Origin of the sequence: Streptomyces cavernae, from assembly GCF_004023625.1 — a bacterium.
Taxonomy (GTDB): domain Bacteria; phylum Actinomycetota; class Actinomycetes; order Streptomycetales; family Streptomycetaceae; genus Streptomyces; species Streptomyces cavernae.
Window position 1 is genome coordinate 43518 of sequence record NZ_ML137716.1, and the last position, 57356, is coordinate 100873.

Here is a 57356-nt window from a genome sequence, read left to right on the forward strand (position 1 = left end):
CTACAGCCGGCGTTCAGGTCTGCTCCTACAGCCGGCGTTCAGGTCTGCTCCTACAGCCGGCGTTCAGGTCTGCTCCTACAGCCGGCGTTCAGGTCTGCTCCTACAGCCGGCGTTCAGGTCTGCTCCTACAGCCGGCGTTCAGGTCTGCTCCTGCAGCCGGCGTCCGCGGGTGCGGGCGTTCGCGGCTGGGCGCCCACGTGGCGGAGCCACCCCGATGTCAGGCCCCGCGCCCCTCACGGGGCGCTGCCCCACCGGCGGCGAGCGTCACGCCTCGCCCGACTCCACCCGCTTCTTCAGCCCTGCCAGCGCCCGGTCGATGATGACCTTCTCGGCCTTGCGCTTGATCATGCCGAGCATCGGGATCTTGACGTCCACCGTGAGCTGGTAGGTGACCTCGGTGCCGCCCGACGTCGAGGGCTTGAGGGCGTAGGTGCCGTCCAGGGAGCGCAGCATCTGGGACTTGACCAGGGTCCATGAGACCTCGTGGTCGCCGGTCCAGGTGTACGCCAGGGTCTGGTCGTCCTTGATCGCGCCCGCGTCCATGACCAGGCGGACCTGCTCCGCGCGGCCCTGCGCGTCGGTGGCGATGACCTCCGCCTCCTTCACCTCACCCGTCCAGTCGGGGTAGCGGGCGAAGTCGGCGATGACCTTCATGACGTCGGCCGGCGCCGCCTCGATCGTGATGCTCGAGCTGGTGTGTTCCGCCATCGCCGTGGCTCCTCCAGATGCGGTCCGGCCAGGAAGAAAGTACTGCCGGTACGTGCGGATATAGACGCAGCGTGCAGGCTACCGCGCTGGGGACCCCTCACGTCGCCCGCCCCGGGTCGAACCGTCACCACTCGAGCACCCAGGGCCTCCCTGTTCCCGCGAAGTGGCCCACGTTGACGCATTCGGTGCGCCCGATCCGCATCCTGCGGGCCAGTGGCTGGTGCACATGGCCGAAGAGGGAGTAGCGGGGGCGGGTCTTGCGGATGGCGTCCAGCAGGGCGCGGCTGCCCCGTTCGAAGCGCCGCGGCACCGTGTCGTAGACCAACTCCGGTACGTCCGGCGGGATATGGGTGCACAGCACGTCCACCTCGCCGACGGCCTCGATCTTGGCCGCGTACTCCTCGTCGTCGATCTCGTAGGGCGTTCGCATAGGGCTGCGCAGACCGCCGCCGACGAAGCCGAAGGCCCAGCCGCCGATCTCCACGCGTCCGCCGTCCACGACGGTGGTGCCCGGGCCGGCGTACTCCGGCCACAGGGCCGGGATGTCGACGTTGCCGTAGGTGGCGTACGTAGGTGTGGGGAGCACCGCGAACATCTCGGCGTACTGCTTGCGTACCGCTTTCTCGATGGCCCGCTCACGGTCCATCCCCGCCCACAGCCGTGCGCCGAACTCCCGCGCCTCCTCGAACCGGCGCGCGGTCCGAAGCTCCACAATCCGGTCCGCGTTCTCCACACCGAAGAGGTCCGGGAAAATACCTCGTGAATGATCGGCGTAGTCGAGGAAGAGGACGAGGTCGCCCAGGCAGATCAGCGCGTCGGCGCCCTCCCCGGCCCGGGCCAGGTCACGGGCGTTGCCGTGCACGTCGCTCACCACATGGACACGATTGCTGCGGGTCGCTCCCATGTCGATCAACCCTAAGGGCGGCGCCACACATGTGAACAGGGGCGCCCGGACGGCGGTAACTCACCGTCGCGAACGGCGTGGAACACTGGATTGATGAGCACCACCCGGGCGTGTGACGCAGCGAACATCTCGCCAGGACCCCCTATCGGAGAACCCGTACCGGTGGGTAACGTCCGGCCAGTCCAGTTGTGCTCTGGATTTCAACCAAACTGAGTCCCGAGCACCCGCCCCAGCCTTGGACCGCACCGGAGCAGCACACCCCGTCGTGGCGCCGGCGCCTTGTGAGGAGCAGCAGTTTTGCGCGAGTTCAGCCTTCCGGCTTTGTACGAGGTCCCTGCGGACGGCAATCTGACCGACATCGTCCGCAGAAACGCCGCGCAGCATCCCGACGTCGCCGTCATCGCCCGCAAGGTGGGCGGGACTTGGCAGGACGTCACCGCCACGGACTTCCTCGCCGAGGTCAGGTCCGCGGCCAAGGGCCTGATCGCCTCGGGCGTCCTGCCGGGTGACCGGGTCGGCCTCATGTCGCGCACCCGCTACGAGTGGACGCTGCTGGACTTCGCGATCTGGTCGGCCGGAGCGATCACGGTCCCGGTGTACGAGACCAGTTCGCCCGAGCAGGTGCAGTGGATCCTCGGCGACTCGGGCGCGACGGCCTGCGTCGTCGAACTGGACTCGCACGCGGCCGCCGTCGAGTCCGTGCGGGACCGGCTGCCCGCCCTCAAGCACGTCTGGCAGATCGAGGCCGGCGGGGTGGAGGAGCTGAGCCGCGCGGGCCGGGACGTCACCGACGAGATGGTGGACGAGCGCAGTTCGTCGGCCAAGGCGGACGACCCGGCGACCATCGTCTACACCTCGGGCACCACCGGCCGCCCCAAGGGCTGTGTGCTGACCCACCGCAGCTTCTTCGCCGAGTGCGGCAACATCGTGGAGCGGCTGCGCCCGCTGTTCCGCACCGGAGAGTGCTCGGTGCTGCTCTTCCTGCCGCTCGCGCACGTCTTCGGCCGGCTCGTGCAGGTGGCCCCGATGATGGCGCCGATCAAGCTCGGCACCGTACCGGACATCAAGAACCTCACGGAGGAACTGGCTGCGTTCCGGCCGACGCTGATCCTCGGTGTGCCGCGGGTCTTCGAGAAGGTCTACAACTCCGCGCGGGCCAAGGCCCAGGCGGACGGCAAGGGCAAGATCTTCGACAGGGCGGCGGACACGGCGATCGCCTACAGCCGCGCCCTGGACACCCCTTCGGGCCCGTCGCTCGGGCTGAAGATCAAGCACATGGCGTTCGACAGACTCGTCTACGGCAAGCTGCGCGCGGTTCTCGGCGGCAAGGGCGAGTACGCGATCTCCGGCGGTGCCCCGCTCGGCGAGCGGCTCGGCCACTTCTTCCGCGGCATCGGCTTCACGGTCCTGGAGGGCTACGGCCTGACCGAGTCGTGCGCGGCGACCGCCTTCAACCCCTGGGACCGGCAGAAGATCGGCACGGTCGGGCAGCCGCTGCCGGGGTCGGTGGTGCGGATCGCGGACGACGGCGAGGTGCTGCTGCACGGCGAGCACCTGTTCAAGGAGTACTGGAACAACCCGGGTGCGACGGAGGAGGCGCTGGCCGACGGCTGGTTCCACACCGGTGACATCGGCACCCTCGACGAGGACGGCTACCTCAGGATCACCGGCCGCAAGAAGGAGATCATCGTCACGGCGGGCGGCAAGAACGTCGCCCCGGCGGTGATCGAGGACCGCATCCGCGCCCACGCGCTGGTCGCGGAGTGCATGGTCGTCGGTGACGGGCGGCCGTTCGTGGGCGCGCTGGTCACCATCGACGAGGAGTTCCTGGGCCGCTGGGCCGCCGAGCACGGCAAGCCGGCGGGCTCCACCGCGGCGTCGCTGCGCGAGGACCCGGATCTGATGGCCGCGATCCAGAGCGCGGTCGACGACGGCAACGCCGCGGTGTCCAAGGCGGAATCGGTACGAAAGTTCCGTGTACTGCCGGCCCAGTTCACCGAGGACTCGGGCCATCTGACGCCCTCGCTGAAGCTGAAGCGGAACGTTGTGGCGAAGGACTTCGCCGACGAGATCGAGGCGATCTACCGGGGCTGAGCAGCCGTGTGCCGGCCGGACCGGGTACTGGGGGCTGCGCCCCCAGGTCCCCGTCGGCCCGGACGGCCTCGTCCTCGGTCGCTGTTCACTCCGCCGTGTCCTCCGCGATGACCCGCGCCATCGTCCGTTCCGCCAGTGCCGTGATCGTGAGGAACGGGTTGACCCCGATGGAGCCGGGCACCAGTGAGCCGTCCGTGACATACAGCTTCGAATACCCCTTCACCCGGCCGTAGTCGTCGGTGGCCCTGCCCAGGACGCAGCCGCCCAGCGGGTGGTAGGTGAAGTCGTCGGCGAAGACCTTGCTGGACGAGCCGAAGAGGTCGTAGCGGTAGATCGTCGAGTTGGCGGAGTTGATCCGGTCGAAGAGTTTCTTGGCCATGCTCACCGACACCGCGCTCTGGGCGGCGGTCCAGCCGAGCTTCACGGAGTCGTTCGCCGCGTCGTAGGTGAAGGAGGCCCGCTGGGGGTTCTTGGTGATCGCCAGGTACAGGCTCACCCAGTGCTCCAGGCCCGTGGGCAGCGGGGCGATCTCGGCGAAGACGGGGTTGGCGGTGTTGGCCCAGTCGTCGATGCCCATGACGGGCATGGTCGACTGGTTGGCGCCGACGGTGTCCCAGAGGTGGTTGGCGCGGCCGAGCATCACATTGCCGTTGGTGCCGAAGCCGGCGCCGACACTGGCGTCCAGGGCTGGCAGCGTGCCGAGGGCCCGGGCCCTGACCAGCAGTTCGCTGGTGCCGACGACACCCGCGCCGAGGAAGAGGTAGGTGCAGCCGTATTCCTTGGTCTCGACAACGTTGCCGGTAACGTCGATGCGGTCGACGGTCAGGACGTAGGTCCCGTCGCTCGCCCTGCGGATGCCCCTGACCTTCTCCAGGGTGTGGATGGTGACGTTCCCGGTGCCGAGGGCGGCGGCGAGGTAGGTCTTGTCGAGGGTGCGTTTGCCGTGGTTGTTGCCGTAGATGACCTCCTGGCCGAGCGCGGACTTGGTGGCGGTGCCGGCGGCCTCGCGCTCCATGTAGGAGAAGTCGTAGACGTTGGGCACGAACGTCGTCTTCAGGCCGGCCTTCTGGGCGTGCTTCCGGGAGACCCGGCTGAACTGGTACCACTCGGTGGACTCGAACCAGGCCGGGTCGATGTCGTTGACGCCGAGCATGGCGCGGGCGCGCGGGAAGTACGTGTTGTACATCTCGGTGGCGTTCACCGTCGGGAACTGCTCGGTGAAGTACGACCGGAGCGGTGTGACGGCCATACCGCCGTTGACCAGGGAGCCGCCGCCGACGCCGCGGCCGGCGTAGACGGACATGTTGCCGAAGTGCACCCTGTCCAGGACGCCCGGGTAGGGGGTGATGTTCCTGTTGACCACGTCCAGCCAGAGGAAGGTGGCCAGCGGGGCCTCGGTGCGGGTCTTGAACCACATCGACCGCTCGTCGGGCGCGGCGGTGGAGCAGAAGATCTTGCCGTCGGCTCCGGCGGTGTTCCAGAGCCTGCCCATCTCCAGGACGATCGTGCGGATCCCGGCCTGGCCGAGTCTGAGGGCGGCGACGGCGGCGCCGTAGCCGGAACCCACCACGATGGCGGGCGCGTTGTCGGCCGCGGCGGGCTCGGCGGCCCGGGCGGCCTGGAGGCCGACCCGGGTGAGGCCGAGCACGGCGGCGGACTGGAGCGCGGCGACGCCCAGGAGGCGGCGTCTCGACAGCCCACTGTTCTGACGGTTCGTCAATTCTTCTGTCATGTACGCAGGATGTGCGGACTCGCACGTTCCTACTAGGGGTACTCGATGCCCGCTTTTGTCACTTCAGCAACAGCTTGAGCCTCTCGCCCAGCAGGTCCCACCGCCACCGCTCCTCGACCCATTCCCGGCCGCGCTCCCCCATGCGGCGGCGCAGTTCGGCGTCGCCGAGGAGGGCCAGGATCCGGTCGGCCGCCTTCTCCGCCGAACCCCCGCGCACCACCCAGCCGGTCTCGCCGTCGAGCACCGCGTCGGGCGCCCCGCCCGAGTCGCCCGCGACGACCGGCAGACCGGTCGCGGAGGCCTCCAGATAGACGATGCCGAGACCCTCGACGTCCAGACCGCCCCGACGGGTCCGGCACGGCATGGCGAACACGTCCCCGGCGCCGTAGTGCGCGGGCAGGTCGGACCAGGGCACCGCCCCGGTGAAGAGGACCGCGTCGGCGACCCCTGTCTCGTGCGCCAGCGTGCGCAGGTCCTTCTCGTACGGCCCGCCGCCGACGATCAGCAGGACCGTCTCCGGCTCCCGGGCGAGGATCCGGGGCATCGCGCGGATCAGGGTGTCCTGGCCCTTGCGCCGGACCAGCCGCGATACGCAGACGACCACCGGCCGGTCGGTGAGCCCGAGCCGCTCACGCACCTGAGCGCCGCCCGAGCCGGGGTGGAAGGTCTTCTCGTCGACCCCGGGCGGGAGCTGGACCATCCGCGCGGCCGCCTCGGGGGTGAGCGCGGTGGCGATCCGGGAGCGGGTGTACTCGCCGAGGTAGGTGATGGTGTCCGTGGACTCGCCGATCCGGCGCAACAGCTGCCGCGCTGCGGGCAGTTGCGCCCAGCCCGCCTCGTGGCCGTGCGTGGTGGCCACCAGCTTCCTCGCCCCCGCCCGCCGGAGCGCGGGCGCCATCAGGCCGAGCGGCGCGGCCGCCCCGAACCACACCGCCGTGCAGCCGTGCTCGCGCAGCAGCCCGACGGCCGTGCGGGTCGCGGCGGGTGTGGGCAGCAGCATCGTCGTGCGGTCGCGGACGACGATGAAGGGCTGCTCGGCGTCGAAGGCCGCGGTCGCCTCCACACCTTCCCGGGAGCGCTTCCAGGTGGAGGCGTAGACGACGATCCGGTCCGGGTCCAGACGCAGCGCCATGTTGTGCAGGAAGGCCTGGATCCCGCCGGGTCTGGGCGGGAAGTCGTTGGTCACGATCAGGGTCTTGTGCATCGCGGTCGACAGTACCGAACCCGGACAAGGCCGAACCTCGATGGCCAGTCCACAGCGGGCTGCGTCATCATGACTGGACACAGGATCGACCGAGATCACCGCTAGTGAGGCCCAGTGGACAGCAGCGAACCGGACAGCGGCGAACCGGACAGCAGCAAACCGCGTTATCCGGTCGGGCTCCTGGTCGTCTGGGGTGTCACCAGGGCGCTGCTGCTCCTGTTCGTCTTCAAGGTGATCGTCTTCCCCGGCCCGGACGTCACCACCGATGTCTCGGTGATCTACCAGGGCTGGTACGAGGTGCTGCGCACCGGAACGTTCCCGCTGGACGACGTCACCTGGCAGTACCCGCCCGCCGCCGCGCCGGCGATCCTCTCCCCCGGACTGCTGCCGTTCCTGCCGTACGCCAACGCCTTCTACGTGCTGGTCTTCCTCGCCGACTCGGTGGTCTTCCTGCTGCTGCTGTCGGCGGGGCTCAAGCGGGGCCGGACCCGGCGCGGCACCTGGATGTGGGTGCTCGGCGTCCCGCTGCTCGGGCCCACCGTGTACGCGCGCTACGACGTGATGGTGACGGCCGTCGCGGTGGCTGCGCTGCTCGCGGCGACGCGGAGCGAGCGGGCGATGGGGGCGCTCACGGGGTTCGGCGCGCTGGTGAAGGTGTGGCCGGTGCTCCTGCTCGTCGGCTCCCGCAGCCGCCGCGCCTGGGCCTGGGCCGGGGTGACGGCCGCGGCGACGTCCCTTCTCTTCGCGCTGACCATGCCCGGCGCCTTCGCGTTCCTGACCTTCCAGCGGGAGAGGGGCACCGAGGTCGAGTCGCTGGGCTCGCTGGTCTTCCACGTCGCCCGCCACTTCGGCTGGGAGGGGGAGGTCCAGTTCAACTACGGGTCGGTGGAGTTCGTCGGACCGTACGTGCCCGCCGTCAGCCAGGCGGCGCTGGTCCTGACCCTGCTGGCGTTCGGCTGGCTGCTGTTCTGGCGGTTGCGCGCCGGCCACTTCCCGCCGCACACGCTCGCCGACGCCGCGTTGGTCGCGGTGCTGATGTTCACCGTCACGAGCCGGGTGATCAGCCCCCAGTACCTGGTCTGGCTGGTGGGTGTCGCGGCGGTGTGCCTGGTCTCCCGGGACAGCGTGATGACCCCGCCGGCCGTCCTGGTGCTGGTGGCCTGCCCGGTGACGGTCCTGGAGTTCCCGGTCTACTTCGGGAACGTGGTGAGCAGTGACGGCCTGGGGATCACTCTGCTGTTCCTGCGCAACGGGCTGCTGGTGGCGGCGGCGGTGACGGGTGCCGTACGCCTGTGGCGCGGCACGGTCGCCAGGGACGAGCCGGCCTCCCCGCCCCCGCGGACGGTCGCGGACCCGCTGGCCTCCTCCTGACCCGGCGAGCGCCGGATCAGCGGAGCCGGGCGCCCACGTACTCCCGCCACTCCGCCGTGAAACGCTCCTCGGTCGTGCCGAGCACCTCACGCAGCGCGGCCGCCACCGCGCCCTCGCGCCGGCCGTGCGTGCCCACCGCCCGGTAGAACTCGGCGAGGCGGTCCGGACCCCAGCGGCCGGCGATCATGGTGCAGGCCAGCCAACCGCCCTCGTAGGCGCGGGCCAGTCGCGCGGCGTCGCCGGCGAAGGCGAAGTCCCCGTCGGCCGGCAGCCGCTCGGGCGCCCGGCCCTCCCGTACCGCCGTCCGCAGCTCCGGCGCGGCCTGCGCCGCCGTACGTCCGCTGCCGAGGTAGCCGACCCAGTCCGCGTAGCCCTCGGAGAGCCACAGCGGTGTCGCCGCCGACGTCTGTGCGCGCGTGGCCACGTGGGTGGTCTCGTGGGTGAGCACGACCCGTCTGCCGAGATCGCCGAGCAGCCCGTACGCCTCGGGGTTGACGATGATCCGGTCCGCGGGCGACCGCGCGGAGGCACCGGCCTCCCCGGTGGTGACGGCTGCTATGCCCCGGTACCCGGACGCGGGCGCCCCCAGCAGCGCGGCCATCCCGGCGAGTGTCTTCGGTACGAGGACCACGACCCGCTGCGACCATTCGCCGCGCCAGGCGCGCGAGACGGCGGGCACGGCACGGTCGGCGAGGTCCGCGTAGTCGCGCAGTCCGGCGCGGGGCTGGCCGACGCCGAGGACGAGGCTGCGTTCGCCGTGGACGGCGCGTACGGGGCCCTGCTCCCACAGTTGCTGCCCGCTGCCCCGGGCGGGCCGGTCGGAGGCGACGTACCAGCGGCCGTCGGTCCGCGTCAGCCTGAGCGTGCGGGCGGCCCGGACGGGGGCCCTGTCGTAGCCGTCGACGCGGTAGCCCAGTTCGGCGTCGGCGGTTGCCCCGGTGCCGCTTCGGCGGAGTTGGGTGAGCCGGTACGACCAGGCTGCGAGGGGCATGTGGCGAAGGTTGGCGAACACGGCGCGCGCGGCGGCCGGTTCGCCCGCCGCGGAGGCGTCGGAGGTCGCCGCGAAGGCCGCCGCGTCACCGTCCAGCACCGCAGCGGCCCGCCGGTCGAGCAGCCGCTGCACATCCGCCGTCGTGGTGTCCGGGGCGGTGGAACCGCAGCCCACAAGGCCCGTGAGCAGCAGCGCGCAGACGCCCATCGACAGCGCCCGGGGGGACCGCCTGCGCGGCCTCGGGGACGGTCTCATGGGCGGCCTCCGGGACGCACGGCTTGGACCAGCCACGCTCCGATCGTACGGGGCGTCCGGTGAGGTCAGACCCGGGTGACCGAGGAGACGGGCATCATGCCGACCGGGTCGTGCCGGACGGGGGCGCCCGGGTAGGGCGCGTGGATCACCTGGCCGTCGCCGACGTACATCCCGACGTGGCTCGCATCGGAGCGGTAGATGACGAGGTCGCCGGGCTGCGCCTGCGACAGCGGCACCTGGCGGCCGGCGTGCTGCTGGGCCTGCGAGGTGCGCGGCAGACCGACCCCGGCCTGCGCGTAGGACCACTGCATCAGGCCCGAACAGTCGAAGCCCGACGGGCCGTTGGCGCCCCAGACGTACGGCTTGCCGAGCGCCGAGCGCACGGCGGCCACGGCGGCGGCCGCCCGGCCCGACGCGGGCTCGGCGCCCTGGGGAGCGGGTGTGCCGGCGCGCCCGGACCGGGAGGCCCGCTCGTAGGCGGCGCGTTCGGCGTCCGGCAGGGTGTTGAGCAGCCGGCGTGCCCGGGCGAGCTTCCGCTCCACGGTGCGCTTGTGGCGGGCCACGGCCTCGCGGCTCTTCTCCAGTTCACCGAGTGCGCGGATGGTCTCGGCGCGCTCCTGGGCGAGTTCGCGCAGCGCGTCCTCGAGGTCCCTGAGCTTTCCGGCCTGGCGCACACCGATGCGGTTCAGGGCGGTGGCCTTGTCGAGGTAGTCGTCCGGGTCGTCGGCGAACATCAGCGCGACGGACGGATGGATGCCACCGGAGCGGTACTGGGCTCCCGCGAGCGAACCGAGCGCGCCCCGCATGGTGTTGACGCGCTCCTGCTGCCGGGCGATCCGGTCCCGGGACTTCGCCACCTGGGAACGGAGCGCGTCGGCGTGCTCGTCGGCCTTGTTGTACGCCTCGGTCGCCTTCTCGGCCTCCCGGTACAGGCGGTCGACCTCCGCCCGGGCGTCGGCCGGCCTGTCCTGTGGTTCGGCGTCCGCCGGTGTGACGCCGAGGGCCGCCGCGGCGGCGGTGGCCGCGGACAGTACGGTGACCGTGAGCCCGTGGCCCCGGTTCGGGCCGGACGGTGCAAGGCGACGATGGGAGCCCACGACCGGTCGCTCTCCTCTTCCGCTGACTGAGCTGACGGCCCCCTGCGCGGGGGAAACGCGCCAGACACTAGCCGCGCCAGGATGCGACGGCGAAAAGGCCCGGACGGGTACACAACGGGACACCCCGCCTCAGACGCAGGTCACCGGCGGGGTGTGGAGTCAGTGGGCGTTGCCGGAATTCGCTCGATCGGGCGGACGTGCGTGGGCAAGTCTGACGCCGATTGATTGTCCGTGGAGGCCGCGCGGTCGGGACGCCGGCGGAACGGCGATCAGACGCGCGGGATCAGGCGCGTGGGGCCGAACGCCCGGGATCAACGCGTCGGATCGAACGCGCGGGATCAGCCGTGTGGATCAGATGCGGACGCCGAACATGAACGGGCCGCCGATGGTGTTCATCGACTCGTAGCGCACGACGGTGCCGGTGCGCGGCGCGTGGATGATCTGGCCGTTGCCCGCGTAAAGACCCACGTGGTGCAGGTCGTTGAAGAAGAAGACCAGGTCACCGATCTGCAGGTCGCTCGCCGAGTAGATCCGGGTGCCGTCGTTGGCCTGGGCCTGGGAGGTGCGGGAGATGCCGACGCCCGCCTGGGCGTAGGCCCAGGAGGTGAGGCCGGAGCAGTCGAAGGAGCTCGGGCCGCTGGCGCCGTAGACGTACGGGGAGCCGAGCCTGCTCTGCGCGGCGGCGTACGCGGCGGCCGCGCGGCCGGAGGCGGCCTTGCCGGAGCCGCCCTCGAGGGCGGTGCGCTCGCTGGTGCGGGTGGCGCGGTCCTGGTCCGCCTGGAGCGCGGCCTTCTCCTGTGCCGTCAGCGAGTTGAGCAGCTTCTGCGCCTGGGCCAGCCGGGACTGGACTTCCTTCTTCTTGCTGCTGAGTTCGGCCCGGGTGGCGGAGAGGTCCTCGAGCTTGTCGGTGGCCTCGGCGCGCTGCTGGGCGAGCGAGCGCTGCTTTTCCTGGATCTTCTTCAGCGTCTCGACCTGCTGACTGCTCAGCTGGTCCATCGTGGACGCCTTGTCGAGGTAGTCGTCCGGGTCCGAGGAGAGGAAGAGCTGCAGGGAGGGGTCGATGCTGCCGGTGCGGTACTGGGCGCTGGCCATCGTGCCGATGCCCTCGCGCAGTTCGTTGAGCTCCTCCTGGCCGCGGGCGACGTTGTCCTGGAGGGTCGCGATCTGCTTCTCGAGCTTCTGCTGCTTCTCCTTGGCCCCGTTGAGCTTCTCGGTGGCCTTCTCCGCCTCTTCGTAGAGCTTGTCGACCTTGGACTTGACCTCGTCCTTGCTCGGCTTCGTGACTGGGGCGGCGTTGGCGGACTGGGCGGTGAGGGCCACGGCAGCGGCCGCCGTCGCGGTGAGCACAGTCACACGCGCTCGGCTCGGCTGCTTCGGTCGACGGTGGGACGCCACGGAGGCGAACTCCTTCTCTCCCTCAGCCGCCTACCGACGGGCCGGCGGGCGGTGCCCCTCCGCCGTCACTCCCGATGAGTGATCGCCCGAGCGGGGGTTCGCGCCAGACCCTAGTGATGTTCCTGTGATCAGTTCAAATCCTCGTCGGAAAAATCTCGGAGAACAAGCGCATTCTTTACACACAGCACACAAGACGTAATGCGCCTCTGACGCTACGTCGCACCGAAAGCTCGCTAATTCGGGCATTTCGGACGGAGGTTGCGGTCGATGCCTCCAAGCGTTTTTTCAACCCCCGACGCCCGGCCGGCAGGGCAGCACTCAGCCGCGCGACAACCGCTTCAGCAGCACCAGTGAGGCGACAGGCCGCGCCCCCGCCTTGGCGACCCCGTCGGCCACCTCACGGTCGGTGGAGGCGACGATCACCGGCCGCCCCGGCGGCTCCGCGCGAACGAGCTGGCGGATCAACTCGTCCGCGGTGACACCGGGTTTGGAGAACAACACCCGTACCCCGCGCGGCGGCGCGAGCAGTACGGGAGCGGCCAGTTCGGCGCCGTCGAAGACGCACGTCACCTCCGCCCCGGTCTGCGCGGCGAGCTGGGAGAGCTGGCCGAGCAGTCGCAGCCGCTGCTTCTCCAGCGGCATCTGCGGATAGCCGGTCTTGGTGACGTTGTAGCCGTCCACGACCAGATGCGCCTGCGGCAGCGCCAGCAACTGGTCAAGGATCGCGGGGTCGTTCTCGGACAGCGCACGGGCGGCGATGTCCTTGGGGGTCATCCGGCCCGGTTCGACCGCGTCCACCGTCTCGGCGGGACGCACCGAGACGGGCGGCAACGCCAGCTCCCGCCTGAGTCCCTGCGCCGCGTCGAGCACGGTGTCCAACAGCAGCCGCACGCGCATGTCCTCGACGCTGCGCCCCTCACGCGCCGCCTTCCGGGTCGCCTCCAGCGCCGCCTCGGCCTCGCCGAGCCGCGCCTTGAGCCGCCGGTTCTCGCTTTCGGCGGCGGACAGCTGGGCCTGGCCGTCCGCGCGCACGGCGTCCATCTCGCCCTGCAGTTTGCGCAGTGCCGCCTCGCCGCGCTTGACGTCGCTGAGCGCTCCGCGCAGCTTCCGGTGCAGCGCTTCGGCTTCCTTGCGGGTGGAATCCAGCTCCACGCGCAGCCGCTCGGTCTCGGCCCGGGTCTGGCCGCGGGCCTGCGCCAGTTCCTCACGCAGCCGCTCCAGCTCGGCGCGGTTCTCCTCGTCGGCGCGCTCTGCGTCCGCCCGCTGGGCCTCCTCGCCGGCCGCGGTGACCAGCTTCACCCAGCCCGTGGGGCGCAGCACATAGGCCGCGGCCGCCACGTCCAGCGGGTCCGCGGCCGGGGGCGGCGAGCCTGAGTCCAGGGCGCCGGCGAGCTCCGGCTGGGCCTCTCTGAGTCTCTCGCCGATCCGCTGCCGGAACAGGGTGTCGGTCTCCAGCGCCGCGGCCATCGCGTTGCCCGCGAACTTGGCCCGGCGGGTCGGGGTGAACCGGGCGTACTGCCTCAGCTGTGCGGGCAGCTCGGCGACGGTCAGGCCGCCGAAGCCGTCCGAGACGATCTGGACGACGCGGCGGCGCACGCCGTCGGGCAGCGGCCGGTCGAGCACCTCAGCGGCGCCGTCGGCCGGCTCCCCGCCTGTGGTCTCCACCATCCGTCACCCCACATGTCCACGGGGCCCGCTCCCGCTCAGGAGCCGGCGCCCGGCCTGTCCACGAGTTCCACCTGGTCCACAGCGTTGCACCAGCGGCAGCGCACCTGCTCGATGGTCTCACTGACCACCTCGCGCTCCTCGACGGTCGGCGCGCCGGCGAGATCGAGATGCACATACTCGACGACCTTCGACGAACGGGTCACGTCGAAACGCGTGAGGTTGCCGCAGAGCGTGCAGCGCCAGCGGGTCGTGTCGGTCGGCAGGGGAACCGTCGTCATCGTGGCTGCTCTTCCTTCCAGTCTCCGTGATGCGCCAGTTTCCCTGGTGCGTGTGGCTCGTAACCCTACGGCCTGGAACGCACCTCATGCGCTGGGGCGGCGAGCGGCGAGGCGGTCTGTGCCGGTGGGTCCGATTACGTCATGCTCTGTCCATGATCAATACGTGGATGGGGCGGCGGGCCGCTCTCCGGCCGGTGCGGGCTCCGGTGACGTACGGGATCATCGCGCTGTGCTGCCTGTTCTTCGTCGTGGGCCCGGCCTCGGGACTCAGTCCGGCGTACGGGACCGGGGAGCGGCTGCTGACGGCCCAGGGCGACTACTTCCGGCGCTGGGGCGTGGTGCCGGCCGAGCTCTTCTCCGGGCCGCCACGGGACCTGTTCACCCCGCTCACGGCCCTGTTCGTGCACGGCAGCTGGTTGCATCTGCTGGGCAACATGCTGTTCCTCCAGGTGTTCGGGGTGATGGCCGAGGAACGCATGGGCCGGCTGCGGTTCACCCTGTTCTACGTCGGCTGCGGCACGCTGGCGCTGCTCGGGTACGCGGTCGCCAACGCCGGCTCGGAGCGGGCACTGGTCGGTGCGTCCGGGGCGATCTCCGCGGTCCTCGGCGCTTTTCTGTACCTGTTCCCCTCAGCGCGGGTGACCAGCCTGCTGCCGTTCCTGTTCTTCCTGCCGCTGCGGTTTCCGGCCTGGGTGGTGCTGCCGTTGTGGGCGGCGTTGCAGTGGCTGGCCGCGGGCCGCGACACCAGTGGCCCCGGAGTGGCGTACCTGGCCCATCTCGTGGGCTTCTCCCTGGGCTTTCTCCACGCCTGGGGGTGGCAGCGGCCGGGGACTAGAGTGAGGGCCACAGCGCCGGCCCCCGAGGGAGAAGAACCGCAGTGATCACCGCGATCGTGCTCATCAAGACCAGCGTGGACCGGATCCCCGAGATCGCCGAGTCGATCGCCGCGCTGGACAGTGTCAGCGAGGTCTTCTCGGTGACCGGCACCTACGACCTCATCGCCATGGTGCGCGTACGGGCCCACGACGAGCTGGCGGAGGTCATCCCGGGCCGGATCAGCAAGATCCCGGGCGTGGAGGCCACGGACACCCACGTGGCGTTCCGCACCTACTCCCAGCACGACCTGGAGGCGGCCTTCGCGATCGGGCTGGACGGCTAGGTCCTGTCGTCAAATTCCCGTCGTCCGCCCGGAGGGCGGGCCGCGCGGCGTCATGGGGCCCCCTGCTCATGGGGGTCCCCCCGCTCGAGCGCAGCCGAGAGTGGGGGAGAAGCCGAGAGCTTGGGGGAGCGTGCTCCGGGGGTCCCCCCGGCCGGAGGCTGGGGGAGTGCCGTGCGGAAGCCCTCGTACTGGACGCGCTTGGGCTTTCGCCCGGTGCGGCGAGTGGGGGTCCCCCTGCTCGGAGAGCTTGGGGGAGCGTGCATGGCGTCGCGCGGCAGACGGGAATTTGACGACAGGGCCCAGGGCCTGGTCCAGGACCTGCCCTAGGACTTCAGCGCGAGGGCCGTGACTCCGTCGGCGGTGGCGACGTAGATCCGGTTCCTGTGGACCACGGGGCTCTGGGTGCCGAGGGACGCTCCGCCCTCGGCCCGCTTCTGCCAGATCCGGCGGCCCCGGCGGTTCAGGCCGTAGAGCATCGAGCCGTGGCTCATGTAGACGGTGTCGCCCGAGACGGTGGGATCGCTGTACTGGTTTCCCTCGTCGTCGGGCCGGAAGGTCCACGCCGTCGATCCGTCGGCGGGGTCCAGGGCCACGAGCTGGTAACTGCTCGCGGTGACGGCGAGGCCGCCGAAGGCAGCCCAGGTGAGGTAGCGGTCACCGCCCAGCTCTTCGTCGCCCCTGTTCCACAGCGGCGAGCCGTTCAGGCTGATCCCGTGCAGCGGCTGCTCGCCGCTCGATCCGACCACGAGCGTGTCCCCGACCACCGTGGGCCGCCCGGCGTCGGTGCCCACCCGCGCCGACCAGAGCCGCTTGCCGGTCGCCGCGTCCAGGGCCTGTACCTCGTCCCCGAAGGTGCCGACGTACACCACGCCGTCCGCCACCACGGGCTCGCTGGTCGGCGCGGGACCGGTGGGGGTGCTCCACCGCACGCTGCCGTCCGGGGCGAATGCCCGCACACCGCCCGCGTCCGACGTGCTGCTGTACGAGACCAGGACCAGCCGGCCCGAGGCCACCGGGATCTGGCTGTTGTCCGCGGCGAGCGGCTTCGTCCAGCGCACCTTCCCGGCGTGGCTGAGCGCGCAGAGTTTGGAGGCGCCCTCCTGCCCGTCGAACAGCAGGCAGTACACACCGTCGGCGGTGGCGAGCGGCGACATGACGTCCCCGCCGAGAGCGGTGTTCCAGACGTTCACCCCGTTCAGGTCCACGGCGTGCAGCGAGCCGTCCGCACCGCCCACGTACAACCGCTTCCCGTCGGGCGACAGCCCGGCACAGGGCCCACGCCGCCCGGCCAGCCCCTGGACCTTGTACTGCCAGCCCACCCGGGGCGTTCCCGGCGTTTTCGACGGTGAGGAGCGGGCCGTGGCCCCGGGCCCGCCCGCGGCCCGGCCCCCGCCGTCCGACGAGTCCCGCAGCAGCAGCCACCCGCCGAGACCCCCGGCCGCCACCACCCCCGCACCCCCGGTCAGGGCCCTCAGCAGACGTCGCCGCGAGGGCGGCTGCGGTGAGGGCTCCACGACCGCCGGTACGTCCGTGACCGTCATGGGCGCCACGTACTCGACCCGGCTCTGCCGCTCCCCCGAGTCATGTGCCGGGATCCAGCGTTCACCGCCGTCGGCGGCCTCGGGCCCGTCCGGAGCACCGGCGGCGTACCACCCGGCCCGCAGATGTTCACGCAGGGAGCCCGTGGTGTGCCCGGTGGCAGCGATCACGTCCGCGGGCGTCGGCCGCGCGCCGGGGTCGTCCCGCAGACACGACTCCACCAGTGGCAGATGCTCCTTCGGGACTGCGGGCAGATCGACGTCTCCGGTCAGAATCCGCAGCAGTACGACCGAATCCTGCCCCTCGCCGAACGGTTCCCGTCCTCCGGCCGCGTACGCGAGGACCGCGCCCAGCGAGAAGACATCGCTGGCCGGCCCCACCTGGGCACCGTTGCGGATCTGCTCCGGCGAGACATAGCCGACCGAGCCGACGACGGTTCCGGTCCGGGTCAGCGCGGTCGCCTCCAGGGCTCTTACGATCCCGAAGTCGATGACCCGCGGGCCGTCGGGCGCCAGCAGGATGTTGGACGGTTTCAGGTCGCGGTGGACCATGCCCTTGGCGTGGATCGCGGTGAGTGCCTCGGCCAGCGCGGCGGCGAGGACGCGCACCGCGTCCGCGGGCAGGGCTCCGCCGTCCAGTACGGCGTCCCGGAGGTTCGGGCCGTCCACGAACTCCGTGGCCATCCAGGGCCGTTCCGCCTCGGTGTCCGCGTCGACGACCCGCGCGGTGTAGGTCCCGGCCCCGCCGATGGTCTGCGCGGCCCGCACCTCCTGGCGGAACCGGGCCCGGAAGGTACGGTCCTCCGCGTGCTCGGACCTGACCACCTTGACGGCCAGTCGAAGCCCGGTGCGCGACTGGGCGAGATAGACCTCGCCCATGCCTCCCGCACCGAGCCTGCCGAGGACCTCGTAGGGTCCGATCCGTCGAGGATCCGCATCGCGGAGCGCCTCCACCCCGTGCACCCCCTGTCTCCGCGCCGCCGTGTGGCCGCCGAGGGGAGCGTATACGCATGGGACGCGTCAGGGGATCAGACGGCGGGTACGCAACGCCCGTCCTCCGTGCGGTAGTTCCACTTCGCGCCGTCGCGCACGAGTTCCCTCACCGCGCCGACGAACCGCTCGACGTGCTCGTCGGGCGTGCCCGCGCCGAAGCTGACCCGGATCGCGTTGAGGGACTTCTCGCCGGGGGCCGCCTCGGGGGCACCGCACTCGCCCTCGGTCTGCGGGGCGCTGCCGAGGAGGGTGCGCACCAGCGGGTGGGCGCAGAAGAGGCCGTCGCGGACGCCGATGCCGTACTCGGCGGACAGTGCGGCGGCGAAGTGCGAGCTGTTCCAGCCCTCGACGACGAAGGAGAGGACGCCGACGCGCGGGGCGTCGTCACCGAAGAGGGAGAGGACGCGCACCTCGGGCACCTCGGCGAGGCCCTCGCGGACCTTCCGGACGAGGTGCTGCTCACGGGCCACGAGGGTGTCGAACCCGGCCTCGGTGAGCGCCTTGCAGGCGGAGGCGATGGCGTAGGCGCCGATGACGTTGGGCGAGCCGGCCTCGTGGCGGGCGGCAGTGACGTGCCAGTCGACGTCCACCCCGCCGTCCTCGCGCCGGGTGACCCTGCGGCTGGCACCGCCGCCCGCGAGGTACGGCTCGGCCGCGCACAGCCAGTCGGCGCGGCCCGCGAGGACTCCGGAGCCGAAGGGCGCGTACAGCTTGTGGCCGGAGAAGGCGACCCAGTCGACGTCCAGGTCGCGCACCGACACCGGGTGGTGCGGGGCGAGCTGGGCGGCGTCCAGGACGATCCGCGCACCGTTGGCGTGTGCCGCGGCGGCGAGTTCCCGTACGGGCCACAGCTCGCCGGTGACGTTGGAGGCCCCGGTGACACAGACCAGGGCCGGTGAGCGGGGGTCTCGGTCGGCGAGGGCGCGCTCCAGGGTGGTGACGGCCTCGTCCGGGGTACGCGGGGCGTCGAGGTAGGTCACCCGGCCCTCCCGCCAGGGCAGCAGGGAGGCGTGGTGCTCGGTCTCGAAGACGAAGACCCGGCAGTCGGCGGGGAGCGCGGTGGCGAGGAGATTGAGGGAGTCGGTGGTGGAGCGGGTGAAGACGAGCTGGTCGTCCGCTCGGCAGTCCAGGAAGTCAGCGACCGTCCTCCGGGCGTTCTCGAACAGATCGGTGGACAGCTGGGACAGGTAGCCGGCGCCCCGGTGGACGCTGCCGTAGTAGGGGGCGTACGCGGCCACGTCGTCCCAGACGCGCTGCAGGGCGGGGGCGCTGGCGGCGTAGTCGAGGGCGGCGTAGGTGACTTCGCCACCGGTCACGAGCGGAACAGTGACATCACTGCCCAGAACGGGCAGCGGGGAACAAAGCGACTGGTCGGCGGCAGCAATGGAGAGGGACATGGCGAACTCCCGGGCGAGGCAGGCGAGAACGCGCGCCGGACGGCCACCCGCGCAGGGGCGTCGACGGCACACGAGCAGTGGAAAGGGGTGTGCGGAGGCGGGGCTCGACGCCCTATCGCATTCGCTTGCTCACGGAAGGCTCCCTCGAACGACCAGGACCCCTGGTGTATCCACTCGAAAGAGTGCGAGGGGTCCGCGCTTGCCACAGACCTCGCTGCCTGCGGCCTGGTCTTCACCCGGGGCACCCCGCCACGGACGGAGGGTTGCCGGACAGTCGGCCGGGGCCTCATGACTGTCACTCATGACCTGGTTCCGAACCTACGCGAGCTGATCACCGGCTCGCAACTCATGTCCGGATACCGGGATGCGCGAACGGCGGTGCCGCGCCCGGGTGTCGCCCGGGTCCGGCACCGCCGTCCGCGGTGTCAGCGGTTGGTGGCCGACACCCAGCGCTCCAGCACCTGGCGTGCGGCGCCCGAGTCGATGGACTCCGCCGCCCTCGCCATGCCCGTTCGCAGCTGCTCGGCGAGCGTTCCGGAGCCCGGGTCCAGGGCCACCAGCGCCGCCGCCGAGTTGAGCAGCACCGCGTCCCGCACCGGGCCGGTCTCGCCGTTCAGCAGGCGCCGCGCCACGTCCGCGTTGTAGGACGCGTCCGCGCCGCGCAGCGCCTCCAGCGGGACCGGCTCGATGCCGACGTCACGCGGGTCGAAGGACTCCTCCGTCACCTTGCCGTCGCGCACGATCCACACCCGGGACGTCGAGGTGGTGGTCAGCTCGTCGAGTCCGTCGTCGCCCCGGAACACCAGCGAGGAGTTGCCGCGCTCGGCGAAGACGCCCGCGACGATCGGCGCCATTCGGGCGTCCGCGACACCGATCGCCTGTGCCTTCACCCGAGCCGGGTTGGTGAGCGGACCGAGGATGTTGAAGGTGGTGCGGATCCCCAACTGACCGCGTGCCGCCGCGACATGGCGCAGCGCGGGATGGAACTTCACCGCGAAGCAGAAGGTGATCCCGGCCTCCTCCGCGACCTCGGCGACCCGCTGCGGGGTCAGTTCCAGATTGACGCCGAGCTTGCCCAGGACGTCCGAGGCACCGGACGCCGAGGACGCGGCCCGGCTGCCGTGTTTGACGACCTTGGCGCCCGTACCGGCGATGACGAGCGCCGACATCGTGGAGATGTTCACCGTCTTCGCGCCGTCGCCGCCGGTGCCGACGATGTCGACCGTGCGTCCCGGCACCTCGATCAGGTTGGCGTGCTCGTACATGGTCCGCACGAGTCCGGCGATCTCGTCCACCGTCTCGCCCTTGGCCCGCAGCGCCACCGCGAAGCCGGCGATCTGCGCGTCGGTCGCCTCGCCGCGCATGATCAGGTCCATCGCCCAGGCGGTGTCGTCGGCGGTGAGGTCTCGTCCGTCGAGCAGTCCGTTCAGCAGCGCGGGCCACGAGCGGCCCGCCGCGGTGTCGCCTCCAGCGGGGGTCACAGCGCTCATCAACCGCTCCTGAGTCCGTCCCGTAAGGGACCCGATCCGTTTGCGTCACACCCTATCCAGGCCCGGGGACGGCGAAGGGCCCCGTCCATGCACTGGACGGGGCCCTCGACCGGCCGGCCCGCGGTGTGGCGACCGCGGCGATCAGCGATCAGGCGCGGCGGCGATCAGTGGTGGCCGTGCCCGCTCGTGATCTCCTTGTACTCCTCGACGGTCGGCTTGGCGATCTGGCCGTCCTCGCCGAAGTAGCCCTTGCTGAGCTTCGCGCGCAGCTTGTCCTTGCGCTTTATCTTGCGCTCGACGCCGTTCTCGTCGACCGTCGGGCCGAGCTCGGCCGGCGCGTGCTGCTCGTGCGCGGTGAGCGAGTACAGCTGCTCCTGGCTGAGCGGCTCGTGGACCTCGATGAACTCACCGTGCGGCAGGCGCTTGATGATGCCGGTCTCGCGACCGTGCAGCACCTTGTCCTTGTCCCGGCGCTGCAGGCCGAGGCAGATCCGCTTGGTGACGATGAACGCGATGACCGGTGCGACGAAGAACGCGATGCGGACGAACCAGGTCACCGCGTTGATCGACAGGTGGAAGTGCGTGGCGAACAAGTCGTTGCCACCACCGATCAGCATGACCACGTACCAGGTGATCCAGGCGACACCCACGGCCGTACGGGTCGGGGCGTTGCGCGGACGGTCCGCGATGTGGTGCTCGCGCTTGTCGCCGGTGACCCAGGCCTCGATGAACGGGTAGGCCGCGATCGCCACCAGCACCAGCGGGAAGATGACCAGCGGGATGAACACACCCAGGACGAGCGTGTGACCCGCGAAGTTGATCTCCCAGCCGGGCATGGCACGGATGAGGCCCTCGGAGAAGCCCATGTACCAGTCGGGCTGCGCACCGGTGGACACCTGGTCCGGGCGGTACGGGCCCATCGCCCAGATCGGGTTGATCTGCACGAGCGCCGCGATGGCGGAGATGACACCGAAGACCAGGAAGAAGAAGCCTCCGGCCTTGGCCATGTAGACCGGCATCAGCGGCATGCCGACGACGTTCTTGTTGGTCCGGCCGGGACCCGCGAACTGCGTGTGCTTGTGGTAGAAGACCAGGATCAGGTGCGCCACCACGAGGCCGAGCATGATGCCCGGCAGCAGCAGGATGTGGACCGAGTAGAAGCGGGCCACGAAGTCGCCGCCCGGGAACTCCCCGCCGAAGAGGAAGAACGACAGGTACGTGCCGACGATCGGCACGGACAGGATCGCGCCCTCCATGAAGCGGACACCGGTGCCGGAGAGCAGGTCGTCCGGGAGCGAGTAGCCGGTGAAACCGGTGAACATGCCCAGGACGAACAGCAGGAAGCCGAACAGCCAGTTGACCTCGCGCGGCTTGCGGAACGCGCCGGTGAAGAAGACGCGCATCATGTGCACGAACATCGCCGCGAGGAAGACCAGCGCCGCCCAGTGGTGGATCTGCCGGATCAGCAGACCGCCGCGGACGTCGAAGCTGATGTCGAGCGTGGACGCGAACGCCTCACTCATCAGCTGTCCCTGCAGCGGGACGTAGCTGCCGTGGTACTCCACCTCGTTCATCGACGGGTGGAAGAACAGCGTCAGGTACACACCCGTGAGGATGATGATGATGAAGCTGTAGAGCGCGACCTCACCCAGCATGAAGGACCAGTGGTCCGGGAAGATCTTGCGCAGGTTGGCCTTGGCCAGGGAGTAGATCCCGAGGCGGCCGTCGGCCCAGTCGGCGAGCCGCTCACCGGCCGGCGCCTTGCCGCGCGAACGGCTCTCTCCGTGCGAGCTTGCTGACGTAGTGCTCATCCGCGCTCCCAGAATGCAGGGCCGACGGGCTCCGCGAAGTCGCCGAGCGCCTCGAGGTAACCCTCGTCGTTCACAGTGATGCGCAGTTGCGGCAACGCGTGGCCGGCGGGACCGAAGATCACCCGGCCACCGTCGGACAGGTCGAAGGTGGACTGGTGGCAGGGGCAGAGGACGTGGTGCGTCTGCTGCTCGTAGAGGGAGATCGGGCAACCCACGTGGGTGCAGATCTTGGAGTAGGCCACAATGCCCTCGTGGGACCACTCCAGTTCCTGCTTGTCCTTGATGTTGTCCGGCTGGATCCGGACGATCATCAGGGCGGCCTTGGCGATCTCCTTCTGGAAGTCCTCGTCGTGCTCCTCCAGGCCCTCGGGCATGGCGAAGGTGAGGGAGCCGACCGCCACGTCCGAGGCCTTCAGCGGCTCGTTCGTGTTCATGTTGACGAGCAGCTTGCCCTTGGACCACAGCGTGTGCCGCAGCTTCTCCTCGGGCAGCGGACCGAGGTCGCGCAGCAGGACGATGCCGGACAGCGGCACCATCGCCAGCGCGCCGAGCATCGTGTTGCGGATCAGCTTGCGACGGCCGATCTGCGATTCTCCGGCACCCTGCTTGAAGTCGGCCATGACCTTGGCCTTGACCTCGGGGGCCGCCTCGATGGCGTGCCGTTCGTCGGCGATCTCCACATCGGACATCAGGGTGCGCGCCCAGTGGACGGCGCCCGCGCCGATGCAGAACAGCGCCAGACCCAGGGTCAGTCCGAGCGCCATGTTCAGGGCGTTGGTGTGGCCGAAGGGCCACACGTAGACGTTCTCGTCCACCCCGATGGCCACGAAGGAGGCGATGAAGCCGATCGTGGCCAGCATGGACACCGTGAACAGCAGGGCTACCGTGCGCTCGGAGCGCCTGGCGGCCCGCTCGTCGATGTCCTGGATGCGGTGCTCGTGGGGCGGCAGCCCCGGGTCGGCGAACGGGTGCTTCTCGTCCGCCACCGCCACCGAGCGGTGCTCGTGGTCGTCGGCGGCCTGCGCTGCGGGCAGGTTCTCTTCTGGAATCTCGTGGCTACTCATGACTTCTTGGCCTTTGCGGTCCGAGCGGCGACCCAGACGGCGACAGCGATCATGGCGCCGAGACCGAAGATCCAGCCGAAGAGGCCCTCACTCACCGGGCCGAGGCCGCCGAGGTCGAGGCCTCCGGGGTTCACGGTGTCGTCGCTGTTGACCGCGTTCAGGTACGCGATGATGTCCTTCTTGTTCTCCTCCGACATCACGGTGTCGGGGAAGGACGGCATGTTCTGCGGGCCCGTCTGCATGGCCTCGTAGATGTGCTTCGGGTCGACGTCCTCCAGGCCCGGGGCGTACTTGCCCTTGGACAGTGCACCGCCCTTGCCGGTGAAATTGTGGCACTGCGCGCAGTTGGTCCGGAAGAGCTCACCGCCCTCGGCGATGTCCGCGCCCGCGGGGTCGTACTGGCTCTTCGTCGGCACCTCGGGACCGGCGCCCAGCGAGGCGATGTACGCCGCGAGCTGGTCGATCTCGGCCTGCGAGTAGATGTTCTTCTTCTTCGGCACCTGAGCGCCGGGCTGCTGGGCCGGCATACGGCCGGTGGCGACCTGGAAGTCGACCGCGGCCGCACCCACACCGACCAGGCTGGGCCCGTCGGTGGTGCCCTGTCCGCCCGTCCCGTGGCAGCTGGCGCAGCCCACCGAGTAGAGCTTCTTGCCCTCTTCGATGGTCAGGGACTGGGCGGTTTCGTCGGCCTGCGCCTTGTCCGCGGGCGCGAACGCGGCGTACAGCCCCCCGGTGGCCGCCAGCGCGAGGAGTAGGACGACGACAGCCGCCAGCGGATGGCGTCGTCGTGCGGAGAGCTTTTTCACGGATTACCCCGGTGTCAGGATCTTCTGCGTCGATGCTTCTGGAATGGATCGGTTCGCCCCGAGAGCGCCGGCCCGACTACTTGATCATGTAGATCGTGGCAAACAGGCCGATCCAGACGACGTCGACGAAGTGCCAGTAGTAGGACACGACGATGGCGGCGGTCGCCTGCTCGTGGGTGAACCTCCGGGCCGCGTAGGTGCGGCCGAGGACCAGCAGGAAGGCGATCAGACCGCCCGTCACGTGCAGTCCGTGGAAACCGGTGGTCAGGTAGAAGACCGAGCCGTACGGGTCGGAGGAGAGCGAGAGCCCGTCCTTCTTGACCAGCTCGGTGTACTCGTACACCTGGCCGCCGATGAAGATCGCACCCATGATGAACGTGACGATGAACCAGCCCCGGAGCTTCTTCACGTCACCGCGCTCGGCGGCGAACACGCCGAGCTGGCAGGTGAGCGAGGAGAGCACCAGGATCGTGGTGTTCGTCGCCGAGAACGGGAAGTTCAGCGCGGAGGCCTTCTCCGACCAGAACTCGGGCCCGGTCACCGATCGCAGGGTGAAGTACATCGCGAAAAGGGCCGCGAAGAACATCAGCTCGGAACTCAACCAGATGATGGTTCCGACGCTGGTGAGGTTCGGCCGGTTGACCGACGGGTGCGCGTGCCCGGTATCTACTGTCGTTGCTGTCGCCACGCCCGACATTATGTCGGTCGCTTATCCCGCCCTCACCCCCGGGGGTGCTGTTCGGAGTGTCCAGCGGGTTTCCCGGGCGTATGCCCTGGCCGAAGGGGGCTTCGAAGGTGGGTGCGGACCGCTGTTGACCATGGCTCGGTAGGAGTAGCATCCGCGCTACGGCTCTCCGATCAAAGACGACGGGGACCCCAACGGACACGGAGGAACAATGCAGCGGACCGCCACGGTGCTGGTCTACAGCGACGACTCCAACACCCGCGAACAGGTCCGCCTCGCGACCGGCCGCAGGCCCGCCCCGGACGTGCCCCAGGTCGAGTTCCTGGAGTGCGCGACCCCGGCCGCCGTGCTGAAGGAGCTGGACCGCGGCGGCATCGACGTCTGCGTCCTCGACGGTGAGGCGGTGCCCGCCGGCGGTATGGGTATCTGCCGGCAGATCAAGGACGAGATCTTCAACTGTCCGCCGGTGCTGGTTCTCATGGGGCGGCCTCAGGATGCCTGGCTTGCCACCTGGAGTCGCGCTGACGCGGCGGTGACGCTTCCTGTGGAGCCTGTTGAGTTCGCCGAGGCGTTGGCCTCTCTGCTCCGTAAAAGAGTCGGCGTAGTCAGCGCCTGAGAGCTCGGGGGCTGCACCTGCTGGGGCGGCCGCGGGCCTGGCGTGGTTGCTCGCGCCCACGCGGCGCAGCGGCATGTCGGGCGCAGCCCCCCGCCCCTTACGGGGCACCGCTCTCATACGCCCTGCGGGCGCAGGCGTGCCCGGTCCTCCGGGCGGACGGTGTCCGGGGTGCCGTTCAGGAGGGCGCTGCCGGCTCGCCAGTTCTTCCAGTCGAGGTTCCAGTCGCCGAAGCCGTTCCCGAACGGGGCCATCGTCTCGCCGTTCGAGTTGACGACCTGGACCAGGTCGCCGACGCGGATGGTGTCGTAGAACCACTGGGCATTGCTCATGCTCATGCCGGTGCAGCCGTGGCTGACGTTGGCGTTCCCCTGGGAGCCGACCGACCAGGGCGCCGCGTGAACGTACTCGCCGCTGTTGGTGACCCTGACCGCGTAGTGGACCATCAGGTCGTAGAAGTCCGCGGCGCCGATGCTGGCGCTCGTCATGCGAACGGTACCTTCCCTGGCGAGTACGACCTTGACTCCGTTGCGGGTCTCATAGCCGGGCATGCCCGTGGTGACCGGTATCTCCTTGATCACCTCACCGTTGCGGTACACCGTCATGTGGTGGGCGGCCGCGTCGGTGACGGCGATCACCCGGTCGCCCGTGGTGATCGTGAGGCTCTTGGCCTTGCCGCCCCACAGCCGTTCGGCGACCTTCACGCCCTCCAACTCGCTGCGGGCGGTGACGGTGGCGTGCGCGGGCCAGTAGTCCTTGGGGCGGTAGTGCAGGGTCTTGTCGTCCACCCAGTGCCAGGAGCCGGCCACCGAGGGCACCGACTCGACGCGCAGGGAGCGCTCGACGGCCGCGCGGGCCTTCGGGTCCTGGACGGGGACGCTGAGGGTGGCCGTGACGGGCTGGCCGACCCCGTAGGTGCCGGCCTCCGGCCCGAAGGTGACGTCGAGGCGCTTCTTCGTCGTCGGGGTGCTGGTGTCGAAGCCGAGCACCTTGCGACCGGGGGCGCCTTCGTCGTTCTGGGTGCTGACCCGCACCGTGTAGTGGGTTCCCGCGGCCAGGGGTGAGGTGCTGTGCCAGCGGGTGCCGTCGGCGGAGAGTTTGCCCGCCACCTGCCGGCCCGCCGCGTCGGTGGCCGTCACATCGGTGAGGCTGCCGTCCGAGCCCTTGACGGTGATCTCCAGGGGTTTGTCGGGGTCGGCCTCGCCACTGCCCTTGGGTCCGTTGAAGGAGATCTGGTCCGTGGCGTCGAACGGCTTCGCGGAGAGCGAGTGGCCATCGGACGTGCACGCCGCGGCGGCGGCGCCCAGGGCGCCGGCCAGCAGACCGCAGCCGATGACCTTGCGTATGCGCGGTATGTGGCTCATGGCTTCACGCTAGGAACGCTCCCCCGCGGCGGCGCGGTGGGTGGGCCGGGCGGGGGAAGCGGGCGTGGCAAACGGGGGAGCCCGGACCTCCTGGTGGAGTGTCCGGGCTCCCGGGCGCGTGCGGCGTGTTACCGGACGCGCGGTGCGTCACCGGGTGGTGCCGCGGGGTGTCACTGGGTGCGGTTCTCTCCGTGGTAGTACTCGAAGACCCAGCCCCACAGACCGACCAGGATGATCGGCAGCGAGAAGTACAGCAGCCACCAGCCGAAGATGACGCCCATGAAGGCGAACGCGCCGCCGATACCGAGGGCGAGCGGCTGCCAGCTGTGCGGGCTGAAGAACCCGAGCTCACCGGCGTCGTCCGCGACGTCGGCCTCCTTGTTGTCCTGGGCGCCCACGTCGACCCGCCTGGCCGTGAAGGCCAGGTAGTAGCCGATCATGATGCACAGGCCGAAGGCCAGGAACAGCGCGGTGGTACCGGCCGGCTCCTTCGACCACACGCCGTAGACGATCGCCATGACGAGGACGAAGACGCTCAGCCAGATGAACATCCTGCCTTGGATCTTCACTTGCCGGCCTCCTTGCTGCCCGCGAGGGCACTGGCACCGTGATCGCCGTGACCGAGCTGGTCGAGCGCGGCGATCTCCGGGTGGTGCAGGTCGAACGCCGGCGATTCACTGCGGATGCGCGGCAGGGTGAGGAAGTTGTGCCGCGGCGGCGGGCAGGAGGTCGCCCACTCCAGCGAACGGCCGTAGCCCCACGGGTCGTCGACCTCGACCTTCTTGCCGTACTTGGCGGTCTTCCAGACGTTGTAGAGGAACGGCAGGATCGACAGGCCGAGCAGGAACGAGGAGATCGTCGAGATGGTGTTGAGCGCGGTGAAGCCGTCGGCCGCGAGGTAGTCCGCGTACCGGCGCGGCATGCCCTCGGCGCCCAGCCAGTGCTGGACGAGGAAGGTGCCGTGGAAGCCGATGAACAGCGTCCAGAAGGTGATCTTGCCGAGCCGCTCGTCGAGCATCTTGCCCGTCATCTTCGGCCACCAGAAGTGGAAGCCGGAGAACATCGCGAACACCACGGTGCCGAAGACGACGTAGTGGAAGTGCGCCACCACGAAGTACGAGTCCGAGATGTGGAAGTCCATCGGGGGCGAGGCCAGGATGACACCGGTCAGACCACCGAAGGTGAAGGTGATCAGGAAGCCGGTGGCCCAGAGCATCGGTGTCTCGAAGGACAGCGAGCCCTTCCACATCGTTCCGATCCAGTTGAAGAACTTCACGCCGGTCGGTACGGCGATGAGGAACGTCATGAAGGAGAAGAACGGCAGCAGCACACCGCCGGTGACGTACATGTGGTGCGCCCACACGGTCACGGACAGACCGGCGATCGCGATGGTGGCGGCGATCAGGCCCATGTAACCGAACATCGGCTTGCGGCTGAAGACCGGGATGACCTCGGAGATGATCCCGAAGAACGGCAGCGCGATGATGTACACCTCTGGGTGGCCGAAGAACCAGAAGAGGTGTTGCCACAGCAGCGCGCCACCGTTGGTGGCGTCGAAGATGTGGGCACCGAACTTACGGTCGGCCTCCAGCGCGAACAGCGCGGCCGCGAGGACCGGGAACGCGAGCAGGACCAGCACACCGGTCAGCAGCACGTTCCACACGAAGATCGGCATGCGGAACATGGTCATGCCCGGAGCGCGCATGCAGATGATCGTGGTGATGAAGTTGACCGAGCCGAGGATCGTGCCGAAGCCGGAGAAGGCCAGACCCATGATCCACATGTCGGCGCCGATGCCCGGCGAGCGGACCGCGTCCGACAGCGGGCTGTAGGCGAACCAGCCGAAGTCGGCCGCGCCCTGCGGGGTGAGGAAGCCGGCCACCGCGATGAGCGAGCCGAACAGGTAGAGCCAGTAGGCGAACATGTTCAGCCGCGGGAACGCCACGTCGGGCGCGCCGATCTGCAGCGGCATGATCCAGTTGGCGAAGCCGGCGAACAGCGGCGTCGCGAACATCAGCAGCATGATCGTGCCGTGCATCGTGAACGCCTGGTTGAACTGCTCGTTCGACATGATCTGCAGACCGGGCCGGGCGAGCTCGGCACGCATGAACAGCGCCATGACGCCGCCGATCACGAAGAACGCGAACGACGTGACCAGATAGAGCGTGCCGATCGTCTTGTGGTCGGTGGTGGTGAGCCACTTGACCACGACGTTGCCGGGCTGCTTGCGCCGGACGGGGATCTCGTTCTCGTACGAGTCCTCGGCGGCACCCTGAGGTTCGTTGAGGATGCTCACAGGATGTTCGTCTCCCGGTTCTTCTCGTGCTCCGTCTGCTCAATGCCGGCCGGGATGTAACCGGTCTGCCCCTTCTCCGCGAGCTCCTGGAGGTGCTGCCGGTAGCGCTCGGGAGAGACGACCTTGACGTTGAAGAGCATGCGGGAGTGGTCGACGCCGCAGAGTTCGGCGCACTTGCCGAGGAAGGTGCCCTCCTTGCTGGGGGTCACCTCGAAGGCGTTGGTGTGGCCCGGGATGACGTCCATCTTCATCAGGAACGGCACCACCCAGAAGGAGTGGATGACGTCACGCGAGGTGAGGACGAAGCGGACCTTCTCGCCCTTGGGGAGCCAGAGGGTCGGACCCGGGTTGTTCGTCTGGGGGTTCCGCGTGCCGGGCGTGCCGACGTCGTAGACACCGCCGGCGTTCGCCGGGAAGTCTTCCTTGAACTTGTTCGGAATGGCGTCCAAGTTCTCGTCGGTCTTGGCGTCACCGGTGGAACCGTCGACGTTCTCGACGTAGTTGAAGCCCCAACTCCACTGGAAGCCGACCACGTTGACGGTGTGGGCCGGCTTGTCGGACAGGTTCAGGAGCTTCGACTCGTCGCGGGCGGTGAAGTAGAAGAGCACCGAGACGATGATCAGCGGGACCACGGTGTACAGCGCCTCGATGGGCATGTTGTACCGGGTCTGTGGGGGGACTTCGACCTTGGTGCGGCTGCGCCGGTGGAACATTGCGCTCCACAGGATCAAGCCCCACACCAGCACGCCGACGGCGAGCGCGGCCGCCCACGACCCCTGCCACAGGGAGAGGATCCGAGGAGCCTCCTCCGTGGTCGGGGTGGGCATACCAAGGCGGGGGAAGTCCTTGTATGTGCAACCGGTGGCGGTCGCCAGGACCAGGCCCGCGGTCAGTGCCTGCAGCAGCTTCCGCCGCATCGGGCGCCGCGGCGAGCGGTCGGAGCCGTTGGGACTCACGTAGCGCCTTCCCGAGAGTCTCGCCCGCGCTGCTGGCTGCGGCCTTCTCGCTGGTCGGTCGCCGCCCTGCGACGGGCAGGGGTTTGGATGTTTATGCGGACCAAACCCTACTGGACGCCATTCGGGGCCACGCGGGGAGGGTGCCCAACGCGCCGCCCCCGCTCCGAAGGATGCCCGAAGGAGTGGAATCCCCCAGTCGGAGGGTAGTTTGACGGACTTTCCGGACAATTCCTTACTTTTCCGATCCGAGGTGGGCGTCCGGGTCGGCCGGGACACGGTCTTTCGCCCCCGCGGCCCTGCCCGTCCCCGCCCGTCCCCGTGGGGACACCTCGCCCGCACCGAAGGGGCGGGCGAACCCGGCGGGGAGTTAGCGTGGCGGCGTGGCCTACTTCGACGCGGCTTCCGCCGCCCCACTGCATCCCGTAGCCCGGCAGGCCCTCCTGGCCTCCCTGGACGAGGGATGGGCCGACCCCGCCCGTCTCTACCGGGAGGGCCGGCGGGCCAGGCTGCTGCTGGACGCCGCGCGGGAAGCGGTCGCCGAGGCCGTCGGATGCCGCACGGACGAACTGGTCTTCACCTCCTCCGGGACGAGCGCGGTGCACGCCGGGATCGCCGGCGCCCTGGCCGGCCGCCGCCGGGTGGGACGCCACCTGATCGTGTCCGCGGTCGAACACTCTTCGGTCCTGCACTCCGCCGAGGCCTACGCGGAAGAGGTCACCGAGGTCCCGGTGGACCGCTCGGGCGCCGCGGCCGCCGACTCGTACGCCGATGCCCTGCGCCCCGACACCGCGCTCGCCTGCCTCCAGTCGGCCAACCACGAGGTGGGTACCGTGCAACCCGTGGAGGCCGTGGCCGACGTGTGCCGTGGAGCGGGGGTCCCGCTCCTGGTGGACGCGGCGCAGTCACTCGCGTGGGGTCCCGTGGACGGCGACTGGTCGCTCCTCACCGGAAGCGCGCACAAATGGGGCGGCCCGGCCGGCGTGGGTCTGCTCGTCGTTCGCAAGGGCGTGCGGTTCGCGCCCCAAGGCCCCGTCGACGAACGGGAGTCGGGGCGGGCCACCGGCTTCGAGAACGTCCCGGCGATCGTCGCGGCGGCGGCCGGTCTGCGGGCCGTGCGGGCCGAGGCCGCCGCGGAGGCGGCCCGGTTGCGCGAGCTGACGGACCGGATCCGCACCCGGGTACCGGCACTCGTACCGGACGTGGAGGTGGTCGGCGACCCGGTGCGCCGGCTCCCCGGCATCGTCACCTTCTCCTGCCTGTACGTGGACGGCGAGAGCCTTCTGCACGAACTGGACCGCGCAGGTTTCTCCGTCTCGTCCGGCTCCTCCTGCACGAGCAGCACCCTCGTACCCAGCCATGTGCTGCGCGCGATGGGCGTGCTGAGTGAGGGAAACGTCCGGGTGTCGCTCCCGCCGGGAATCCCCGCCGAGGACGTGGACCGCTTCCTCACGGTCCTCCCCCCGGCGGTCTCCGCGGTCCGCGAGAAGCTCGGCGCCCCGCCGGAGTCCCTCGCGACCCCCGCCGCCACCGACACCCTCACCGTCGACTCCCTCGGCAGGCGCTGCCCGATCCCGGTCATCGAACTGGCGAAGGTGATCGGCGACGTCCCGGTCGGCGGCACGGTCCGCGTCCTCGCCGACGACGAGGCCGCCCGGCTGGACATCCCGGCGTGGTGCGAGATGCGGGGGCAGGAGTACGTCGGGGAGGAGGCGGCGGAGCGGGGGGCGGTGTATGTGGTGCGGCGTCGGTCGTAGGTTCCCTCGGCCTCAGGCGTCGCCGAGGTGCGCGGCCGGGCCGGTTCCCGGGCCGCGTGCGGACCGGCGGAACGGCGTCGACAGTCGCAGACCGTTCGGACCCACGGGACGGGTGGGCGCGCCCGGGCCTCAGCCCAGGTGCGCCCGCACCTCCTCCGCCGCCTCATCGCCGTAGGCCTTGGTGAACCGGTCCATGAAGTGGGCCCGGCGCAGCTGGTACTCCTGGGTGCCCAGCGTCTCGATCACCAGGGTGGCGAGCATGCAGCCGACCTGTGCCGCCCGCTCCAGCGAGACCCCCCAGGCGAGCCCGGAGAGGAAGCCCGCGCGGAAGGCGTCGCCGACGCCGGTCGGGTCCACCTTGGCCGTCTCGTCCGGGACCCCGACCTCGATCGGGTCCTCTCCGACCCGCTCGATGCGCACCCCGCGCGATCCGAGCGTGGTGACCCGGGTTCCCACCCGGGACAGGATCTCCGCGTCGTCCCAGCCGGTCTTGGACTCGATGAGCCCCTTCTCGTACTCGTTGGAGAAGAGGTAGGTCGCCCCGTCCAGCAGTATCCGGATCTCGTCCCCGCTCATGCGCGCGATCTGCTGGGAGAAGTCCGCGGCGAACGGGATACCGCGCGAGCGGCACTCCTCGGTGTGGCGGAGCATCGCCTCCGGGTCGTCCGCGCCGATGAGCACCAGGTCGAGCCCGCCCACCCGGTCGGCCACCGACTTCAGCTCGATGAGCCGGGCCTCGCTCATGGCGCCCGTGTAGAAGGAGCCGATCTGGTTGTGGTCGGCGTCGGTGGTGACGACGAAGCGGGCGGTGTGCAGCACCTCGGAGATGCGTACGGAGTCGCAGTCGACGCCGTGCCGCTCCAGCCAGGCCCGGTACTCGTCGAAGTCGGAGCCCGCGGCACCGACCAGGACCGGGGACGAGCCGAGCTGGCCCATGCCGAAGGCGATGTTCGCTCCCACGCCGCCCCTGCGCACGTCGAGCTTGTCGACGAGGAAGGAGAGGGAGACCGTGTGCAACTGATCCGCGACCAGCTGGTCGGCGAAACGGCCGGGGAAGGTCATGAGGTGATCGGTGGCGATGGAGCCGGTGACTGCGATACGCACGGCTAGGACACGCTCCTGCGAGGGGAGAGGATGGACAGTCCACGCTATCGGTAGCCATGCTCACGATGAAGCGCCGAACTGGTTCGCATGCACGCTGAAGCAGGAAAAACTACCCGATAGTAGGGCTATTTTCGGGGACCCTGCGGTGCTTACGGTGCGTACATGACGAACTTCAAGATCCACGGCTCCGCCCCGCTCGGCCCGGAGGAGGACCTGGCGTCACTGCGCGGCGACTGCGCCCGGATGGTTCCGCACTGGGCCGCGCCCGACCGGCTCGCCCCCCGCCCGGTCTCCCCGTCCCTGATCCACGGGGTGACCGTACCGCCGGCCTCGGCGCGGATGCTGGACGCCATGTCCGAGTACGGGGACTGAGCGGGGCCGGCGGCCGGGCGGGCCGGTCGGGGCGGCCCGCAGGGAACCGTGCGCTCCCCCGCTGCGTCCCATCGCTGTCCCCCCTTGAGGGGATGCGGCATACGACCCCACTGCCCCGATCGTCCGTGGGGCCGGGGCTCACGGGACAGCGGTTCGGGCTAAGGAGCGATGCGGTGGACACCGAGCGACCCGAGAAGGACGAGGCGGCGACGCCTCCACGGCGGCGTTCCCCGTTGATCGTCGCCTCGGTCGCGGCGGCGGTGCTGGTCGTCGGCGGTGGTGGGGCCTACTTCGCCACCACGGCGTCCAGCGGCGGCAGCGGTTCCGGTGCCCCGTCCGCCGACCGCACCCCACCCCCGCTCCCCCTCGAGGGCTACGGCTCGGATACGCAGGGCACGGGTTCGGACGGCTCGAACGGCATCGCCGTCGGCGAGCCCGACCCCAACGGCACGGTCTACCGCGCCGACGGCCCGCTCCCCGAGGGACCCGACGCGGCGCCGGTGTACCGGGCCCAGGGAGAGGTCACCCGGGCCGAGGTCGCCCGGCTGGCGAAGGCGCTGGGGGTCACGGGCACACCGCGGGCGACGGACGGGGCATGGCGGGTCGGGGCCGCCGAGGACGGTTCCGGCCCGGCCCTGACGGTGTCCCGGAAGGCGCCCGGCACCTGGACCTTCTCCCGGTACGCGCCCGGTGAGGTGCCCTGCGAGAGCACCACGGTGTGCTCGCAGAGGACAGCCCCCGGCGAAGACGGGGCGATCGGCGAGGCGGCGGCGAAGAAGGCCGCGGCGCCCCTTCTGAAGGCACTCGGGCAGGACGACGCCAAGCTGGACGCAAAGCAGCTGATGGGTGCGATCCGCGTGGTGAACGCCGATCCGCTCATCGGCGACCTGCCCACCTTCGGCTGGACGACGGGCATCCAGGTGGCGAAGAACGGCCAGGTGATCGGCGGCAGCGGCGAACTGAAGGCGCCGGTGCAGGGGGACTCGTACCCCGTGATCAACGCCAGGGAGACCCTGGAGCTGCTGAACCGGCCCGGCGGTGGCGCGGGCGGGCCGGTGGGCATCGGAGGCTGCGCCAGTCCGGTTCCGCTGAAGGAGCGGGACGAGCCGTCGTGCACGGCGCCTACGGCGGAGCCCAAGAAGACGACGGTGGCGGTCGAAGGAGCCACCTTCGGGCTCGCGGTGCACATGGTGGACGGCCGCCGGACGCTGGTGCCGTCGTGGCTGTTCGAGGTGACGCCGGCCGGGGCGAAGGAGAGCGTCACCGTGACGCACGCGGCGGTGGACCCGGCGTTCGTCACCTCGCCGTCGGACCCGGGACAGCCCGGGGAGCCCGGCACCTCACCGACACCGGCTCCCACGCCCACCCCGACCCCGCGGCCGGGCGGGCCCTCCGGTGAACCCGAGGGAACGCCGCGGGACGTCCAGGTGGAGGCATACCGCGTCGACGACAAGGACGGCAAGAAGCTGACCGTGCGCTACACCGCCGGCGTGTGCAGTGAGTACACGGCGTCGGTAAGCGAGTCCGCGGACGAGGTGACCGTGAAGGTGACCGAGAGGCCATGGAAAGAGAACCAGGTCTGCATCATGATCGCCAAGATTTCCTACGCGAAGCTGACGCTGGACAAGCCGCTCGGTGACCGCAAGGTGGTCGGCACGGACGGCAAGCCGGTGCCGAGCGAGAAGACCCTGCCGAAGGTACCCAGCGGGCCGCAGTAGCGGGTGAGTCTCAGTGGTGGGCGCGCCTCCGTAGCGGGTGGGCCCCGGTGGCGGGCGGGCATCAGTGGGGAGCGGGTCCTGGGAGCGGGCGGGCCTCTGAAGCGAGAGCGGCCGGCAGCGACCGCGGCCTGGCAGTGACAGCAGCGACCAGCAGCCACCACGTACGGCCCGCTGGGCCGTACGTGTGAGTGTCACCGCACGAAGGTCGTGGTCATGGAGACGGCGAAGGCGGCGACTCCCGTCGGAGGGAGTCGCCGCCTTCGCGCTGTTCACACCTGTGAGGTGCGTGGTGTACGCCCGGGCTCAGCTGAAGGAGTCGCCGCAGGCGCAGGACCCCGTCGCGTTCGGGTTGTCGATGGTGAAGCCCTGCTTCTCGATGGTGTCGACGAAGTCGACGGTGGCGCCGCCCAGGTACGGAGCGCTCATCCGGTCGGTGACGACCTTGACCCCGCCGAAGTCCTTCTCCACGTCGCCGTCGAGGGAGCGCTCGTCGAAGAAGAGCTGGTAGCGCAGGCCGGAGCAGCCGCCGGGCTGAACGGCGACGCGCAGCGCCAGGTCGTCACGGCCTTCCTGGTCGAGCAGGGCCTTGACCTTGGCCGCGGCGGCGTCGGTCAGGATGATGCCGTCGGTGACGGTGGTGGTCTCGTCCGATACGGACATCTACATCTCTCCCGGGTTGTACGGAGACTGCTTGCCGACGGTTGCAACCGGCTCAGCCACGGATTCATTCCGGGCCGCGCATGTCTTTCGTCTCTCCACTTCATGCTCGCACATGCCCGGCGGACAGAACACGGACCTGTGGACGACGTCACGAGTGCCTGGCGAAGGCAGGGCCGCGTGGGTTTCGAGGCGTATGGGCCGGAACGCCCGAGCTGCACCGGGTTCGCATGGGTGCACCGGGGTCGCGCCGGGCCGCATCGGGATTCACGTCACACAGACGTTATGGGCATCGTCAAACTGACGTGAAGCGGTTATGATAGATAGCGTCAATTCGACGAAAAGGCTTTGTTCCGCTTGATCCATCCCGATCGAAGCGAGCCGCGGAAGAAGAAAGGGTGCGTGTCGTGACCACCGCCCAGACCCAGGATCTCGACGTCCAGCCGTCGCCCCTCGCCCTGCTGCTGCTCGGCCGTGAGGCCGACCCGAGGAGCGAGCGCGGTGTCGAGTGTCCCGGAGACCTGCCCTCGCCGTCCGACCCGGACCTGGTGGAGCGCGCCCGCACGGCCAAGGAGAAGCTCGGGGACAAGGTCTTCGTGCTCGGCCACCACTACCAGCGCGACGAGGTCATCCAGTTCGCCGACGTGACCGGTGACTCGTTCAAACTGGCCCGGGAGGCTGCGGCGCGGCCCGAGGCCGAGTACATCGTCTTCTGCGGTGTGCACTTCATGGCGGAGTCGGCCGACATCCTGACCTCGGACGACCAGAAGGTGGTCCTGCCCGACCTCGCCGCAGGCTGCTCGATGGCCGACATGGCGACGGCCGAGCAGGTCGCCGAGTGCTGGGACGTGCTGACCGAGGCCGGGATCGCCGACCAGGTCGTGCCCGTCTCATACATGAACTCGTCCGCCGACATCAAGGCGTTCACGGGCAAGCACGGCGGCACGATCTGCACCTCGTCCAACGCCAAGCGGGCCCTGGACTGGGCCTTCGAGCAGGGCGAGAAGGTCCTCTTCCTGCCCGACCAGCACCTCGGGCGCAACACCGCCGTGCGGGACATGGGCATGTCCCTGGAGGACTGCGTCGTCTACAACCCGCACAAGCCGAACGGCGGGCTGACGGCCGACGAGCTGCGCGCCGCGAAGATGATCCTGTGGCGCGGCCACTGCTCGGTGCACGGCCGCTTCAGCCTGGATTCGGTGAACGACGTGCGCGAGCGCATCCCCGGCGTCAACGTCCTCGTCCACCCCGAGTGCAAGCACGAGGTCGTGGCCGCGGCGGACTACGTCGGCTCGACCGAGTACATCATCAAGGCCCTGGAGGCGGCGCCGGCGGGCTCCAAGTGGGCGATCGGCACGGAGCTGAACCTGGTCCGCCGCCTGGCGAACCGTTTCGCCCCGGAGGGCAAGGAGATCGTCTTTCTCGACAAGACGGTCTGCTTCTGCTCCACGATGAACCGCATCGACCTCCCCCACCTGGTGTGGGCCCTGGAGTCCCTGGCCGAGGGCAACCTGGTGAACCGCATCGAGGTCGACAAGGAGACGGAGGCGTTCGCCAAGCTGGCGCTGGAGCGGATGCTGGCGCTGCCGTAGCCGGTGCCGTTGCCTTGCCGTCGCCGTCCGCGACACCGGCCGGACCGGCGGTCAGGCACGCCTGAGGGGGTGCCCCACCCTGCGGTGGGGCACCCCCTCCTCAGCTCCTAGACGTGCGCCGGCTCCGGGTCCGGATCCGGGTCCCCCGCGTCCGTGGACTCCGCCGGGGTGCCCGCCTTACCGGCCCGCTTCGCCTCGCGCTTCTTCGCCCGGCGCTCCTTGCGGAGCTCCAGCATCGCGTACAGCGTCGGCACGAGCAGCAGCGTCAGCAGGGTGGACGTGACCAGACCGCCGATCACGACCACCGCCAGGGGCTGGGCGATGAAGCCGCCCTCGCCGGTGATCCCCATGGCCATGGGAAGCAGGGCGAAGATCGTCGCCAGGGCCGTCATCAGGATGGGGCGCAGACGATGGCGGCCGCCCTCGACCACGGCCTCCACGACCCCGTGGCCCTGTGCCCGGTACTGGTTGATCAGGTCGATCAGCACGATCGCGTTCGTCACCACGATGCCGATCAGCATCAGCATGCCGATCATCGCGGGGACGCCCATCGGGGTGCCCGTGATGACCAGCAGACCGATCGCGCCCGTCGCGGCGAAGGGGATCGAGACCAGCAGGATCAGCGGCTGGACCAGCGAGCGGAACGTCGCGACCAGCAGCATGAAGACGATCGCGATCGCCGCCAGCATCGCCAGGCCCAGGTTGGCGAACGCCTCGTCCTGGTCCTGGGAGACACCGCCGATCTCGGCGGTGACGCCCTCGGGCAGCTTCAGGGCGTCCAGCCTGGCCGTCAGGTCGGTGCTCACCGCGCCCGTGTTGTCACCCGTCGGCTTCGCCGTGATGGTGGCCGCGCGCTGGCCGTCGATGCGGGTCATCGACACCGGGCCGTCCACCAGCTTCACGTCCGCGATGTCGCTCAGCTTCACCGCGCCGAGCCGCAGGTCCCTCAGCTCCTCCAGAGTCGCCGCCGGCTTCTCCGACCTGATCACGACATCCCGCTCGGTGTCGTCCAGGATCGCCTTGCCGCTCGTGGTGCCACGAACCGCCTGGGTGACGGCGGCGCCGAGCGTGGCGTCGTTGAAACCGGCCTCGGCGGCGCGGGAGTTGGCCTTCACCGAGATGCGCGGGACGCTCTGCGCCAGGTCGCTGGTGACGTCCGTGACGTCGTCAAGCTTCGCGACCTCGTCGCGCACCTCCTCCGCCGCCTCCCGCAGCACCTGCGCGTCCGCGGCCTTCACCACCACGCTCAGGTCCTGGCTGCCGAAGCCGTCGCCGGCCGCGACGGTGGTCGTACCGACCCCGGAGAGCTTGCCGAGCCCGTCCTCGATGCGCTTCTGCACCGCCTCGTACGACGCCGAGTCCGCGAGCCTGACCTGGTACGAGGCCTGGTTGGTGTCCGTGCCGCCGCCGAAGGCCGCCATGAAGCCGGAGGATCCGACGGTGACCTGGTAGTCCTCCACGCCGTCGACGCCGTCGAGCATCTGCTCGACCTTCCGCGCCGCGGCGTCGGTCGCGGCCAGGCTGGTGCCGGGCTTCAACTCCTGCTTGACAGTGAGGACTTCCTGCTCGCCCTGGTCGAAGAAGTTGGTCTTCAGCAGGGGCGTCATACCGAACGTACCGAGCAGGACGACGACCGCGATCGCCACGCTCGTCAGCCGGCGGCGGGTGGCGAAGCGCAGGACGGGGACGTAGAGGCGCGTCAGTCGGCTGCGGGCCTCCTTCTCCTCGGCCTTGCGCCGAGCGTCGTCGGGGTCGATGCCCCGCACGTCCTTCGGGGCGCGCAGGAACCAGTACGACAGCACCGGCACGACCGTCAGCGAGACGAGGAGCGAGGCCAGCAGGGCCGCGGTCACCGTGAGCGAGAACGGTCCGAACAGTTCGCCGACCATGCCGCCGGTCAGACCGATGGGCAGGAAGACCGCGACCGTGGTGAGGGTCGAGGACGTGACCGCGCCGGACACCTCCCGCACCGCGCCGATGATCGCCTCCCGGCGCTCCTCGCCGTAGCCGAGGTGTCGCTTGATGTTCTCCAGCACCACGATCGAGTCGTCGACGACCCGGCCGATGGCGATGGTCAGGGCGCCCAGGGTGAGGATGTTGAGGGATTCGCCGCGGGTCCACAGCACGATCAGCGCGAGGACCACCGACAGCGGGATGGAGACAGCGGTGACCAGGGTCGAGCGGATCGAGGCCAGGAAGACCAGGATCACGAGGACCGCGAAGAGCAGGCCGAGCGCGCCCTCCGTCGTCAGTCCCTTGATGGACTTGGAGACGGCCGGGCCCTGGTCGCTGACGACGGTGAGGGTGGCTCCCGAGCCCAAGGCCTCGCGCAGTCCCGGAAGTTTGTCCTCGACGGCCTCGGAGACCGCGACCGCGCTGCCGTCGTGGTCCATGGTGACGGCCACCGCGAGGCTGGGCTTGCCGTTGGTGCGGGTGACGGAATCCGCGCGGGCGGGCCCCTCCTTGACGACGGCGAGATCACCGAGGCGCACCGGCTTCGCGGAGGTGCCCCCTCCGGAGCCGGCGCCGTCGCCGGTTCCCGCGCCGGAAGCGGTGCCGGTGATCATCAGGTCCTGGATCTGCTTCAGCGAGGTGAAGCCGCCGCCGACCTGGACGGTGCGGTTCGCGCCGTCCTCGTCGAAGGAACCGGCCGGGACGGTCGCGCCGCCCGCCTGCAGGGCCTGGCCGAGCGCGGCCGTCGTGACACCCGCCCTCGCCATCTTCTCGTCGTCCGGCGTGACGGTGACCTGCAGGTCCCGGACGCCGTCGACGGTGACCTGGCCGACCCCGTCGATGCCCTCGAGGGCGGGGACGACCGTGCGGTCGAGCTGGTCGGCGAGGGCCTGCTGGTCCTTGTCGGAGGTGACGGCGAGGACCACGGTCGGGATGTCGTCCGTCGAACCGGCGACCACCTGCGGGTCCACATCGTCCGGGAGCATCACCCGGGCTCGGTTCACGGCCTGCTGGACATCGGCGACGAGCTGCTTGGTGTCATTGCCGTAGTCGAAGGACGCCATGATCACGGCATTGCCCTCGCTGGCCGTGGAGGTGACGCCCGAGATGCCGTCGACCGCCTCGAGGCTGTCCTCGATCGGTTCGACGACCTGCTTCTCCACCACATCCGGCGAGGCACCCTGGTAGGGGGCCAGGACGGACACCACGGGCAGTTCGATGGTGGGCAGCAGTTGCTGTTTGAGCTGTGGGATCGCGATCGCTCCGAAGGCGAGCGCGACGATCGACATCAGCCCTATCAGGGCCCGTTGCGCGAGGCTGAATCTCGACAGCCAGGACATGGGTCAGGGTCTCTCTTCCGTGACGAGCGCGGCAGGAGAGGCACAGATGAGCACCCCCTGTTACACCTTGAGCCATGCTTCAGGGGCAACCCGTAGCTCCCAGGTCCATTTCCTCATGGGGTCGCTACTGCATGCGGAGTACGCGGTCGCGCGGTCACTCCACCCTTGGACGTACCAGCCCCGACTCGTAGGCGATGACGACGAGTTGCGCCCGGTCGCGCGCGCCGAGCTTGGCCATGGCCCGGTTGACGTGGGTCTTCACGGTCAGCGGGCTGACCTCCAGCCGTTCGGCGATCTCGTCGTTGGAGTGGCCGCCGGCCACCTGGACCAGCACCTCGCGCTCCCGCACGGTCAGCGCCCGCAGCCGCTCGGCGTGCACCGGGTCCGGGCCGTCCGATCCGTCGCCCTGCGCGAGGAACTTGGCGATCAGCCCTTTGGTGGCCGCGGGCGACAACAGTGCCTCGCCGCCCGCCGCGACCCGGATCGCGGTCAGCAGTTCCTCCGGCTCGGACCCCTTGCCGAGGAAGCCCGAGGCGCCGGCGCGCAGCGACTGCACCACGTACTCGTCGACCTCGAACGTCGTCAGCATGACCACCCGCACATGGGAGAGGCCCGGGTCGGCGCTGATCAGCCGGGTTGCGGCGAGCCCGTCGGTGCCGGGCATACGGATGTCCATCAGCACCACGTCGGCGCGCTCGTCACGCGCCAGCCGCACCGCCTCCGCACCGTCGGACGCCTCCCCGACGACCTCCATGTCCGGCTCGGAGTCGACCAGCACCCGGAACGCGCTGCGCAGCAGCGCCTGGTCGTCGGCGAGCAGGACGCGGATGGTCATAGGGTCTCCCCCGTCACAGGATCTCGGTCATCCGGCCTTGCCCGTGGCGGGCGAGGCGGTCTTGACCGGCAGGATCGCATGGACCCGGAAACCGCCGCCGTAACGGGGTCCGGCGGTGCAACTGCCACCGAGCGCGGTGACGCGTTCCCGCATGCCGAGCAGCCCGTGCCCGCCACCCTCCCGGGACGGGCCGTCCGGTTCCGCGGTGCCGGGCCCGGGCCCGCTGTCGAGGACCGTGATCTCCACATTCGGTCCCACGCGGACGACACTGACCTCGGCCTTCGCCTCCTCGCCCGCGTGCTTCTGCACATTGGTCAACGCCTCCTGGATGACGCGGTACGCGGCCAGGTCGACGGCGGCGGGCAGGGTGGTGCCGTGGTCGGCACGGGCCACCTCGACGGGCAGACCCGCGTTGCGGAAGGTGCCGACGAGCTCCTCGAGGCGGTCCAGACCCGGGGCGGGTTCGGTGGGTGCCTCGGGATCGCCGGACTGCCGGAGCAGGCCGACGGTGGCGCGCAGTTCGTTCAGGGCCGAGCGGCTGGCCTCCCGTACGTGGGCGAGCGCCTCCTTGGCCTGGTCCGGTCGCTTGTCCATGACGTGGGCCGCGACTCCGGCCTGCACATTGACCAGGGCGATGTGGTGGGCGACGACGTCGTGCAGATCGCGGGCGATCCTGAGGCGCTCCTCGGCGACCCGGCGCCGGGCCTCCTCCTCACGGGTGCGTTCGGCCCGCTCGGCCCGTTCCTTGATGGCCTGCACGAAGTCCCGTCTGCTGCGTACGGCGTCGCCCGCCGCCGCGGCCATCCCCGTCCACGCGAAGAGACCGAGGTTCTCCTGGTCGTACCAGGGCAGGGCGCCGCCGCCGAGACTGCCGAGCATGGCGGCGCCGGTCAGCACACTCATGGTGAGCAGACCGACGCGCACGGTGGTGGGGCGGTCGGTGTGGGCGGCGACGGTGTAGAGGGCGACGACCACGGACATCGCGACGGGAGCGCGCGGGTCGCCGGTGACCAGCTCCACGAGTGAGACCACGGCGGTGAACGCCAGGACCGGCATGGGGGCGCGACGGCGGAAGACCAGCGCCACGGCGCCGAGTGCCATCAGCGTCAGGCTGAGGGCGTCCGGGGTACGGGCGCCCCATGTCGTCCGGCCGTGCGGGCCGCCCTGGCGGTCGGCGAAGGACAGGACGACCATGGCGGTCAGCACCATCGCCGCCAGGACGGCGTCCCCCACCATGGGGTGGGCATGCAGCCACTGCCTGGCGCGCCGGAGGGTGTTCACTCCGCTTACGGTACGGGGCGCTCGCGCGTGGCGGAACTCGCGCTACCGGGTGCGCGGGCTGCGCGTCGAAGGCGGCCCCGGTGAGGGCGGGGCCGACGGCGGTGGCGGCGCCGACCCACGGGAGCGGTCCCGCTCAGCCGGGGATCAGCCCGTCATCGCTCAGCATCTCCCTTACTTCCTCAAGGGTCGCCTCGGGAGAGGGGAGGATCAGCGCGGAGGGCTCCAGGGAGTCGTCCGGCAAGGGCTCGCCCAGTTCGTGGACCTTGGCCAGAAGTGCCTGGAGAGTACGGCGGAAGCCGGGGCCGTCGCCGTTCTCCATCTCGGCCAGTAGTTCGTCGTCCAGCTTGTTCAGCTCGGTGAGGTGGCTGTCCGCCAGAATCACCTGTCCCTCCCCCATGACCCTTACGATCATGTCGCCCTCCTCGGCGTGGGCCCGGCTGCCTGCTCCTGCGGGGACTACTGCTTGTCGAAGCGCGGAGTGTCCTGCGGCTGCTGAGCGGTCGACTGGCCCGACTGACCGGTGCCGCCCTCGATGGCCTGCTGCTGCGCGGACGAACCACCGGCCAGCTCAGCCTTCATGCGCTGCAGTTCCAGCTCCACATCAGTACCACCGGAGAGCCGGTCCAGCTCGGCCTGGATGTCGTCCTTGGCCATGCCGGAGGGGTCGTCGAGGGCGCCGGAGGCGAGCAGTTCGTCGATGGCGCCGGCCCGGGCCTGGAGCTGGGCGGTCTTGTCCTCGGCGCGCTGGATCGCGAGGCCGACGTCGCCCATCTCCTCGGAGATACCGGAGAACGCCTCGCCGATACGGGTCTGCGCCTGGGCCGCGGTGTACGTCGCCTTGATGGTCTCCTTCTTCGTACGGAAGGCGTCCACCTTGGCCTGGAGTCGCTGGGCCGCGAGGGTGAGCTTCTCCTCCTCGCCCTGGAGGGTCTGGTGCTGGGTCTCCAGGTCCGTCACCTGCTGCTGGAGCGCGGCCCGGCGCGAGAGCGCCTCGCGCGCCAGGTCCTCGCGCCCGAGCGCGAGCGCCTTGCGCCCCTGGTCCTCCAGCTTCGACGACTGCGACTGGAGCTGGTTGAGCTGCAGTTCGAGGCGCTTGCGGCTGGTCGCCACGTCGGCGACGCCGCGGCGCACCTTCTGCAGCAGCTCAAGCTGCTTCTGGTACGAGTAATCGAGGGTTTCGCGCGGGTCCTCGGCCCGGTCAAGGGCCTTGTTCGCCTTCGCGCGGAAGATCATCCCCATACGCTTCATGACACCGCTCATGGGCTTCGCGCGCCCCCTTCTGACGGACTCCAGCTCACAGGTCTGCGACAGAACCCACAGTACGGGCCCTGCATCCATTACCGCACTGTTCGGGGACGGATGTGCTCATCCCCGAGGACGACTGCGTACGGCACTGCTCCGGCGTAGGGAGTAGGTGTCTCCCAGGGTCGCCCCCAGGGTCTCCCCGAGGTTGAGTACGGGGTGACTCCCGGAATGGCTCACCCTCCCCCTGAGTCGTGCGCCGCCGTCTTCCCTTTCAGGCCACTCTGTCCCCTTACAGACGACTGGTGTTGCCGGATCGTTCCCCGCAGGACTGGGGTCCATGCCCCCGCACCCCGTACCCTTGGGTTTTGTGTTCCGTAGCCGTGCCAAGGAAGAGAAGGCACCCGCCGACAAGGCGCAGGTGACCGACTCGCAGCAGCCCCGTGACCCGCAGGCCCCCAAGGGCCGCCCCACGCCGAAGCGCAGTGAGGCCCAGGCCCAGCGCCGAAGCGTCGCCAACACGCCGACGACGCGCAAGGAGGCCGCCAAGCGGCAGCGCGACGACCGCCGCGCCCAGCTGGAGCGGCAACGGCAGGCGCTGGCCGGGGGTGACGAGCGCTATCTGCCGGTCCGTGACAAGGGCCCGGTGCGCAAGCTCGCGCGCGACTTCGTGGACTCGCGGTTCTGCATCGCGGAGTTCTTCCTGCCGATGGCGGTGGTCATCCTCGTCCTGAGCATGGTCCGCGTGCCGGCGCTGCAGAACGCGGCACTGCTGCTGTGGCTCTTCGTGATCGTGCTGATCGTGGTCGACTCCTTCGGCATCGCGTTCCGGCTGAAGAAGCAGCTGAAGGAGCGCTACCCGGACGAGCCGAAGAAGGGCGCGGTCGCGTACGCCCTGATGCGTTCGCTCCAGATGCGGCGGCTGCGGCTGCCCAAGCCTCAGGTCAAGCGCGGGGAGCGGCCCTGAGCACGGCTTCTTTCGCGGGGGGCGCGGAGGCCTGGCTGAGCAAGCTGGGCGGACTGCGTGACGTGGTACGGCAGGAACTGGTGGCCCGGCAGCTCGACGAGCAGATAGTCGGCCGGTATCCCGTGGGTCAGCGGCTGCGGGTGCTCGATGTGGGCATGGGCCAGGGCACCCAGGCGCTGCGGCTGGCACGGGCCGGGCACAAGGTCACCGGGCTGGAACAGGACCCGAAGATGCTCGCCGCGGCGCGGGAGGCGCTGGCGGCGGAGCCCGAAGGGATCCGGGAGCGCGTCCGTCTCATCGAGGGCGACGGCCAGGACACCGGCGTGCACTTCCTTCCGGGCAGCTTCGACGTGGTGCTGTGTCACGGGGTGCTGATGTACGTGGAGGAGCCGGACCCGCTCCTGGCGGGGCTGGCCCGAATGCTCGCCCCCGGCGGACTGCTCTCCCTCCTGGTACGCAACGGGGACGCGCTGGCCCTTCGGCCGGGGCTGCAGGCGGACTGGACCACGGCTCTCGCCGCCTTCGACACGGTGGCGTACACCAACCGGCTCGGACTCAAAGTCCGCGCGGACCGCCTGGCCGCGCTCACGGCCACGCTGGCCGGAATCGGGGCACCCCTGCACAACTGGTACGGGGTGCGGGTCTTCACGGACACGGCGGCGGACGATGCCCCGGTCCCCCAGGACCTGGACGCGCTCCTGGCGGTGGAGGAACGGGCCGGAAAGACGGATCCCTACCGGGGAGTGGCGGCGTTGCTGCACCTGTGCGGGGTGCGGGGCTAGGGCAGGGCTAGGGCCCTTCTGATGGGTCTCCGTGGGAGAAGGAGCGGCGTTCGGTGCGTGCTCTGGGGGTACCCCCTGCTCGAAGAGCTTGGGGGAGCGTGCCGGGCGTCGCGAAGCCGCGGAGATCCATCAGAAGGGCCCTAGGGGTTGCCGGGGCCGGGCCCCGGCAACCGTGCGGGCGGTCAGGCCCGCTGGTCCTCCGCGTGGAGGCTCATCGGGCCGTAGATCTCCGTGGTGTCCTCGAAGAGCCGCACCTGGTCGACGCCTCCGTCGAGGAGTGCCTTCCAGTGTTCGCCGATCCAGGACTCGGCGTCACCCTGCGTGGTGAATTCCTCCGGCTGCACCGCGGGCTGGACCTCCCTCCCGTCGGCCGTCTCGAACCGCCACGTCCATGCCACCATGTACGCCTCCAAGATGTTGGCTAGAGCCGGACAAGATCAGACTCCGTCCGAAGCCTATGGCCTGCCGCCACTTTGCCGCCTGCCCCGCGTCACCTGACCTCCAACCTCGGAGTCCGACAGAGGGCGCTGTGTCCCCGGCCCTCTTATCGTCACGAAGGGCCGCGCCCCAAACCTCTCATCGGCTTCAAGCACGCCACACCCCGCACCCCGCAAACCCGCATCGGCCGTCGCGCACCCCCACGACCCGCAGCCACGAACCAGCGGAAGGGGAGGTGCCGGACTCTCCGCCCGCAGCGGCGGGCGCTCGGGTCACTCGTACTCCTCCGTGCAACACGAAACGCTCCCCCAAGCTCTCGACTTCTCCCCCACTCTCGGCTGCGCTCGAGCGGGGGGACCCCATGAGCAGGGGGCACCCCCATGACCGAGGACGGAGAGTCCGGCGCGGCCCCGGTCCCCGCCCCGGCAGCAGGCGCAACGGCGCCCTCGGCTCGTACTCCTCCATGCAACACGAAACGGCCGGACCGAGGACGGAGAGTCCGGCGTGGCCCCGGCCCACCAACCAGCGAGCGCAACGGCGTCGGGTCACTCGTACCCCTCCGTGCAACACCCACGAACCGGCAGGCGCAACGCCGTCGGCCCCCAGCAAGACGCCCACACCCCGGGAGCGGGAAAATCGGAAACGTGGAAGTGACTCTGCTCGGTACCGGTGGCCCGGAGGGGCTGCCCAGGCCCGACTGCCCCTGCGCGGCCTGCGCGGCCTCGTTGAACGGCGACGCCCGCGCAGCGACCGCGCTGCTGGTGGACGGAGCCGTCCTGATCGACCTCACACCGGGAGCCGCGTTCGCCGCCGCCCGGGCGGGGCACTCGCTGGCCGGTGTGCGGCAAGTACTGCTGTCGCATCCGCACGACGGACCACCCCTGGAGGTCCCCGCCGGGCTGCCGCAGCCGGGCCGAGTGCCGGACGGGCGGGAGCTGGCGTTGCTGACGGGCCACCGGGTGCGTGCGATACCGATGGACGCACCCGGCACCGGGTACGCAGTGACCGGACCGGACGGCCAACGCCTCCTGTACCTCCCACCCGGCGCCGCCCCCGCGGGCATCGCCCCGGGTGCGGGACACCCGGGCCCGCTGGGACACCCGGGCGCGTACGACATGGTCCTCGCCGATGTCGTCCACCGCCCCGACGCCCTCGCCAGACTGCGCGCGGCCGGAGCCGTCGGGGCGACGACGGACGTGGTCGCGGTGCATCTCGACCACGACGTGTTCCCGGGCACGGAACTGCGCCGCCGCCTCGCCGCCGCGGGCGCCCGGGCGGTGCCGGACGGCGCGACCCTGATCGTCGGCGTGTACCAGGACGTACCCGACGTACCGCGCCGGACCCTGGTGCTCGGCGGCGCGCGCTCGGGGAAGTCGGCGGAGGCCGAACGGCGGCTGGAGGCCTTCCCGGACGTGCTGTACGTGGCGACGGGCGGGTCCCGGGGCGGGGACACGGAATGGGCGGCCCGGGTTCAGGCCCACCGGGACCGCAGGCCCGGTTCCTGGCGCACGGCCGAGACGTGCGACCTCGTGCCCCTCCTCGACGACGAGGACGGCCCGCCGCTGCTCATCGACTGCCTGTCGCTGTGGCTGACCGACACGATGGACACCGTGAACGCCTGGGACGACGCGGAGTGGGCGAGCGGCGGCGAGAGCGCGCTGCACAAGCGGGTGGAGGAGCTCACCGCGGCCGTGCGCGGCACCCGGCGGACCGTCGTCGCGGTCTCCAACGAGGTCGGTTCGGGGATCGTCCCGGCGACCGCGTCCGGGCGCCGCTACCGGGACGAACTCGGGCGCCTGAACGCGGCGTTCGCGGCGGAGTGCGAGCATGTGCTGCTGGTGGTGGCGGGCCGGCCACTACGGCTGCGCGGCTGAACCGCGGCAGCCCCCGCACCGCGAACCGACGAGCCCCGCACCGCGAACCAGGGAGCCCCGCACCCCGCGAACTCAACAGCGCCACACCCGCGCGAACTTGGCCGGCCCACTCACCACGTCCGCCGAGCGATGATCCGGTACGCGTTGGAGAAGCGGGTGCGCCGGGTGACCGGGGCGAGGAGTTGGTCCAGCGCGGACGCGGAAGCCACCAGCGGCGAGCTGGCACGCAACAGCGCCGAGCGCAGACCGCGCTGAAGCCCGGTCGCGGGCTCGGGGTGCCAGGGCGCGTCGGGGGCCGGCAGATGGTGGCCGATGGCGAGCGCGAGTGCGCCGGCGAGGTCGGTGGGGACGTGCGGCTCACGGCGGTCGGTGGCGACGATCACGTATCCGAGGGACTCCAGCTCGCCGAGGAGGTTCCGCAGCGGCATCAGATGCAGGTGCTGGGGCTGGAAGTAGGACACCCACCACCGGCCGAGCAGGCTGCTGAACGCGCAGTCGGGGTCCGGGACCTCGATCAAGAGGTGCCCGCCGCGCCGCAGCACGGTCGTGGAGGCGCGCAGTTCCTCGCGCGGATCGGCGCTGTGCTCCAGGTGGTGGAGCATGCTCACCACGTCGTAGCGGCCCTTCAGCCGCTCGGCGAGGTCGGTGAGCCGGCCGTGGTGGGCCTCCTCGATGCGCCCGGCGGTCCGCGCCTTGTGGACGCGGGCGCTGTCATCGAGTCCGTCGAAGGACGTGTACGGGTGCAGTTCCTTGGCGACGGCCGGGAAGTGGCCGTGCCCGGTGCCGACGTCGAGCCAGCTCTCCGCCTCGGGGAAGCGGAGCATGGCGCGGGCGCCGGCCAGATGGCGCTTGCGGGAGCCGCGGGTGCCGAGGATCCGCTCGGCGGCGCCGGCGGGGAACCAGTCGCCGAGCTCGTCGTGGAAGTCGCGGTAGTAGAAGTCCAGCCCTTCGCGGCTGAGGCGGGGGTTCTGGAAGGCGTGCGCGCAGTCGTGGCACTCCTCGACGACGAAGGTGCCGGGCCTGCGCTGGAGCAGGTCCGTCGTCCGCAGCCGGGTGCGCAGCCGCTCCGAGCCGCACCAGGGGCAGTCGGGGCGGCGCGGCTCGTGGAATCGGTCGATGCCCTGGGCCAGTTCACTGAGGTACGCGGAGCGCCGCGCGGCGCTGTCCTTCGGGGTGGGGGCGGGGGCTGCGGGGGCCATGGCGGTGCTCCTGGGGTACGTCCGCGTGCGAGGCGACCTCGTACGACAATTCGCAACAAAACGTGTGGAAAGAGATGCCCGCCGGGTGGCGCAATGACGCCGTCGGGCGGGGGATTCACCCGAGGCGTGGGCCGACTGCGCGAGGACGGTCGACGGATGTTGGCCGCCTGTTGGCGACCGTCATCTGCCGGGGCGGATCCCTGCCGGTACTGTTCGGCGAATGAGCTCGCTTAATCTCGACGACTTCACCGATCTGATCGAGCGCCCGGACGGCGGGGTCCGCCGCGACGCGGAGGCGCGCCGGGAGCGTCAGGTCGTACCGCCCGGGGCGCTGGGGCGCCTGGACGAACTGGGCGAGTGGCTGGCGGCGGCGCAGGGCGCCGTGCCGGTGCGGCCGGTGGAACGGCCGCGGGTGGTGCTGTTCGCGGGCGATCACGGGATCGCCGAACTGGGCGTCTCCGCACGGCCCGCGGGCAGTGCCCGGGAGCTGGTGCGGGCGGTGCTGGAGGGCGGCAGCGCGGTCTCCGTGCTCGCGCGGCGGCTCGGGGTGCCGGTCCGGGTGGTCGACATGGCACTGGACTGCGAGCCGGAGGCGCTCCCGGCGGAGGTCGGGGGCCACCGGGTGCGGCGCGGCTCGGGGCGGATCGACGTGGCGGACGCGCTGAGCATCGAGGAGGCCGAGGCGGCCTTCCGCGCCGGGGTCGCCGTCGCCGACGAGGAGGCCGACGCCGGGACGGATCTGGTGGTGCTCGGGGACATCAGCGTCGGCGGGACGACACCGGCGGCCGTGCTGGTCGCCGCGCTGTGCGGCACCGACGCCTCAGTGGTCACCGGGCGCGGCGGACGGGCCATCGACGACCTGGCGTGGATGCGCAAGTGCGCCGCGATCCGCGACGCACTGCGCCGGGCCCGGCCCGTGCTCGGCGACCAGTTGCAGCTGCTGGCCACGGTGGGCGGGGCCGATCTGGCGGCGATGACCGGGTTCCTGCTGCAGTGCGCGGTGCGCAAGACGCCGGTGATCCTCGACGGGGTCGTCGCCGCGGCGTGTGCGCTGGTGGGGCAGCGGATCGCGTTCCGGGCACCGGACTGGTGGCTGGCCGGGCACGCGAGCGGGGAGCCCGCTCAGGCCAAGGCGCTGGACCGGATGGCGATCGAGCCACTCGTCGACCAGGGGGTGAAGGTGGGCGAGGGCCTGGGCGGGCTGCTGGCCCTGCCCCTGGTGCAGGCGGCGGCCTCGCTCGCGGCGGAGCTTCCGGAGGTCGCCGAGGTCAAGCCGGAGGAGGCCGAGAAGGACGAGGACGAAGCGTTCGTCGAGGGCGCGGGCGAGCGGGAGTAACCCCGAGGACTCGGGGACCGGTGGGAACCCCCGAAAGCGGGTCGGGGCCGCGCCGGGTTCTCCCCTCCCCTCCTCTCCTCGGACTGGCGCGTTCCAAAGGCGCCGGGGCCCAGGCCGTTGCGGCTGCCGGTCGTGGGGCCTCGGCCTCTGTCCCGGCGGAAGAGCAAGCCTCAGCGGCGGGTCGGGACGCGTGCGGGGCTTGGGTCGGGTCTGCCTCCGATCATGTCCTGGAATCTGCGGCTGCGTCCCGCCCAGCGGCGGTCGTGGTGGAAGGAACGCAGGATCGACCGGGCGCGGGCGCGCGGGCGGCGGCGGTAGGCCCGCTTGGCCCACGGGGAGCCGGGGCGGGCCAGGCGCAGGGCGCCGATGAGGGCCACGACGGGGACGAGGGTGCCGATCACCGCCATCAGGAACTTGCCCTTGACGAGGGCGACGAGGACGAGGAGGAAGTTGAACACGAGCGTCAGCAGGAGGAGCCGGCGGTCCTGGACCTCGTCCTCGCTCAGGTCGTTGACGCCGAGCGGGGCGTAGCCGGCGAGGACCAGCACGACGAGCGTCATGGTGAGCACCACGACCTCGACGCTCTTGCGGCCCTGTTCGCTCCAGTAGACGTCGTCCAGGTGCAGGATCAGGGCGAACTCGTCGAGCAGCAGGCCGGCGCCGATGCCGAAGATCACCGCGAAGACGATGGCGCCGGCGCCGTACCCGGTCGCGACGCCGCCGAAGCCGCCGAGGACCGTGAGGATCACGCCCGGGACGACGTGGTGGATGTGCACGCCGCCGCTCTCCACGTTGCGGAAGGGGCCCTTGCCCGCGCGGATCATGCGGGTGATCATGCGCGTGATCAGGAAGGTCAGGGCGAACGAGGTCAGCGCCAGGAGCAGCGGGAGCTTTCCCGGCTCCTCGATGTTGCGGTACCACCAGTCGCCCATGGGGCCAGTGTGAGGGCGCGGGCGGGGCTCCGCAGCGCGTGACGTACCCTGCGGCGGTGTCCCCCTCCCCTTCCGAGCCGGCTTCCGGGTCACCCGGAGTGTCCTCCTCTCCCACCGACGGGCTGCGCTTCGCCTTCGGCACGCTCACCGTGCTGCCCGTCACCGTGCACCGGTGGGACCGTGCGGCCGCCCGGGCCGGGATGCTCAGTGCCCCGGTCGCCGGGCTGGTGATCGGCTTGTCCTCGGCCGCCCTCTCCTGCGTGCTGCTGCTCCTGGGCGCCGGTCCGCTGCTCGCCGCGACGGCCGGGGTGGCCGTGCCGGCCGTGCTCACCCGGGGACTGCATCTGGACGGGCTCGCCGACACCGCCGACGGCCTGGGCAGCGGCAGGCCCGCGGAGGACGCCCTGCGCATCATGAAGCAGTCGGACATCGGGCCGTTCGGGGTCATCACGCTGGTGTTCGTGTTGATCGGCCAGGTGGCGGCGTTGGCGCAGGCGTACGGGGACTCGTGGGCGCGGGGCGCCGTCGCGGCGGTCGTCTCGGCGACGGTGGCCCGGGCCGCGCTCACCCTCGCCTCCCGGGCGGGTGTCCCGCCGGCCCGCCCGGAAGGCCTCGGGGCGGCGGTCGCCGGGGCCGTCCCGTGGCGGGGGGCGCTGCTCGTCGCCGTGGCGGTCGCCGTGGCCTCGGTGGCGGCCGGGGCCCTCCTGGGCTCGTACGGTGCGGTGCGCACGGTTGTCGCTGCCGGGTGCGCGCTGGGGGCCGCCGAACTGCTGCTGCGGCACTGCGTGCGGCGCTTCGGCGGGGTCACGGGGGATGTGTTCGGGGCGTTGGAGGAGACGGCGCTCACCGTCGCGCTGGTGCTGCTGGCGCTGGGCTGAGGAGGCGGGCGAACGCTCAGCAGGCCCGCCGCCAGCTCCCCAGCTCGTACTTCTTCTGCAGCGAACTCAGCCGCAGGCGGAGCGCCTCGGCGCAGAAGCGGCTCGTGGGGAGTTCGTACTCGGCGTGGAAGACCGCTTTGCGGGCCGTAACGAAGGGTTTGAGCGCGGCACACTCGTCGTACTGGGCGCATTGTTCGTTGACCGCGAAGTCGAAGTCCCCCACGAGTTGCGGGATCTGCTCCAGGTCGTTCTTGAGGCCCACGGCCATGCCGCGGTCATGGGCCATCCGGGCGATGAGCCGGTTGTAGCGGAGCTGGTCCTTCGCCGTCAGGGGGAATCCGGTGCGGTTGAGGTAGCCGTCCATGTTGTCGGGCTCGACCGCGTCGAAGCCCTTGTCGCGGCACATGTCCAGGCGGGCCGCCATCAGCGGTTCGAGTACGTCGGTGCGCCGGATGTCCAGCCAGCGCTCGCCCTCCCAGCCGTTGCCCCGGCCCAGCACCTCCCGGGGGAACTTCCGTGCGTCCGGGCGGAAGTCCTCCCAGGCGCCGGTGGAGACGTAGCAGATGACCTTGCGGTCCGCGCGGTGCAGCGCGGCGACCGTCTTGGTGGAGTGGTCGAAGCCGTCGATGTCGTAGACGGGGACGTCCACCGACGTGTCCAGCCTGCCGCTGAGCTGCCACTGCCAGGCCACCCCGGGCCGGGGCTGCCAGCGGCGGTCGTTGTCGGCGCGGCTGTCGGTGCCCGAGCCGTCCGAGGTGCAGCCCGCGAGCAGCAGGAGGGGGAGCAGGAGCGTCAGTGGCCTGATGCGTCTCATGGCGCGGGCCTCACCGGAGATGGAAGGGAAGAAAGACCGTACGGCAGGGTGCCCCACGGGTGCCGGCCGCCCCCGGGCACCGCGCAGTGGACCGCCGCGCCCCGCGCGCGGGCCAGTTCCGCCACGGTGTCTCCCGCCTCCGCCGGGACCCCGTACACCAGGTGGCACTGACGGGTCGGCGTCCCCGCCCAGGCGGTGGGCGGAAGTCCGCGGTACGTGTCCCAGGTGCCCTCGAAGGTGACCAGGACGTCGGCGATCCTGCCGTACCAGGGATGCGGTGGCACCCCGGGGTTGAGGACCAGGTGGGCGCAGCCGGCGGCCCAGGCCGCGGAGGCGAGCGCCTGGTAGTGGGGGAACCCGTCGGGTCCTGAGGCGGTCTGGTCGAAGAAGACTCCGTCGGCGCCGTACCAGTCGCGGTGGCGTTGGATGTCGCGTACGACCTGGTGGTGCGGGCGGGCGCCGTAGGCGGTGTCGGCGTATCCGAGTACCCGGACGCCGGCCGTGCGCAGCCGTTCGGCGAGGGCGGCGAAGGCCGGGTCGGGGTGGTCTCCGGGGCCGCTGGCCGGGTTGAGCACCACACCGTGGAGGCGGGGCGCGGCGGCGAGGACCGCCTCCCATTCGGCGGGGCGGATCAGGGGGTGCTCATAGTAGGGAACCAGCAGCGTGCCGGTCGTTCCGCGCGTGCTCATCGGTGGGCCGTCACCTTTCCCAGCAGGGTCCCGACCAGCCCGGCGAGTACCGCGGCCGAGGTTCCGTGGACGATCAGGCCGGTGGTCGCCGGGCCGGCCGCGTCCGTGGCGAGGGCCAGGCTCTGCGCGAGGGCCGCGGCACAGCACACCACGGCGGCGCTCATGACCGCGCCGAAGGACTGCAGCAGCAGCCCCGTCCAGAGCACCACGCCGAGCAGGAGCAGTCCGGCGAGGCGGACGGTGTCGAGGCCGGTGGCGTCCGGCCAGAGCGCCGCGGTGGCGAGGGAGAGGACGAGCAGCAGGGCGAGGTAGGCGGTGAGGCAGCGGGCGAGGTTGGCGGCGGTGGCGCGGGCGAAGTCCTGTGTGGTGTTGCTGGCGCGCAGTCCGGTGAGGCTGCGGCTGCGGAAGTGGTGCAGCAGCCATTCGGCGGGGCCCATGCTGAGGGTGAGTGCCACGGCGGCGGGGGCGGCGAAGCCCTCCGTGTTCTGTCCGGTGAGCAGGTCGGCGAGGGAGGCGAACAGCACCAGGATGCCGCTTCCGAGGCCGAAGAGCGCGTAGGGGAGCGCGGCGACGAGCCAGGGGGTGGCGGCCAGTCCCTCGTCGCGAACGGCGCGCGCCGGGGGCTTGCGGTGGGCGCCGGTGCCGGGTCTGCCGATCGCGGGCAGTCCGGCGAAGCCCGCCGCCCAGTCGATGCGCTGTCCGTGCTCCGTGTCCCGCGTGGTGGGCAGGGTCTCGCGGGCGGCCAGGACGACCACGGCGGCGACGGAGCCCAGCAGCAGGGTGACCCGGGCGGTGGTGCCGAGGTCGTGGAGGGCGGCGAGGGCGGTGCCGGCCGCGAGCGGGGTCAGGGCCGTCAGCAGGGCCCGTTCGCGGCCCATGACGAGCAGGACCGTGGCCGCGGCCAGGTACCAGGACTGTCCGGTGGCGAAGGCGACCGCGCCGGGCCGGTCCGGTGCGACGGCCAGCGCGCACAGGGAGGCCAGGGTCGCGCCCGCGGGGGCTCCGACGAGGAGGGAGCGGCGGGCGGCGGCCCGGTCGCCGAGGCCCAGCCAGGAGTAGGCGCGGTGGGACAGGCCCTGGTTCCAGGCCCAGCCGAACACGGCGCTCGCCAGCAGCGGGATCGTTCCCGCGGGCAGGGCGAAGGGGTCCCGGGCTCCGTTGAGCAGGGGCGCTCCGAGGATGTAGCCGAGGCCGGGCAGGGCGAAGACGACTCCGCGCAGCAGACAGCTCAGCAGGCTGATCCGCCACGGGTCGTTCGAAGGGCCGTCCGGTTCCGGATGACGGCGTTCGACCCGCGCGTAGAGCTCGGTGGCGAGGGTGAAGGAGTCCTTGCAGCCGTAGCGCTCGCGTATCTGGTCGTCGGACATGCCGTCGGACTCCAGCAGTGCGGCGATCTCGTCGGGATGGACGGCCGCGGCGATGAACTCCTCGAGCCGGGAGGCGAGTTCACCGACGGGGTCGGACACGGCCCGGCCGGGGGCGGGGCTCTGCCGGGGTACGTAGGGCAGGGTGTCCGGCCCGGCGCCGGGCGGGATCCACAGCGAACCGCTCAACGGGACGCTCCGAGTGCCGGGCTCGGTTCGCCTCCGGGGCGCTGGTATCGGGGGCCAGGACCGGGTCGTGCTCGGTCGCTCCTCGGCCGGGCCGTCCGCGCTCCTCCAAGCTCTCGAACGCGCTCGAGCAGGGGGGACTCCCATGCGTCCTCGTCCTCGACGCGCTCCTTCGGCTCACCGGCCGACGTGGCGAGGTTCCGGTACCAGGGGCTGCGCAGTTCCATGGTCCAGTCGGCGACGGTCTCCACGGACGGCTCGTATCTCCGCTCGGCGCCGGCCAGTTCCTGGTAGATGGTGCGGAAGGCGTCGACGGAGCGGCGCAGGGTGAAGCGGTCGATGACCCGCTGCCGGGCGAGACGGCCGAGGCGCCGGCGCCGTTCGTGGTCGCGCAGCAGCGTCAGCGCGGCGTCTGCCATCTTCCCGGGTTCCCGCGGCGGCACCACGATCCCGGTGTCGCCGACGGCCTCGCGCACTCCGCCGACGTCCGTGGAGACGGTGGTCCGGCCGCAGGACATCGCCTCGATGATGGAGAACGGGAAGCCCTCGGATATGGAGGAGAGCATCACCAGGTGGCCGGCCCCGTATGCACGTGCCACCTCGCTGATGCGGCCCTCGAAGCTCACTCCGTCGCCGACGCCGAGGTCGGCGGCGAGCTTCTCCAGCAGGCTCCGGTACTCCTCCCCGCCGGGCGGTACCGGGCCGAACAACCGCAGTCTGGTGTTGGGGAGTTGGGCGCGCACCAGGGCATAGGCGCGGATCAGGGTTTCCAGGTCCTTGATGGGGTCGATCCGGCCGCACCAGGTGAGTGTGGGCACCTCCGGTTCGGGTCCGGCGTGCGGGAAGGCGTGGGGGTCGACGCCGTTGTAGACGGTGCGGATCTTGCCCGCGTCGGCGCCACCGCGTTCCTCCCAGCGCCGGTTGTACTGGTTGCACGGGGTGATCAGGTCGGCGGCGCGGTAGCCGAGGGAGTTCAGCTCGCGGTAGAAGCCGAGCATGAACGCCTTCACGGGCCAGGTCTGGGGCGCGTTCCGGTAGCCGAGGTAGCGTTCCCGCAGATAAATGCCGTGCTCGGTGAGCAGGAAAGGCGTGCCGTCCAGTTCGCGGGCGGCGAGGGCGGGCAGGGTGGCGAGGCCGGAGCTGACCGAGTGGGCGACGCAGTCCTCCGGCAGACGCACACCGAGCGGGCGCAGGGCGTGTTCGAGCAGATCGGTCGCGGTGAGCGCGTCGTGCACGGTGGGCCGGGCGGCGGCGGTCGGCAGTCCTGGCCGGTTCCACAGCCGGACCAGCAGGCGCAGCGCGGACTCGGTGCGCAGTGCGGCCGAGAGGTGGCCGCCGCGGGCGAGTTCGGCGAGATCGTACAGTGCCTCGCCGAAGTCGCAGGGGGGCACCGGGTCGAGGAAGGCGGTCAGGAGCCGCTCGTAGGCGTCCTCGAAGCGGCGGCGGAGCCGGCCCCGGGGGGCCCTGTGGTGGCCGGGGCGCGGGCCCCAGGTCGGCACGGAGGTGTGCCGGTGGACGTTGCGCGGGAGGTCCCAGGTGACGGGTTCCCGTCCGTTGCCGGTCAGCGACACGACGTTGAAGTCGACCTCGGGCATGCCCCGTACGAGTTGGTCGCACCAGGTGCTGACGCCCCCGTGGACGTGCGGATAGGTGCCTTCGGTGAGCATGGTGACATGACGGCCGGTGCGCATCATGCGGGTTCCCCCCTGCGGACGTACGACGAATGACGCGCTCCGGGCGGGCGGGCCGGAGTGCGCGTTACATGCCGCACCCCGGCTGGTCGGGCCGGGGTGCGTGCGCTCCTGCTGTGCCGGTCAGGGCAGGCGCAGGGTGAGCGCGGACTGCAGGAAGTCCGGCGTGGTCCAGGCCGAACGACCCCCCGCGTACGGCGTGCCGAACGCGGGGGTGCTGAACAGGAGTTGCTGACGCGTTCCCTCGGGGGCGGTGACCGGGATCTTCGTCCCGGAGGGTGCCGTGACCGTGACGGTCTTGCCGATCCGGTACGCGGTGACCTTGCCTCCGGAGACCGCCGACCGCCAGGCGGCACGATTCTGCAGCTCGGCCCCGATCGCGCTCTGCCGCAGGTTCTCCAGCGGGGTGTTGTCGGCGTAGAGCGCGCGGTAGTCCGCCAGCACCTTGTCCATCACCGGGTACAGCAGCCGGTCCTCGGCGAGGTTGGA

49 protein-coding genes and 1 riboswitch (1 of these 50 only partly in view) are annotated in these 57356 nt (G+C 70.8%); of the genes, 14 read left to right on the forward strand and 35 right to left on the reverse strand.

What is annotated here, in order from left to right:
* Nucleotides 1-264 precede the first annotated feature (264 nt).
* A complete protein-coding gene (locus tag EF387_RS09605) occupies nt 265-708 on the reverse strand; it encodes an SRPBCC family protein (protein WP_128376096.1) in 444 nt (147 codons plus the stop codon).
* Between the two features lie 124 nt (nt 709-832).
* Complete coding sequence (locus EF387_RS09610) at nt 833-1612, reverse strand: metallophosphoesterase family protein (protein WP_128376097.1); 780 nt, start codon at nt 1610-1612, stop codon at nt 833-835.
* A gap of 297 nt (nt 1613-1909) precedes the next feature.
* On the opposite strand from EF387_RS09610, the gene EF387_RS09615 reads away from it, so the two are divergent.
* Nucleotides 1910-3706, forward strand: coding sequence for an AMP-dependent synthetase/ligase (locus EF387_RS09615; protein WP_128376098.1), 1797 nt, complete (start codon nt 1910-1912; stop codon nt 3704-3706).
* Nucleotides 3707-3791: 85 nt separating this feature from the next.
* On the opposite strand, the gene EF387_RS09620 is transcribed toward EF387_RS09615, so the two are convergent.
* Both EF387_RS09620 and EF387_RS09625 read right to left on the reverse strand, forming a co-directional pair.
* A complete protein-coding gene (locus EF387_RS09620; RefSeq protein ID WP_128376099.1) occupies nt 3792-5438 on the reverse strand; it encodes a GMC oxidoreductase in 1647 nt (548 codons plus the stop codon).
* A 58-nt stretch (nt 5439-5496) separates the two neighbouring features.
* Complete coding sequence (locus EF387_RS09625) at nt 5497-6642, reverse strand: glycosyltransferase family 4 protein (RefSeq protein WP_128376100.1); 1146 nt, start codon at nt 6640-6642, stop codon at nt 5497-5499.
* 114 nt (nt 6643-6756) lie between these two features.
* Here EF387_RS09625 and EF387_RS09630 point away from each other — a divergent pair, with 114 nt between their 5' ends.
* Nucleotides 6757-8013, forward strand: coding sequence for a glycosyltransferase family 87 protein (locus tag EF387_RS09630; protein ID WP_128376101.1), 1257 nt, complete (start codon nt 6757-6759; stop codon nt 8011-8013).
* 16 nt (nt 8014-8029) lie between these two features.
* Here the strand turns inward: EF387_RS09630 and EF387_RS09635 are convergent, their stop codons facing one another.
* The 5 genes from EF387_RS09635 to EF387_RS09655 form a co-directional block, all read right to left on the reverse strand.
* Nucleotides 8030-9259 (reverse strand): hypothetical protein, encoded by a 1230-nt coding sequence (locus tag EF387_RS09635; protein WP_420802547.1) that lies wholly within the window; start codon nt 9257-9259, stop codon nt 8030-8032.
* A gap of 65 nt (nt 9260-9324) precedes the next feature.
* A complete protein-coding gene (locus EF387_RS09640) occupies nt 9325-10356 on the reverse strand; it encodes a C40 family peptidase (RefSeq protein ID WP_128376102.1) in 1032 nt (343 codons plus the stop codon).
* 351 nt (nt 10357-10707) lie between these two features.
* Complete coding sequence (locus EF387_RS09645) at nt 10708-11751, reverse strand: C40 family peptidase (protein WP_128376103.1); 1044 nt, start codon at nt 11749-11751, stop codon at nt 10708-10710.
* 318 nt (nt 11752-12069) lie between these two features.
* Nucleotides 12070-13419, reverse strand: a complete 1350-nt coding sequence (locus tag EF387_RS09650) for an NYN domain-containing protein (RefSeq protein ID WP_128376104.1) — start codon at nt 13417-13419, stop codon at nt 12070-12072.
* Nucleotides 13420-13454: 35 nt separating this feature from the next.
* The gene (locus EF387_RS09655; RefSeq protein WP_128376105.1) at nt 13455-13697 is read right to left on the reverse strand and encodes a hypothetical protein; all 243 of its coding nucleotides are present in this window, start codon (nt 13695-13697) and stop codon (nt 13455-13457) included.
* Nucleotides 13698-13849: 152 nt separating this feature from the next.
* Here EF387_RS09655 and EF387_RS09660 point away from each other — a divergent pair, with 152 nt between their 5' ends.
* Together EF387_RS09660 and EF387_RS09665 are read left to right on the forward strand one after the other, a co-directional pair.
* Nucleotides 13850-14578 (forward strand): rhomboid family intramembrane serine protease, encoded by a 729-nt coding sequence (locus EF387_RS09660; protein WP_128376106.1) that lies wholly within the window; start codon nt 13850-13852, stop codon nt 14576-14578.
* On the forward strand, nt 14575-14856 hold the full coding sequence (locus EF387_RS09665) for an Lrp/AsnC family transcriptional regulator (protein ID WP_128376107.1): 282 nt from the start codon (nt 14575-14577) through the stop codon (nt 14854-14856). Before EF387_RS09660 ends, EF387_RS09665 begins: the two co-directional genes overlap by 4 nt.
* 323 nt (nt 14857-15179) lie before the next feature.
* On the opposite strand, the gene EF387_RS09675 is transcribed toward EF387_RS09665, so the two are convergent.
* The 7 genes from EF387_RS09675 to ctaE form a co-directional block, all read right to left on the reverse strand.
* Entirely contained in the window at nt 15180-17357 is a 2178-nt protein-coding gene (locus tag EF387_RS09675; protein ID WP_338058098.1) for a protein kinase domain-containing protein, read from the reverse strand.
* A gap of 65 nt (nt 17358-17422) precedes the next feature.
* Nucleotides 17423-18784, reverse strand: coding sequence for an aminotransferase class V-fold PLP-dependent enzyme (locus tag EF387_RS09680; RefSeq protein WP_128376110.1), 1362 nt, complete (start codon nt 18782-18784; stop codon nt 17423-17425).
* Between the two features lie 190 nt (nt 18785-18974).
* Nucleotides 18975-19091: riboswitch (SAM riboswitch) on the reverse strand.
* Nucleotides 19092-19209: 118 nt separating this feature from the next.
* Nucleotides 19210-20274: an anthranilate phosphoribosyltransferase gene (gene trpD / locus EF387_RS09685; protein ID WP_128376111.1), complete on the reverse strand. Its 1065-nt coding sequence runs from the start codon at nt 20272-20274 to the stop codon at nt 19210-19212.
* 164 nt (nt 20275-20438) lie between these two features.
* Nucleotides 20439-22085, reverse strand: a complete 1647-nt coding sequence (gene qcrB / locus EF387_RS09690; RefSeq protein WP_128376112.1) for a cytochrome bc1 complex cytochrome b subunit — start codon at nt 22083-22085, stop codon at nt 20439-20441.
* Nucleotides 22082-23149 (reverse strand): cytochrome bc1 complex Rieske iron-sulfur subunit, encoded by a 1068-nt coding sequence (gene qcrA, locus EF387_RS09695; RefSeq protein WP_128376113.1) that lies wholly within the window; start codon nt 23147-23149, stop codon nt 22082-22084. Before qcrA ends, qcrB begins: the two co-directional genes overlap by 4 nt.
* Nucleotides 23146-23955 (reverse strand): cytochrome bc1 complex diheme cytochrome c subunit, encoded by an 810-nt coding sequence (qcrC, locus tag EF387_RS09700; protein ID WP_128376114.1) that lies wholly within the window; start codon nt 23953-23955, stop codon nt 23146-23148. Before qcrC ends, qcrA begins: the two co-directional genes overlap by 4 nt.
* A gap of 76 nt (nt 23956-24031) precedes the next feature.
* Nucleotides 24032-24652 (reverse strand): aa3-type cytochrome oxidase subunit III, encoded by a 621-nt coding sequence (gene ctaE, locus EF387_RS09705; protein WP_128376115.1) that lies wholly within the window; start codon nt 24650-24652, stop codon nt 24032-24034.
* 199 nt (nt 24653-24851) lie between these two features.
* Between ctaE and EF387_RS09710 the strand changes: the two genes are divergently transcribed.
* Nucleotides 24852-25256 (forward strand): DNA-binding transcriptional response regulator, encoded by a 405-nt coding sequence (locus EF387_RS09710; protein WP_128376116.1) that lies wholly within the window; start codon nt 24852-24854, stop codon nt 25254-25256.
* 113 nt (nt 25257-25369) lie between these two features.
* Here the strand turns inward: EF387_RS09710 and EF387_RS09715 are convergent, their stop codons facing one another.
* The 4 genes from EF387_RS09715 to ctaC form a co-directional block, all read right to left on the reverse strand.
* Nucleotides 25370-26617, reverse strand: coding sequence for a L,D-transpeptidase (locus EF387_RS09715; protein ID WP_128376117.1), 1248 nt, complete (start codon nt 26615-26617; stop codon nt 25370-25372).
* 170 nt (nt 26618-26787) lie between these two features.
* A complete protein-coding gene (locus EF387_RS09720) occupies nt 26788-27186 on the reverse strand; it encodes a cytochrome c oxidase subunit 4 (protein WP_128376118.1) in 399 nt (132 codons plus the stop codon).
* Complete coding sequence (gene ctaD / locus EF387_RS09725) at nt 27183-28913, reverse strand: aa3-type cytochrome oxidase subunit I (protein WP_128376119.1); 1731 nt, start codon at nt 28911-28913, stop codon at nt 27183-27185. The genes EF387_RS09720 and ctaD overlap by 4 nt, the downstream gene beginning before the upstream one ends.
* Nucleotides 28910-29869 carry an aa3-type cytochrome oxidase subunit II gene (ctaC, locus tag EF387_RS09730; RefSeq protein WP_128376120.1) on the reverse strand — a complete coding sequence of 320 codons (960 nt, stop codon included), beginning with the start codon at nt 29867-29869 and terminating at the stop codon, nt 28910-28912. Before ctaC ends, ctaD begins: the two co-directional genes overlap by 4 nt.
* Before the next feature lie 380 nt (nt 29870-30249).
* On the opposite strand from ctaC, the gene EF387_RS09735 reads away from it, so the two are divergent.
* Nucleotides 30250-31623 carry a cysteine desulfurase/sulfurtransferase TusA family protein gene (locus tag EF387_RS09735; protein WP_128376121.1) on the forward strand — a complete coding sequence of 458 codons (1374 nt, stop codon included), beginning with the start codon at nt 30250-30252 and terminating at the stop codon, nt 31621-31623.
* A 129-nt stretch (nt 31624-31752) separates the two neighbouring features.
* Here EF387_RS09735 and EF387_RS09740 read toward each other — a convergent pair whose 3' ends face one another.
* Nucleotides 31753-32727, reverse strand: a complete 975-nt coding sequence (locus EF387_RS09740) for a carbohydrate kinase family protein (RefSeq protein WP_128376122.1) — start codon at nt 32725-32727, stop codon at nt 31753-31755.
* A 162-nt stretch (nt 32728-32889) separates the two neighbouring features.
* Between EF387_RS09740 and EF387_RS09745 the strand changes: the two genes are divergently transcribed.
* Nucleotides 32890-33099: a hypothetical protein gene (locus EF387_RS09745; protein ID WP_128376123.1), complete on the forward strand. Its 210-nt coding sequence runs from the start codon at nt 32890-32892 to the stop codon at nt 33097-33099.
* A 173-nt stretch (nt 33100-33272) separates the two neighbouring features.
* Nucleotides 33273-34817, forward strand: coding sequence for a hypothetical protein (locus EF387_RS09750; protein WP_128376124.1), 1545 nt, complete (start codon nt 33273-33275; stop codon nt 34815-34817).
* 303 nt (nt 34818-35120) lie between these two features.
* Here EF387_RS09750 and EF387_RS09755 read toward each other — a convergent pair whose 3' ends face one another.
* Nucleotides 35121-35477, reverse strand: coding sequence for an iron-sulfur cluster assembly accessory protein (locus EF387_RS09755; RefSeq protein WP_023551351.1), 357 nt, complete (start codon nt 35475-35477; stop codon nt 35121-35123).
* 404 nt (nt 35478-35881) lie between these two features.
* On the opposite strand from EF387_RS09755, the gene nadA reads away from it, so the two are divergent.
* Nucleotides 35882-37066: a quinolinate synthase NadA gene (gene nadA, locus EF387_RS09765; RefSeq protein ID WP_128376126.1), complete on the forward strand. Its 1185-nt coding sequence runs from the start codon at nt 35882-35884 to the stop codon at nt 37064-37066.
* A 107-nt stretch (nt 37067-37173) separates the two neighbouring features.
* Here nadA and EF387_RS09770 read toward each other — a convergent pair whose 3' ends face one another.
* From EF387_RS09770 to EF387_RS09790, 5 genes are all read right to left on the reverse strand, one after another.
* Entirely contained in the window at nt 37174-40359 is a 3186-nt protein-coding gene (locus tag EF387_RS09770; protein ID WP_128376127.1) for an efflux RND transporter permease subunit, read from the reverse strand.
* 154 nt (nt 40360-40513) lie between these two features.
* Nucleotides 40514-41194, reverse strand: coding sequence for a response regulator (locus EF387_RS09775; RefSeq protein ID WP_128376128.1), 681 nt, complete (start codon nt 41192-41194; stop codon nt 40514-40516).
* A 27-nt stretch (nt 41195-41221) separates the two neighbouring features.
* Entirely contained in the window at nt 41222-42475 is a 1254-nt protein-coding gene (locus EF387_RS09780) for a sensor histidine kinase (protein ID WP_128376129.1), read from the reverse strand.
* A 133-nt stretch (nt 42476-42608) separates the two neighbouring features.
* The gene (gene pspAA, locus EF387_RS09785; protein WP_128376130.1) at nt 42609-42887 is read right to left on the reverse strand and encodes a PspA-associated protein PspAA; all 279 of its coding nucleotides are present in this window, start codon (nt 42885-42887) and stop codon (nt 42609-42611) included.
* Nucleotides 42888-42931: 44 nt separating this feature from the next.
* Nucleotides 42932-43735: a PspA/IM30 family protein gene (locus EF387_RS09790; protein WP_128376131.1), complete on the reverse strand. Its 804-nt coding sequence runs from the start codon at nt 43733-43735 to the stop codon at nt 42932-42934.
* 322 nt (nt 43736-44057) lie between these two features.
* Between EF387_RS09790 and EF387_RS09795 the strand changes: the two genes are divergently transcribed.
* Together EF387_RS09795 and EF387_RS09800 are read left to right on the forward strand one after the other, a co-directional pair.
* A complete protein-coding gene (locus EF387_RS09795; RefSeq protein ID WP_128376132.1) occupies nt 44058-44684 on the forward strand; it encodes a DUF3043 domain-containing protein in 627 nt (208 codons plus the stop codon).
* A gap of 80 nt (nt 44685-44764) precedes the next feature.
* Nucleotides 44765-45466: a class I SAM-dependent methyltransferase gene (locus EF387_RS09800; RefSeq protein ID WP_128376148.1), complete on the forward strand. Its 702-nt coding sequence runs from the start codon at nt 44765-44767 to the stop codon at nt 45464-45466.
* Nucleotides 45467-45648: 182 nt separating this feature from the next.
* On the opposite strand, the gene EF387_RS09805 is transcribed toward EF387_RS09800, so the two are convergent.
* Nucleotides 45649-45867, reverse strand: coding sequence for a hypothetical protein (locus tag EF387_RS09805; RefSeq protein WP_128376133.1), 219 nt, complete (start codon nt 45865-45867; stop codon nt 45649-45651).
* A 681-nt stretch (nt 45868-46548) separates the two neighbouring features.
* On the opposite strand from EF387_RS09805, the gene EF387_RS09810 reads away from it, so the two are divergent.
* Nucleotides 46549-47778: a bifunctional adenosylcobinamide kinase/adenosylcobinamide-phosphate guanylyltransferase gene (locus EF387_RS09810; protein ID WP_128376134.1), complete on the forward strand. Its 1230-nt coding sequence runs from the start codon at nt 46549-46551 to the stop codon at nt 47776-47778.
* A 110-nt stretch (nt 47779-47888) separates the two neighbouring features.
* On the opposite strand, the gene EF387_RS09815 is transcribed toward EF387_RS09810, so the two are convergent.
* Nucleotides 47889-48977, reverse strand: a complete 1089-nt coding sequence (locus EF387_RS09815) for a class I SAM-dependent methyltransferase (protein WP_128376135.1) — start codon at nt 48975-48977, stop codon at nt 47889-47891.
* Nucleotides 48978-49197: 220 nt separating this feature from the next.
* On the opposite strand from EF387_RS09815, the gene cobT reads away from it, so the two are divergent.
* Nucleotides 49198-50313 carry a nicotinate-nucleotide--dimethylbenzimidazole phosphoribosyltransferase gene (cobT, locus tag EF387_RS09820; RefSeq protein ID WP_128376136.1) on the forward strand — a complete coding sequence of 372 codons (1116 nt, stop codon included), beginning with the start codon at nt 49198-49200 and terminating at the stop codon, nt 50311-50313.
* Between the two features lie 170 nt (nt 50314-50483).
* Here cobT and EF387_RS09825 read toward each other — a convergent pair whose 3' ends face one another.
* Nucleotides 50484-51245: a hypothetical protein gene (locus EF387_RS09825; protein WP_128376137.1), complete on the reverse strand. Its 762-nt coding sequence runs from the start codon at nt 51243-51245 to the stop codon at nt 50484-50486.
* A gap of 56 nt (nt 51246-51301) precedes the next feature.
* Between EF387_RS09825 and EF387_RS09830 the strand changes: the two genes are divergently transcribed.
* Nucleotides 51302-52123, forward strand: a complete 822-nt coding sequence (locus EF387_RS09830; protein ID WP_420802549.1) for an adenosylcobinamide-GDP ribazoletransferase — start codon at nt 51302-51304, stop codon at nt 52121-52123.
* A 16-nt stretch (nt 52124-52139) separates the two neighbouring features.
* Here EF387_RS09830 and EF387_RS09835 read toward each other — a convergent pair whose 3' ends face one another.
* From EF387_RS09835 to EF387_RS09855, 5 genes are all read right to left on the reverse strand, one after another.
* A complete protein-coding gene (locus EF387_RS09835; RefSeq protein WP_128376138.1) occupies nt 52140-52937 on the reverse strand; it encodes an endo alpha-1,4 polygalactosaminidase in 798 nt (265 codons plus the stop codon).
* A complete protein-coding gene (locus EF387_RS09840) occupies nt 52934-53626 on the reverse strand; it encodes a spherulation-specific family 4 protein (RefSeq protein WP_128376139.1) in 693 nt (230 codons plus the stop codon). The genes EF387_RS09835 and EF387_RS09840 overlap by 4 nt, the downstream gene beginning before the upstream one ends.
* Nucleotides 53623-55179, reverse strand: coding sequence for a hypothetical protein (locus EF387_RS09845; protein WP_128376140.1), 1557 nt, complete (start codon nt 55177-55179; stop codon nt 53623-53625). The genes EF387_RS09840 and EF387_RS09845 overlap by 4 nt, the downstream gene beginning before the upstream one ends.
* Nucleotides 55176-56870: a GT4 family glycosyltransferase PelF gene (gene pelF / locus EF387_RS09850; protein WP_238431418.1), complete on the reverse strand. Its 1695-nt coding sequence runs from the start codon at nt 56868-56870 to the stop codon at nt 55176-55178. The genes EF387_RS09845 and pelF overlap by 4 nt, the downstream gene beginning before the upstream one ends.
* A gap of 120 nt (nt 56871-56990) precedes the next feature.
* On the reverse strand, nt 56991-57356 hold the 3' portion of the coding sequence (locus EF387_RS09855; protein ID WP_128376151.1) for a hypothetical protein. Its footprint extends 1635 nt past the window's final position; only the last 366 of its 2001 coding nucleotides appear in the window; its start codon lies off the right edge, out of view; it ends in the stop codon at nt 56991-56993.

Bases quoted from the DNA above. Each gene is read 5' to 3' on its own strand.
- EF387_RS09605 (WP_128376096.1), bottom strand. From the start codon at position 708: ATGGCGGAACACACCAGCTCGAGCATCACGATCGAGGCGGCGCCGGCC.
- EF387_RS09610 (WP_128376097.1), bottom strand. From the start codon at position 1,612: ATGGGAGCGACCCGCAGCAATCGTGTCCATGTGGTGAGCGACGTGCAC.
- EF387_RS09620 (WP_128376099.1), bottom strand. From the start codon at position 5,438: ATGACAGAAGAATTGACGAACCGTCAGAACAGTGGGCTGTCGAGACGC.
- EF387_RS09625 (WP_128376100.1), bottom strand. From the start codon at position 6,642: ATGCACAAGACCCTGATCGTGACCAACGACTTCCCGCCCAGACCCGGC.
- EF387_RS09635 (WP_420802547.1), bottom strand. From the start codon at position 9,259: ATGAGACCGTCCCCGAGGCCGCGCAGGCGGTCCCCCCGGGCGCTGTCG.
- EF387_RS09650 (WP_128376104.1), bottom strand. From the start codon at position 13,419: ATGGTGGAGACCACAGGCGGGGAGCCGGCCGACGGCGCCGCTGAGGTG.
- EF387_RS09655 (WP_128376105.1), bottom strand. From the start codon at position 13,697: ATGACGACGGTTCCCCTGCCGACCGACACGACCCGCTGGCGCTGCACG.
- EF387_RS09660 (WP_128376106.1), top strand. From the start codon at position 13,850: ATGATCAATACGTGGATGGGGCGGCGGGCCGCTCTCCGGCCGGTGCGG.
- EF387_RS09680 (WP_128376110.1), bottom strand. From the start codon at position 18,784: ATGTCCCTCTCCATTGCTGCCGCCGACCAGTCGCTTTGTTCCCCGCTG.
- trpD (WP_128376111.1), bottom strand. From the start codon at position 20,274: ATGAGCGCTGTGACCCCCGCTGGAGGCGACACCGCGGCGGGCCGCTCG.
- qcrB (WP_128376112.1), bottom strand. From the start codon at position 22,085: ATGAGCACTACGTCAGCAAGCTCGCACGGAGAGAGCCGTTCGCGCGGC.
- qcrA (WP_128376113.1), bottom strand. From the start codon at position 23,149: ATGAGTAGCCACGAGATTCCAGAAGAGAACCTGCCCGCAGCGCAGGCC.
- ctaE (WP_128376115.1), bottom strand. From the start codon at position 24,652: ATGTCGGGCGTGGCGACAGCAACGACAGTAGATACCGGGCACGCGCAC.
- EF387_RS09710 (WP_128376116.1), top strand. From the start codon at position 24,852: ATGCAGCGGACCGCCACGGTGCTGGTCTACAGCGACGACTCCAACACC.
- EF387_RS09715 (WP_128376117.1), bottom strand. From the start codon at position 26,617: ATGAGCCACATACCGCGCATACGCAAGGTCATCGGCTGCGGTCTGCTG.
- EF387_RS09745 (WP_128376123.1), top strand. From the start codon at position 32,890: ATGACGAACTTCAAGATCCACGGCTCCGCCCCGCTCGGCCCGGAGGAG.
- EF387_RS09755 (WP_023551351.1), bottom strand. From the start codon at position 35,477: ATGTCCGTATCGGACGAGACCACCACCGTCACCGACGGCATCATCCTG.
- EF387_RS09770 (WP_128376127.1), bottom strand. From the start codon at position 40,359: ATGTCCTGGCTGTCGAGATTCAGCCTCGCGCAACGGGCCCTGATAGGG.
- EF387_RS09775 (WP_128376128.1), bottom strand. From the start codon at position 41,194: ATGACCATCCGCGTCCTGCTCGCCGACGACCAGGCGCTGCTGCGCAGC.
- pspAA (WP_128376130.1), bottom strand. From the start codon at position 42,887: ATGATCGTAAGGGTCATGGGGGAGGGACAGGTGATTCTGGCGGACAGC.
- EF387_RS09790 (WP_128376131.1), bottom strand. From the start codon at position 43,735: ATGAGCGGTGTCATGAAGCGTATGGGGATGATCTTCCGCGCGAAGGCG.
- EF387_RS09795 (WP_128376132.1), top strand. From the start codon at position 44,058: ATGCCCCCGCACCCCGTACCCTTGGGTTTTGTGTTCCGTAGCCGTGCC.
- EF387_RS09805 (WP_128376133.1), bottom strand. From the start codon at position 45,867: ATGGTGGCATGGACGTGGCGGTTCGAGACGGCCGACGGGAGGGAGGTC.
- EF387_RS09815 (WP_128376135.1), bottom strand. From the start codon at position 48,977: ATGGCCCCCGCAGCCCCCGCCCCCACCCCGAAGGACAGCGCCGCGCGG.
- cobT (WP_128376136.1), top strand. From the start codon at position 49,198: ATGAGCTCGCTTAATCTCGACGACTTCACCGATCTGATCGAGCGCCCG.
- EF387_RS09825 (WP_128376137.1), bottom strand. From the start codon at position 51,245: ATGGGCGACTGGTGGTACCGCAACATCGAGGAGCCGGGAAAGCTCCCG.
- EF387_RS09835 (WP_128376138.1), bottom strand. From the start codon at position 52,937: ATGAGACGCATCAGGCCACTGACGCTCCTGCTCCCCCTCCTGCTGCTC.
- EF387_RS09840 (WP_128376139.1), bottom strand. From the start codon at position 53,626: ATGAGCACGCGCGGAACGACCGGCACGCTGCTGGTTCCCTACTATGAG.
- pelF (WP_238431418.1), bottom strand. From the start codon at position 56,870: ATGATGCGCACCGGCCGTCATGTCACCATGCTCACCGAAGGCACCTAT.